The 57,671-nt window shown below is 34.0% G+C and carries 45 protein-coding genes (2 of these 45 cut by a window edge); 14 read left to right on the top strand and 31 right to left on the bottom strand.

All coding sequences use genetic code 11. The annotated features are described in order from the left end of the window. On the top strand, positions 1-1,733 hold the 3' portion of the coding sequence (locus FA048_RS12540) for an ATP-binding protein (protein ID WP_136841504.1). It extends 520 nt beyond the left edge of the window; only the last 1,733 of its 2,253 coding nucleotides appear in the window; its start codon lies beyond the left edge, outside the window; the stop codon is at positions 1,731-1,733. Beyond that, positions 1,730-2,371 carry a response regulator gene (locus FA048_RS12535; RefSeq protein ID WP_136841502.1) on the top strand — a complete coding sequence of 214 codons (642 nt, stop codon included), beginning with the start codon at positions 1,730-1,732 and terminating at the stop codon, positions 2,369-2,371. Before FA048_RS12540 ends, FA048_RS12535 begins: the two co-directional genes overlap by 4 nt. Positions 2,372-2,545: 174 nt before the next feature. On the opposite strand, the gene FA048_RS12530 is transcribed toward FA048_RS12535, so the two are convergent. The 17 genes from FA048_RS12530 to surE form a co-directional block, all read right to left on the bottom strand. Beyond that, positions 2,546-4,840, bottom strand: coding sequence for a GH92 family glycosyl hydrolase (locus FA048_RS12530; protein ID WP_136841500.1), 2,295 nt, complete (start codon positions 4,838-4,840; stop codon positions 2,546-2,548). Positions 4,841-4,875: 35 nt separating this feature from the next. Continuing rightward, positions 4,876-5,541 carry a basic secretory protein-like protein gene (locus FA048_RS12525; protein ID WP_136841498.1) on the bottom strand — a complete coding sequence of 222 codons (666 nt, stop codon included), beginning with the start codon at positions 5,539-5,541 and terminating at the stop codon, positions 4,876-4,878. Between the two features lie 14 nt (positions 5,542-5,555). After that, complete coding sequence (locus FA048_RS12520; RefSeq protein WP_136841496.1) at positions 5,556-6,974, bottom strand: glycoside hydrolase family 125 protein; 1,419 nt, start codon at positions 6,972-6,974, stop codon at positions 5,556-5,558. Between the two features lie 16 nt (positions 6,975-6,990). Continuing rightward, positions 6,991-7,884, bottom strand: coding sequence for an ROK family protein (locus FA048_RS12515; protein ID WP_136841494.1), 894 nt, complete (start codon positions 7,882-7,884; stop codon positions 6,991-6,993). A 48-nt stretch (positions 7,885-7,932) separates the two neighbouring features. Then, a complete protein-coding gene (locus tag FA048_RS12510; protein ID WP_136841492.1) occupies positions 7,933-10,200 on the bottom strand; it encodes a GH92 family glycosyl hydrolase in 2,268 nt (755 codons plus the stop codon). A 14-nt stretch (positions 10,201-10,214) separates the two neighbouring features. Continuing rightward, on the bottom strand, positions 10,215-12,389 hold the full coding sequence (locus FA048_RS12505; protein ID WP_136841490.1) for a hypothetical protein: 2,175 nt from the start codon (positions 12,387-12,389) through the stop codon (positions 10,215-10,217). A gap of 7 nt (positions 12,390-12,396) precedes the next feature. Next, a complete protein-coding gene (locus tag FA048_RS12500; RefSeq protein WP_136841488.1) occupies positions 12,397-13,554 on the bottom strand; it encodes a glycoside hydrolase family 76 protein in 1,158 nt (385 codons plus the stop codon). A gap of 98 nt (positions 13,555-13,652) precedes the next feature. Next, a complete protein-coding gene (locus FA048_RS12495) occupies positions 13,653-15,473 on the bottom strand; it encodes a RagB/SusD family nutrient uptake outer membrane protein (RefSeq protein WP_136841486.1) in 1,821 nt (606 codons plus the stop codon). An 11-nt stretch (positions 15,474-15,484) separates the two neighbouring features. After that, positions 15,485-18,655 carry a SusC/RagA family TonB-linked outer membrane protein gene (locus FA048_RS12490; RefSeq protein ID WP_136841484.1) on the bottom strand — a complete coding sequence of 1,057 codons (3,171 nt, stop codon included), beginning with the start codon at positions 18,653-18,655 and terminating at the stop codon, positions 15,485-15,487. 63 nt (positions 18,656-18,718) lie between these two features. Then, positions 18,719-21,184 (bottom strand): glutaminase family protein, encoded by a 2,466-nt coding sequence (locus FA048_RS12485; protein ID WP_136841482.1) that lies wholly within the window; start codon positions 21,182-21,184, stop codon positions 18,719-18,721. 312 nt (positions 21,185-21,496) lie between these two features. Further along, a complete protein-coding gene (locus FA048_RS12480; RefSeq protein WP_136841480.1) occupies positions 21,497-23,149 on the bottom strand; it encodes a RagB/SusD family nutrient uptake outer membrane protein in 1,653 nt (550 codons plus the stop codon). A gap of 11 nt (positions 23,150-23,160) precedes the next feature. After that, positions 23,161-26,190, bottom strand: coding sequence for a SusC/RagA family TonB-linked outer membrane protein (locus FA048_RS12475; protein ID WP_136841477.1), 3,030 nt, complete (start codon positions 26,188-26,190; stop codon positions 23,161-23,163). A 676-nt stretch (positions 26,191-26,866) separates the two neighbouring features. Next, positions 26,867-27,871: a LacI family DNA-binding transcriptional regulator gene (locus FA048_RS12470; protein ID WP_136841475.1), complete on the bottom strand. Its 1,005-nt coding sequence runs from the start codon at positions 27,869-27,871 to the stop codon at positions 26,867-26,869. 69 nt (positions 27,872-27,940) lie between these two features. Further along, positions 27,941-28,585, bottom strand: a complete 645-nt coding sequence (locus FA048_RS12465) for a hypothetical protein (RefSeq protein WP_136841473.1) — start codon at positions 28,583-28,585, stop codon at positions 27,941-27,943. A 117-nt stretch (positions 28,586-28,702) separates the two neighbouring features. Beyond that, complete coding sequence (lpxB, locus tag FA048_RS12460) at positions 28,703-29,803, bottom strand: lipid-A-disaccharide synthase (protein ID WP_136841471.1); 1,101 nt, start codon at positions 29,801-29,803, stop codon at positions 28,703-28,705. Positions 29,804-29,869: 66 nt separating this feature from the next. Continuing rightward, positions 29,870-30,136 (bottom strand): stationary phase survival protein SurE, encoded by a 267-nt coding sequence (locus FA048_RS12455; protein WP_136841469.1) that lies wholly within the window; start codon positions 30,134-30,136, stop codon positions 29,870-29,872. A gap of 2 nt (positions 30,137-30,138) precedes the next feature. Further along, complete coding sequence (surE, locus tag FA048_RS12450) at positions 30,139-30,978, bottom strand: 5'/3'-nucleotidase SurE (RefSeq protein ID WP_136841467.1); 840 nt, start codon at positions 30,976-30,978, stop codon at positions 30,139-30,141. A gap of 169 nt (positions 30,979-31,147) precedes the next feature. Here surE and FA048_RS12445 point away from each other — a divergent pair, with 169 nt between their 5' ends. Together FA048_RS12445 and FA048_RS12440 are read left to right on the top strand one after the other, a co-directional pair. Then, positions 31,148-34,081, top strand: a complete 2,934-nt coding sequence (locus tag FA048_RS12445; protein ID WP_136841465.1) for a M16 family metallopeptidase — start codon at positions 31,148-31,150, stop codon at positions 34,079-34,081. A gap of 241 nt (positions 34,082-34,322) precedes the next feature. Next, entirely contained in the window at positions 34,323-36,635 is a 2,313-nt protein-coding gene (locus FA048_RS12440; RefSeq protein ID WP_136841462.1) for a hypothetical protein, read from the top strand. Between the two features lie 51 nt (positions 36,636-36,686). On the opposite strand, the gene FA048_RS12435 is transcribed toward FA048_RS12440, so the two are convergent. After that, positions 36,687-36,872, bottom strand: coding sequence for a CsbD family protein (locus FA048_RS12435; protein ID WP_136841460.1), 186 nt, complete (start codon positions 36,870-36,872; stop codon positions 36,687-36,689). Positions 36,873-36,970: 98 nt separating this feature from the next. Next, the gene (gene acs, locus FA048_RS12430) at positions 36,971-38,866 is read right to left on the bottom strand and encodes an acetate--CoA ligase (protein ID WP_136841458.1); all 1,896 of its coding nucleotides are present in this window, start codon (positions 38,864-38,866) and stop codon (positions 36,971-36,973) included. A 121-nt stretch (positions 38,867-38,987) separates the two neighbouring features. On the opposite strand from acs, the gene FA048_RS12425 reads away from it, so the two are divergent. From FA048_RS12425 to FA048_RS12390, 8 genes are all read left to right on the top strand, one after another. Beyond that, positions 38,988-39,485, top strand: a complete 498-nt coding sequence (locus tag FA048_RS12425) for a hypothetical protein (RefSeq protein ID WP_136841456.1) — start codon at positions 38,988-38,990, stop codon at positions 39,483-39,485. A 90-nt stretch (positions 39,486-39,575) separates the two neighbouring features. After that, positions 39,576-39,809: a 50S ribosomal protein L28 gene (rpmB, locus tag FA048_RS12420; protein ID WP_136841454.1), complete on the top strand. Its 234-nt coding sequence runs from the start codon at positions 39,576-39,578 to the stop codon at positions 39,807-39,809. Between the two features lie 37 nt (positions 39,810-39,846). Further along, the gene (gene rpmG / locus FA048_RS12415) at positions 39,847-40,029 is read left to right on the top strand and encodes a 50S ribosomal protein L33 (protein WP_008242799.1); all 183 of its coding nucleotides are present in this window, start codon (positions 39,847-39,849) and stop codon (positions 40,027-40,029) included. A 71-nt stretch (positions 40,030-40,100) separates the two neighbouring features. Beyond that, positions 40,101-40,265 carry a DUF4295 domain-containing protein gene (locus FA048_RS12410; RefSeq protein ID WP_136841452.1) on the top strand — a complete coding sequence of 55 codons (165 nt, stop codon included), beginning with the start codon at positions 40,101-40,103 and terminating at the stop codon, positions 40,263-40,265. A 70-nt stretch (positions 40,266-40,335) separates the two neighbouring features. Next, positions 40,336-41,298, top strand: a complete 963-nt coding sequence (gene ftsY / locus FA048_RS12405; RefSeq protein WP_136841450.1) for a signal recognition particle-docking protein FtsY — start codon at positions 40,336-40,338, stop codon at positions 41,296-41,298. 1 nt (position 41,299) lies between these two features. Next, positions 41,300-42,631 (top strand): 30S ribosomal protein S12 methylthiotransferase RimO, encoded by a 1,332-nt coding sequence (gene rimO / locus FA048_RS12400; protein ID WP_205943480.1) that lies wholly within the window; start codon positions 41,300-41,302, stop codon positions 42,629-42,631. Positions 42,632-42,699: 68 nt separating this feature from the next. Beyond that, the gene (gene bshC / locus FA048_RS12395) at positions 42,700-44,289 is read left to right on the top strand and encodes a bacillithiol biosynthesis cysteine-adding enzyme BshC (protein WP_136841447.1); all 1,590 of its coding nucleotides are present in this window, start codon (positions 42,700-42,702) and stop codon (positions 44,287-44,289) included. A gap of 65 nt (positions 44,290-44,354) precedes the next feature. Beyond that, positions 44,355-45,437, top strand: coding sequence for an Ldh family oxidoreductase (locus FA048_RS12390; RefSeq protein ID WP_136841445.1), 1,083 nt, complete (start codon positions 44,355-44,357; stop codon positions 45,435-45,437). A 79-nt stretch (positions 45,438-45,516) separates the two neighbouring features. On the opposite strand, the gene lepB is transcribed toward FA048_RS12390, so the two are convergent. From lepB to FA048_RS12365, 5 genes are read right to left on the bottom strand one after another with little or no spacing between them, the layout of a single operon-like run. Further along, the gene (gene lepB, locus FA048_RS12385; protein WP_136841443.1) at positions 45,517-46,716 is read right to left on the bottom strand and encodes a signal peptidase I; all 1,200 of its coding nucleotides are present in this window, start codon (positions 46,714-46,716) and stop codon (positions 45,517-45,519) included. A gap of 3 nt (positions 46,717-46,719) precedes the next feature. Further along, positions 46,720-47,463 carry a 4-hydroxy-tetrahydrodipicolinate reductase gene (gene dapB / locus FA048_RS12380; protein WP_136841441.1) on the bottom strand — a complete coding sequence of 248 codons (744 nt, stop codon included), beginning with the start codon at positions 47,461-47,463 and terminating at the stop codon, positions 46,720-46,722. After that, the gene (locus FA048_RS12375) at positions 47,460-48,134 is read right to left on the bottom strand and encodes a DUF5683 domain-containing protein (protein ID WP_136841439.1); all 675 of its coding nucleotides are present in this window, start codon (positions 48,132-48,134) and stop codon (positions 47,460-47,462) included. The genes dapB and FA048_RS12375 overlap by 4 nt, the downstream gene beginning before the upstream one ends. Further along, positions 48,134-49,033 (bottom strand): ParB/RepB/Spo0J family partition protein, encoded by a 900-nt coding sequence (locus tag FA048_RS12370; protein WP_136841437.1) that lies wholly within the window; start codon positions 49,031-49,033, stop codon positions 48,134-48,136. Before FA048_RS12370 ends, FA048_RS12375 begins: the two co-directional genes overlap by 1 nt. 9 nt (positions 49,034-49,042) lie before the next feature. Next, positions 49,043-49,846 (bottom strand): ParA family protein, encoded by an 804-nt coding sequence (locus tag FA048_RS12365; protein WP_136841435.1) that lies wholly within the window; start codon positions 49,844-49,846, stop codon positions 49,043-49,045. A 181-nt stretch (positions 49,847-50,027) separates the two neighbouring features. On the opposite strand from FA048_RS12365, the gene FA048_RS12360 reads away from it, so the two are divergent. Further along, a complete protein-coding gene (locus tag FA048_RS12360) occupies positions 50,028-50,549 on the top strand; it encodes an NADPH-dependent FMN reductase (protein WP_136841433.1) in 522 nt (173 codons plus the stop codon). 138 nt (positions 50,550-50,687) lie between these two features. On the opposite strand, the gene FA048_RS12355 is transcribed toward FA048_RS12360, so the two are convergent. Continuing rightward, complete coding sequence (locus FA048_RS12355) at positions 50,688-51,143, bottom strand: substrate-binding domain-containing protein (RefSeq protein WP_136841431.1); 456 nt, start codon at positions 51,141-51,143, stop codon at positions 50,688-50,690. A gap of 44 nt (positions 51,144-51,187) precedes the next feature. Between FA048_RS12355 and FA048_RS12350 the strand changes: the two genes are divergently transcribed. Next, a complete protein-coding gene (locus FA048_RS12350) occupies positions 51,188-52,819 on the top strand; it encodes an ABC transporter substrate-binding protein (RefSeq protein ID WP_136841429.1) in 1,632 nt (543 codons plus the stop codon). 109 nt (positions 52,820-52,928) lie between these two features. On the opposite strand, the gene FA048_RS12345 is transcribed toward FA048_RS12350, so the two are convergent. The 6 genes from FA048_RS12345 to FA048_RS12320 form a co-directional block, all read right to left on the bottom strand. Continuing rightward, complete coding sequence (locus FA048_RS12345; protein ID WP_136841426.1) at positions 52,929-53,456, bottom strand: GNAT family N-acetyltransferase; 528 nt, start codon at positions 53,454-53,456, stop codon at positions 52,929-52,931. 173 nt (positions 53,457-53,629) lie between these two features. Next, positions 53,630-53,875, bottom strand: a complete 246-nt coding sequence (locus tag FA048_RS12340; protein ID WP_136841424.1) for a redox-active disulfide protein 2 — start codon at positions 53,873-53,875, stop codon at positions 53,630-53,632. Next, the gene (locus FA048_RS12335; protein WP_136841422.1) at positions 53,872-54,477 is read right to left on the bottom strand and encodes a hypothetical protein; all 606 of its coding nucleotides are present in this window, start codon (positions 54,475-54,477) and stop codon (positions 53,872-53,874) included. The genes FA048_RS12340 and FA048_RS12335 overlap by 4 nt, the downstream gene beginning before the upstream one ends. 251 nt (positions 54,478-54,728) lie before the next feature. Then, complete coding sequence (locus tag FA048_RS12330; protein ID WP_136841419.1) at positions 54,729-55,466, bottom strand: SDR family NAD(P)-dependent oxidoreductase; 738 nt, start codon at positions 55,464-55,466, stop codon at positions 54,729-54,731. A gap of 75 nt (positions 55,467-55,541) precedes the next feature. Beyond that, positions 55,542-56,111 (bottom strand): Crp/Fnr family transcriptional regulator, encoded by a 570-nt coding sequence (locus FA048_RS12325; RefSeq protein ID WP_136841417.1) that lies wholly within the window; start codon positions 56,109-56,111, stop codon positions 55,542-55,544. Between the two features lie 336 nt (positions 56,112-56,447). Next, positions 56,448-57,671, bottom strand: the 3' portion of a protein-coding gene (locus tag FA048_RS12320; protein ID WP_136841415.1) for a TonB-dependent receptor domain-containing protein. Its footprint extends 1,191 nt past the window's final position; only the last 1,224 of its 2,415 coding nucleotides appear in the window; its start codon lies beyond the right edge, outside the window — the gene reads right to left on this strand; it ends in the stop codon at positions 56,448-56,450.

Raw genomic sequence — 57,671 nt, 5'->3', positions numbered from 1 at the left:
AAAATAGAATAAACATAGATATAAGGACTGGAAATACCGCTAAACTCAAAGCCAATTATAATATTATCTTAAAACTGGCTAAGGAAAGTAATAACCCAGATCTTTTAAAAAACACCCGTTTTTCTTATGCTCACGCATTATTGAATATTCGCAAAGAGGATGAAGCATTTGAAATTTTAAAAGAGCTTATTCCAGACTTAGATAATTCTACCAACAACCAAACAGCACAATTTTTTAATATACTTTCAAGAAATTATGAGGCTAATGGAGATTATAAAAATGCATTGATTTACGCCGAAAAAGAATTTAATCTTCCCATTGCTACAACCCAACAAAAGGGAAACAGCGTTAATAAAATGATTTTGCTTTCCTATTTATTAAAAAATTATAATAACCTAGATAAGTATATTGTTGAGCATAGGAAGTTTGGTATGGATGAAAATAACCTTTTCTCTCGTAAACAGTATTTTTTAGCAGAAAGCAGATATTATCATGTAAAAGGCAAAACTAATCTTGCCAAAAGGAATTACAAAAAGGTTTTGAATTTAAAAATGGGCAAACAGCTAGCACCCACCTTAGATATAGCTGCATTAACTGGCTTAGCAAGTCTTTATGCCAAAGAAAATAAAAACGATTCGGCTTCTCTCTATTTTAAAAAGGCAGAGAATAGCTTGAAGAAATATCCCGTAAATCCGGCAACTCGTTTAATTTATGCAAACTCATTAAAAGAGTTTAACCAAACAAACAAAATAAGCCAGGATACGCTGATTAAAAATCTAGAGCAAGAAATGCATTTGAAAGATACCTTATATCAAATGAGCCTGTCTAAAATTACCCATGAGTTAGCAACTAAATATCGTGTTAGCGAAAAGGAAAAAGCTTTAGTTATTGCAAAAAAACAACAGCAATTACAGCAATTAGAAATAAAACAACAAAGGCAGCGCAACTGGCTCATCATTATGGGCGCTACAGTGGCCTTATTGTTACTAACAGCTTTAGCTTATATTTTATTTCAACGTAAAAAACAGGCTACGCTTTTACATAATGCAACGGTAAATGACTTAAGGAAACAACATCGAATCGATATCATGGACACCCTTACTGAAGCGCAAGAACAAGAGAAAAAAAGAGTTGCTGAACGTTTGCATGATGAGGTTGGCGCAATGATTTCCATCGCAAATTTGAATATCAACTCCTTACAAAAAGATATTTTTAGCACCAATGTTGATGCAGAAAACAAATTAAAAGTTACTCAAAAACTAATGAGCGACATTAGTGAAACTGTTCGCAATATTAGTCATACCTTAATGCCAATTGCATTAGAAAAATATGGTTTTAAAGCAGCGATTTTAGATTTGCTAACAGCGATAAAAACGGCTAATCGTTTAAGTGTAGAACATGTAATAGAAGGCTTAGATCATACCGAAAATTGGCCGCAAAATTTTACTTTAAGTACTTATCGGATTATTCAAGAAATAGTAAACAATGCCATTAAACATGCAGAGGCTTCTCATTTATTTGTGCAGCTTATAGAACTAGATAATGCCTTAACTATTTACATTGAAGACAATGGAAAAGGCATTGAACAAGATCATGATGAAAGTGGTGCGGGCATGAAATTACTAGAAACAAACATTGCTTATTTATCAGGCAAATTAGAAATTAAAGGTGAACCTAATCAAGGTACGTTTGCATTAATTGAACTTCCAATTCCTAACATCGTTGAACTATGAAAATCAAATTGATATTAGCAGATGACCATCCTGTAGTTTTACATGGTATAAATGCCCATTTTAGTACAGATGATAGATTTGAAATCATTGCAATGGTAAACAATGGCTTAGAGTTATTAAACTCCTCATACCTACCCGAAGCAGATGTAATTCTATTAGATTTAAATATGCCAGGAATAGATGGCCTAAAAGCATTAGATGAACTAAAAGCAAAAAATATTAAAGCTAAATTTATTGTGCTTACTAATTACCATTCTTTTGAGTTGGTAAAGGACTGCAAAAATAAAGGTGCCAGCGCTTACCTTGTTAAAACCGATGAATTGCAAAACCTAGCATCAAGTATTTTGAAAGTGATGGATAACAAGCAAATCTTTCCAAATTTTGATGAGAAAGAAATTCCTGATGCTAAATTCTCTTATTTTGATGATTTCTTAAAAAAATATAAACTCACCAAAAGAGAGGTGGAAATTATTAGGTTGGTATGTCAAAATCTTCGAACTAAAGACATTGCAGAACGTTTATATTTATCTGAATTTACGGTTCATACGCATAGAAAAAACATCATGCGTAAATTGGATCTATCAGACTCTACTGTTGCACTTTATGAATTCGCAAGAAAAGCAAATCTAATTAGTTAATCAAAACAAAAGAATCCACGCAAGGTCTTCGACAGGCTCAGACTGACATACAGACCCATCTATGTCTAATAGCTAGAATTAGCTCTAACTAGCTGCTAAAAACTACATAAAAAAAGAGCTGAAAATATCAGCTCTTTTTTATTTAATTAAGGTCCTAGACAAGCTAAGATTTATCTATTTTTTCTCTGTAGAAAATGAATAAGGGAAAGCTGTTTCACTTACTCCCCTAGTTTTATTTGGAGTGGATGACATGCCAAAATCTAAAACGCCGCCTTTTAGCAATGCCGAATGGCTTAACCAATTTTTATCATAGCTAGCCCCATTAACTTTTAATGTTTGGATATACCTATTGCTTTCGCTATTTCCTGGTGCATTGATCACAATTGTTTTGCCATTTTCTAGGTTTAAGGTTACTTTCTTAAACAATGGCGCACCAATTACATATTGATCTGTTGCAGGTGTAACCGGATAAAATCCCATTGCTGAGAATACATACCAAGCAGAGGTTTGTCCATTATCTTCATCTCCACAATAACCATCTGGCGTAGCTGAATACATTCTGTTCATTGTTTCTCTAACCCAATATTGAGTCTTCCAAGGTGCCCCACCGTAGTTGTATAAATAAATCATGTGCTGTATGGGTTGGTTACCATGTGCATACTGACCCATGTTTGCAATCTGCATTTCACGAATTTCGTGTATAACACCGCCATAAGCACTCTCATCAAAAATTGGAGGCATAGAGAAAACTGAATCTAACTTGGTTACAAACTTTGCATTACCACCCATCAGCTTTGATAAACCTGCCACATCTTGAAACACAGACCAGGTGTAATGCCAGCTGTTACCTTCAGTAAAATCGCCACCCCATTTAAAAGGACTAAAAGGGACAGAAAATGTACCATCTGTTTTTTTACCTCTCATTAAACCAGAAGCTGGATCGAACAAGTTTTTATAGTTCATGCTTCGTTTTGCATAAATATCTATCTCACTTGCAGGTTTACCCAAAGCTTTACCAAACTGGTAAATAGCAAAATCATCATAGGCATACTCTAAAGTTCTGGCAGCGCTTTCATTTAATTTTGTGTCATTAGGCACATAACCTAATTCATTATAATATTTAACTCCTGCACGTCCAACGGCTGTCATAGGGCCTTCATTATTAGCGCCATGTTTTAATGCTTCCCATAAAGTTTCTGTGTCATAACCACGCAACCCTTTTATATATGCATCAGCTACTACAGAGGCCGAGTTATTACCAATCATAATGTTAGCATAGCCTGGGCTACTCCATTCTGGCAACCATCCACCCTCTTTGTAATCGTTAATTAATCCTTCTTGCATTTCTTTATTTATAGAAGGATAAACCAAATTTAGGAAAGGATATAAGGCTCTAAATGTATCCCAAAAGCCTGTACCTGCAAACATATAACCTGGCAATACTTTTCCATTGTATGGGCTCCAATGCACAATTTTATTGTTGGCATCAATCTCATATAATTTATTAGGGAAGAAAAGTGTACGATAGAATGAGGAGTAAAAAGTGCGAGTTTGGTCAACTGTACCACCCTCAACAGAAATTCTGCTTAAAGTTTTGTTCCAAATTGCTTTTGCTTTTGCTTTGGTAACATCAAATGCATCATTAGCTAATTCTCTTTTTAAACTAATTTCTGCCTGCTCAAAACTGATAAATGAGGAAGCAACTTTAGCATTTACTTTCTCTCCGTTTTCTGTTTTAAAGCCAATTACTGCACCAGTATGGTCGCTTTGCAATTCTAAGTCTGTATTATTTAATTTATTGCCTGACCATGTTTTAGAAATGGTAAATGCCTTATCGAAAATAATTACAAAATAGTTTTTGAAATTACTAGGTAGTGGACCACGAGCATATTTACTTGTATAACCAATTATTTTACGCTCTGATGGAATTATTTTAATATATGAGCCTTTGTTTAAAGCATCAACAACTACAAATGCACTATCTGTTTTAGGAAAAGTGAAACGGAATTGTGCTGCTCTTTCTGTTGGCGTAATCTCTGTGGTAACATTTGCATCGGCCAAATAAACGCTGTAGTAATATGGTTTTGCCACTTCTGCTTTATGGGTAAACCAACTCGCTCTATCATCTTCTGTAAATTTTAATTTTCCAGTTACAGGCATAATGGCAAACTGACCATAATCATTCATCCACGGAGAAGGCTGGTGGGTTTGCTTAAAACCACGAATTTTATCTTGATCATATTGATAAGCCCAACCATTACCCATTTTACCAGTTTGTGGAGTCCAGAAATTCATCCCCCATGGCACCGCAATTGCAGGATAGGTATTTCCATTTGAAAGCTCTGGTTTAGATTGTGTTCCCATTAACGGGTTTACCCATTCTACTGGATCAGTAATTTTGCCAACAGTTTGTGCCGAAAGTCCTATTCCTGCAAAAACTAAAGCCGTGGTTAATAATTTTTTGATCATTGTATGTGTATTGAGAGTAAGAGAATATTGTTTAATTAGGTGCCTGGATTTGCTGCATAAGCGATCCAAAGTTCATCAACAGTTTTACCTGTTAAATCTTTCCATAAATTATCTTTATAGGTATGGTTACGCATAGCGGAATCTAGTTTTACCACTATACCTTTATTGCCGTTCAATTCTAACCAATTTAAAAAACGAGCAGTAATTCGATATGCATTTTTATAGCTTTGCTCTGGTTTAAAAGGAGTTAAAGTCCAATTTGCGCCAGGATTATCAACCCCGTATTTATAACGAACATAATCTGCAATACCTTCGGTTAACCAACCTGGTCCGCCACCATTGCCATAATTTTGAACGATGTGCATTGATTCGTGAGTAACTACATCTATATCACCTGGACTTTTCACAAACCACCAAGGGTTAAAAGTTATACGACCACCACCAGCTTCTGCTATTGCTTTGTAATTGGTATCTACATTAAACGTAACAACTTTGGCAGTATTTTTATTAAAATCTTCCGCAAGTTTTGGATAAACTTTAAAAAAGGTTTTAACCATTCGTTTTTTAAGGGCAGGATCAAGATTCGCATAGTTATTTTTAAAAACTAATGTATATCCTTTCTCCTTAAAAGTTTCGGTTTCTTGAGCATTTACAACTCCAATAGTTAAGCAAAAGCAGACTGATAAAAATATTTTTTTCATTTTATGTTTGGATATTATTTCAACAAATGAGGTTTTTCATTATATACCTTCCATAAAAATTCGCCGAATAAAGTATTAGCCCATGCAAACCAACTACGCGTAAAGTTTTTAGGATCGTCTTTATGGAAACTTTCATGCATAAAACCTTTCCCTGCATGTGTGCTTTTTAGCATAGCAATACATTTTTTAATTTCGGCATCACTTACAGATGTTAAACCTTGCATAGTGATAGCCATTGGCCAAATCATATCTGGACCAATATGCGGGCCACCAACTCCTTCTGCAGCAGTACCTTTAAAAAAGTATGGGTTATTGCTAGATAGGATAAATTTTCTGGTGTTTTTATAAATTGGATCATCAACCTTTATAGCACCCAAGTATGGCATAGACAGTAAGCTTGGCACATTGCTATCATCCATCATGTATGCACTTCCAAAGCCATCAACTTCAAAGGCAAGCATTTTTCCGAACTCTGGGTGATCTTTAACAGCGTATTTCTTTAATGCTGCATCAACCTCATTCGCTAACGCAGTTAAGCTATCCGCCAAAGCTTTATCATTATGCAAAGCAACTACCATTTCTGCTGCTTGTTTTAAACTACTTACTGCAAAAAAGTTAGATGGGATTAAAAAAGGATAAACTGTTGCATCATCGCTTGGGCGGAAAGAAGAACAAATTAAGCCAACAGGTTTAACCGGAAAGCCATATCCATTCATAGAAAGTGTATCTGTTGGATACAAGCTTTCACGTTGAAAACGATAAGGACCTTTACTGGTTTTACGTTGTTGTTCGATAAATGTTTTTAATGTTGCTACTATTGCTTTCTTCCAATCGGCATCAAAAGGAGTTTTATCTCCTGTTTTTTTCCAATAATTATAGGCTAAACGAATTGGGTAACACAACGAATCTATCTCCCATTTACGTTCATGAACGCCAGGTTTCATAGCGGTTTTATCATTTTTCCACTCGCCTATTTTATTTTCATCATTATAAAATGCATTAGCATATGGATCTTTTAGGATATAAGCTGTTTGGCGATTAATTACACCGGCAATTAAATCCTTAATTTTTTGCTCTTCATTTGCAAATTGCAGGTATGGCCAAACTTGGGCCGAGCTGTCTCTCATCCACATGGCATCAATATCTCCAGTAATTACATAAGTATCTGGCCTGCCATTTTTTGTGGTATAAGTTACAGTTGTATCCAAAGTATTTGGAAAACAATTTTCAAACAGCCAGCCCAATTCCTTATCAGCTACATTGGCTTGAAATTTTTTAATGGCATTATCAACAGCCACACTTGTAAAGTGACGTTTTGATGCCGCAACTCTCACTACAGGAAAATCTTCTGGTGCAGTTGCAAAAGACAATTTAGAAGCTAGGATACCTGCGCCTAGCAAACTTGTATTTTGAATAAATCTTCTTCTTTCCATATTAAGATTATTATGTTTATCGTACTTTTTCTACTATTTTAACTTTTGAATTCCAACGACTAGCCGCTCCAATTAATGCAGCATGTTCATTTAATTTTGTTAATCTGATGTCAGTGTCTAAGTGAAATGCTTTTAGATTACTAATTAGATTTGGCGCAAATAAGTCAAACGCTTGAGAAATATTACCTCCTAAAACCACAACTTCTGAGCCTGTATTTTTAATAAAATCAGCTAAGAAATGACCTAGCGCCCTGCCAAACTCATTAAATATTTGACGAGCATAAGGGTCTTCGTTTACAATTGCTGCCAATTCTTTAACACCAGCAATATCTTTTTCGGTTAGGTCTTTATATTTTTTCACAAACCATCTGGTTGATAAATAATCTTCGGCAATACCACCTAAAAACTCAGAGTTCCAGAGTTCAGCATCTTTCGCTACTCCATTTATAGAAATAGCAGATCCAAGACCAGTACCGAGGGTTAAACCTAGCGCATTGTTATACCCTTTAGCTGCACCGCAAAAAATTTCGCCATGCATAAACGCAGCAGCATCATTTACAAACTTAATATGTGCTGTTTCCATATTTAATCTTTCAGCCAGTTCTTGCTTAATATTCAGCTGGTATAAAGCATTAAATTTATCTTGATCTTTAATTAAAGAAACTCCATTTTCATAATCAAACGGACCAGGCATAGCAATACCTATTCTTCTTTCCTTACTTAAGTCATTACCAAATGCATTATTTATAACATCACACCATGCGGTGAAAATTTCTTCAGCATTTCCTCTAGAATCTACAGCACTTCGCTTAATGGAATCTTGAATTAAAGTTCCTGTTTCTAAATCTACTAATGCAGCAGTTATATGTGAGCCACCTATATCAACACCTAATACAGCAGGTTTTTCCATTCTTCTCTTTTATTTATTTTCTACGAATATACAGGTTACTAAAACCTTTTACTTACTTAGCGAAAACGGCTTATCAGCTTTTTCTACTCCTCTATTTAAAGCCGGCTTATTGTCCATTTCTAATTTTAAAACCCCTCCATTAGTGATATCACTATGGGTTATAAAATTATGTGCATAAGGTTTACCATTTAATGTTGCAGATTTGATGTAAACATGTGTTGCATCATTAGCTGGCGCTTCAATAACGAATTTTTTTCCGCCCTCTAAAGTAAGGGTTATTTTTTTAAAAAGTGGGCTACCTATCACGTATTCATCTGTTCCTGGTGTTACACTATAGAAGCCTAAGGCACTTAAAACATACCAAGATGAAGTCTGCCCCTGATCTTCATCTCCAGGGTAACCATTCTCTGTAGCATCGTACAATTTGGTCATAACATTTCGTGCATGAAACTGCGATTTCCAAGGCTGATTAGCATAATTATAAAGGTACACCATGTGTTGAATAGGTTGGTTTCCGTGGGCATATTGACCCATATTAGCCATCACCATTTCTGTCATTTCGTGAATCATGCCTCCGTAAGTTCCAACATTCACCTTATTTGGTTCACTAAAAACAGAATCTAGTTTAGAAGTAAAATTTTCATTACCTCCCATTAAATTAATCAAGCCCTGGGTGTCTTGAAAAACCGACCATTGCCAATGCCAAGCATTCCCCTCGGTAAATGGTCCTCCCCATTCAATAGGATCAAACTTGGATGACCACTTTCCATCCGCACCTTTACCTCTCATAAATCGAGATGAAGGATCGTAAACATTTTTATAGTTATACATTTGGCGAGCAAAAATATCAGCGTAAAAACTATTTCCAGTTTGTTTGGCCAATTCATAACCGCAAAAATCATCATAAGCATATTCTAGCGTTTTTGCCGTTGCCTCTCTATATTTTGGATAGGGAACATAACCTAATTGAAAATATTCCTTCCATCCATCCCTTCCATTTGCTGGTCCCCAAGGGCCTTTATTTGTTGCTTCATGATAGTAAGCATCTAAAGCTTCTTTTGGGTCGAAAGTTCTAATTCCTTTTACCCAAGCATCTGTAAATAAGGAAATGGCATGATTACCAATCATACTTCCAGCCTCACTCGGAAAAGACCAGGAAGGCAACCAGCCACATTGTTTATAAGCATCTAACATGGCCTGCATATATCTCCCATGCATTTCTGGATGCATTAATGTGTTTAATGGAAATTGAGCTCTGAAAGTATCCCAAAAGCCAGTATCAGTATACATGTAACCAGGGTGAACTTTTCCATCGTATGGACTGAAGTAATAAGGCTGACCATTTTTGTCTATCTCATAAAATTTACGCGAGAACAAACTTGCTCTAAAAAAACAGGAGTAAAATGTAGCGATATCTTTTTCTGAACCTCCCTCTACCAAAACTTTACCAAGTGATTTGTTCCAAACCTCAGCTGCATTTGATTTAGTTTGCTCTAAAGTTTTATCTTTACCTAGTTCTGTAGTAAGATTTAGTTCTGCCTGTGCTAAACTAATGTAGGAGGATGCAATTTTTGCTTGTACTTTTACACCGCCCTTAAATTCTATATAAGCACCTTTACCTAAACCCTCAGCTGATGTTGAGTCTGCTTTAACTGTATTTGTTCTATTTTCCCAAGTCCCAAAGGCTTTAATTGGTTGATCGAATTTAATAACAAAATAACTCTTCCACCCTCTCTTAAAACCTTCTCCGTTATTTACCCACCCTGTTATTTTATTTTCTTTAGGAAATATCTGAACTCCACTTAACCTGGTGTAACCATCTAAAACCAAATAGCTCTTTTTACCCTTTGGATAAGAAAAACGTAGATGAGCACCTCGTTCTGTTGGCGAAATTTCGGTAGTAATTTGATTATCGAATGTTACTTTATAGTAATTTGGTTTTGCAATTTCATTGGCATGGCTAAATTTTGCCTCTCTGTCATTTTCGTTTACTACCAGTTTATCAGACATCGGCATTAATGAGAAAACGGCATAATCCCTTGTCCATGAACTGCATTGATGTGCTTGCTGAAAACCTCTTATTTTATCTTTAAAATATTGATATTTCCAACCATCTCCATTTTTTCCAGTTTGAGGAGACCAGGTATGCATTCCAAAAGGTAAAGCAGTAGTTGGATAAGTATTTCCTCTCGTTAATTCATGCTTTGAGTTTGTTCCTTGCAATGTATTTACATAATGCACCAAATCCTTTTGTTGAGCCAAAAGTCTCGTTGAAATTAAGCAAATAATTAATAGGGTAATTAATTTAAGTTTCATGTTTGTGTGTGTGTTTACCAGTTGATGTTAACCTTTACTCCTTCGCTATAATTAGCAAAGCCTAAGAGTAAAGTTTTAGAATTCTCATCCCACTCATTTTTTAAAAGTTGTAAATCTTTTTCGTTCACTCTTGCTGTTATTGCTTTTGGTTTTTTAGGCAATAAAATCCGCATGGTATTAAGGGTTTTAGCAGGGCTTTTGATAAGAAATGAATAAGCGTTTTTTGTAATGGTTGTAGCTTGGTCCTCTAACCTACCAGCTGCCGCCAAAACCTGTGGTGTATTTTTATTGGTTACTTTTAAAATATCGAAAAGATAAGATTGTGTTCCTGGAATTGTCGTTTTTTGTTTAATAACAGGCAATTCTGGATTAAATAAATCGATAAACAACCCATTTAAAGTTAATGGCTCAGTTTGTTTATTTTCATCCAAAACCGCAGCAATAACGAATGGTCCTCGCTCTAAAACAAAATTGTTTTTAAAGATTAGCTTACCTGCTTTAGCATCATTCTCGTAAGCACTTTTTACATTGGCTAAAAATTCCGTATCACCATTTGTTTGCATTACGAGTTCTTTTGGATCTTTTCTTACCAAGAAAACTTTGCCTTTTCCTACCGGATATTCTTGTTTGTCTTCACTTTCCTTAATCCCTAACAGCTGAAACAAATGGGCTGATGGGGCTTTGTAGGTATTACCATTTGTATTCCACCATTCTTTAACATTCTGAAATGGGTCCGTATCTTTTCCATAATATAAAAGCACTCCCCCATTTTTAACCCATTTTGTTAAATCCTCATGAAAGCTTGCAGCCAAAGGCTTCATATTTGCATAACTCATAATTAAAACCTTAATGTCTTTTAAGGTATTTTTATTAGCTAAATTTTCAATATGAACTGTTTCAACAGGCACACCTTCTTTTAACAATGGTATTGCCATACCATAAAAATTACTCAATTGAGGATCATCATATCCTGCATGTGTAGGAAAGCGTTGAAACATCATAGAATTAGAAAGTAAAACACCAATTCCTTTCGATCCATTTAGCGTATTTTTAGACAAAGGCATTTGGTTTAAAGAGTTAACCATTATTTGCATCTGAGTAGCATATGCAGGAGAAATCCCTTGCTTTTCTTTTTGCCCTTCTACATTAAATTTTCCTTTGTAAATGCGATTTGGCCAAGGCATTACTTCATAATTATCAACCATAGGGTATAATAACTGCGCAGTAAATGTGGCTTGGTAATTTACTTTGTAATCATCCCAAGATCTTGCCCTATCTTCTATTGGGTCGGTTAAAAAAAACAATTTCCTACCAGTTGGAGCAGTCATTGAAACCATTGAGCCATACTCTAAAAAAGCATTTTCAAAAACACGTTCTTTTTTTACTCCATTATAAAAAATTGGCTCCCGAGAAGTTCCTGTCCAAACCTGTGCAATGTAACCATCCATTCCATCTAGGTTTGCTAAACTAGCCTCTGGACTTACAATTTGCCAAGATGAATAATTAATTAAAGAATGTGTTGGCACATAACATTTAACCCGTTTCCCCTTACTTTCACTGTAAGTTTTGATGTACGTAAAAATTTCTTTTAGCGCATTAAAATAAAGCTGATATTTTAGTTTAGATGACAGATACGTTGCTTCTGGAGATTCGTGTTGAGCTATCCATGGATAACCATAGTAATTTTGCCATTCTTTTTTAAAGGCGTTACTATATCCAGCTCTTGCCCAAAATTCTGGCTCTTCTAAATAAATACCTGTAACACCAGCATCTATCGCTCTTTTAACATGGGTTTTCATGTATGTTAAAAAGTTAGTAGATGGAACAATATAGGGTACATTTTGCCCATGCCAAATGGTTTCTCCATTTCGCATCACTTGACCTTCATCTAAATGATTTTTACCATCCCATTCACCTAAAAAATAATCTTTGTATTGGCCCCAAGCAATCCCGGTCATAAAATGTACTTCATAACCTTTATCACGATAGCCCTTTACACGTTCTTCAAATTTCCCTCCATCATCATTAATGCCATAAACCATAGCTATGTCTGCTCTTACATCATAATCGGCACTCCAAGGGGCTGATGCTTGGAAAGAGGTTTTCTCTTTGGATTTAGACTGTGCTAAAGCTTCAACCTGTACAATTAATACAAATATGGAAGCAATTAATAAGTTTAGCATTTTCATATAGTGCTTAATTAGTCGGAATAAATAATTGCATTAAAGCTACTGCACTGCTAGATTCGTAAGATTGAACAACACCTGTTGGGCAAGCGATCTTATAATTTCGGTGCATAATGCCACGTCCAAAATCGCGATTACCCCAAGCTGTGTTGGCATTATAAATTGCCCATTTCGCATAATCACCGGCTGGATATGCTTTAGCTAAATCTGCCAAATATTGAGCGAAAATTGCTTTTAAAACACCTTGTTCATTCCAATCACCTTCAGCAGGTAGAATACCAGTCGCATCACTCATCGTATTCTTCGTGTAATTAGCTGCTATTTTAGCATCGTCTAAGTAACTTTGGTTATTGGTGTTTTTATAAAGTAGAACAGCCGCACCAATTAATGAACCTTGATTATAAGTATAATCTTCAAAGCCTGGATTGTTATTTCCAACTTTATGATCGGCCACTCTACCTTTAGATATGTCAAATAGATTCTCTCTTGACCAAGTGTAAATCTCTTTGGCTTTGGTTAAATAAGCTTCATCTTTAGTAATGTTGTATAATCGCATGGCTGCAATTACAGTTGGGAAGTTAATACAAGCATTTTTTCCACTGTGTTTAAAATCCCAAAACATGCCTCCTTTTACAGGATCATATGAACCATTCCATACCTTGGTAAAGCCAGATTTTGCTTTATCTAAATAAACTTGATTTTTTGTGATTTCATAGGCACGTGTTAAAGACATTACCCACCACATCATATCATCATAAATAAACCATTCTACAGAATTATCCCAATTGTAATTATCATAGCGTTTTGCGCCACCCTCATACATATCGGTTATTAATTTATAATGATTTTGATCTTTTGTCCTTTCATAAACATTCATTACGATATCCCAATAAATTGCTTGTGTCCAAATAGAACCAAGTCCTTTTTTTTCGGTTGTGCTATAATATAGTTTATCAGTAGGACTGTAATAGGCTGTATTAAATGAATTAAATGCTATAGTTGCATCTGTAGCAGAATACATATTCTGAGGCTGTACAGGAAGAATTGGTTTTGGTGTGATTTCTGCCTCTTTCTTTTTACTACAAGAACTGAAAACCAATAAAAGTATTAAAAATGAGAGCGTAATTTTATTTTGAACGGAACTATTTAAATCAAGGAGATTTGCCATAAGAATATACTTTCAACGGTAAAGAAATTCAAAGTAGTGTTACACCATTAAATGATGCAACACTATTTGATTATTGTTAATTATTGAGGAAGTTATTATTACCACCCAGGATTTTGTACCATTAAATTATCCGAGTTCACATCCTTTGAAGGAATAGGAAACAAATAATGTCTCTTAGAAAATGTTCTTGTTTCAAAAGGGATTACTGTTAAGAAGCCTGGTAAATTCTGCGTAATATTTAATCCATAAATTGGACCATTATCTGTTGTTTCAGCAATTTTCCATCTTCTTGTATCAAAATATCTTACGTTTTCGAAGGCAAGCTCAGATCTGCGTTCTTTTCTTATTGCATCACGCATTAATGCTTGAGTTGCAGGTACAGGAATTTGGCCAACACCAGATCCGTATTCTGGAATACCAGCTCTATTTCTAATCTGATTTAAATAAATTAAAATATCTGCATCTCCCGGAGTTGCTTCATTTAAAGCCTCAACATAGTCTAAAAATAAGTTACCTACGCGATATAAAATCACTGGGCGATTACCTTCATTCCAGTTACCTAAACCTTGAGCTTTTCTAACAGCATAACCTGTTACTGTGTAATCATTACCACCTGTTGCTTTACCAGAGTTACCATTGTTGTTAAATTGTGTAATTACATTACCAAAATTTGTATTTAACCAAACACTATTGTGGTAAGTGATATTCACATAAAAACGTGGTTCACGGTTAACCCATTGGTTATAAGTATCAGTTGCAATTGGACTTCCTGGTGCACGGTAATTTGTAGAACCTGAGTTAACATAACCTGAAGCAGGATCATCAATACTACGCCCATTTGCGGTAAAGAAAGCATCTACTTGATTTTGTGTTGCACCCAAACCTGCCGAACCGCGAACCTGAGAGTTTGACCCATTATGGTAAGGAGTCATTTCATATTGACGAGATCCAATAGATGATTCAATACGTGACATGATGATTTCATTATTGAAACGATCGATGAATAAATCACGACATGATAGATAAGGGTCAAAGGTACCAGATGAATTATTTTTTCTATATAAGCTATAAGTACTAGGAACAAATTGCTGGATATAAGCTTTATAAGCATCAGCAGCTTTTTTCCATTTGTTTACATCAAAAGTTTGACTAATTAACTGTTTACCATCCTTATTTTTTAGACCAGCTAAATCTGCATTTCCATTGTACAAAGGACTGGCAGCTAACAGCAGCGCTTGCAACTTATAACTTAGTGCCATACCTTTGGTAATGCGACCATAATTATCGTTATTAGAAGGAGTTACTGGTAAATTAGCTGCTGCCGCATCTAGCTCACTTGTGATATAATTAACACACTCATCAAAACTACTTCTTGGTAAATGCAGCGATTCTGTAGGTGCATCTGGTTCAATTGCATTATCGCCAATAATTACAACCGGACCATACGTGCGAATTAGATAGAAATAGTACATCGCCCTCAATGCTCTTGCCTCATTTTTATATTGTGTAATTAATTGAGGTGTAATATCTTGATTAACTTTATCAATATTTGCCATAAAAAAAGTAGCTGAGCGAATGCCACGATAAAAGTTGTTCCAATAATCGTTTACGAAACCACTGTTAGCATCCCAACTACCAATGTTAATATTGTTACATTGATTAAAGCCCCAAACCCATTCTGCTTCGTCAGATGAGCCTGTCCAAACTCCGGCATTACGACCAGTATTTGGATTACGTTGTCCGAATTCATCAGGAATTTGACTATAAACATTAGCCAAGAATTTCTCTGCTGTTATCCTAGTTGTGAAAGTTTGATCAAGGGTTAACCTATCATCAGGTACCTGATCTAAAAAGCCTTTTTTACACGATGATGCTAGTGTTAAACTTGCTACAAGTGTGATATATAATATTTTTTTCATTGCTGTACTCCTTAAAATTTAAGATTTAACCCTAATGATAATGTTGCTGTTAACGGGTATCTGTTGCCATTTGCTCTACCACCTGTGTTTAATTCTGGATCCCACAGTTTCCAATCGCTAAAAGTGAATAGGTTAGTACCGATTAAATAAACTGCAGCATTCTTAATTTTTACTTTTTCAGTTAGCCTTCTAGGTAAGTTATAACTCAATTGAGCAGTTTTAAGCCTTAAGAAATCTACATCCTTAACCCACCATGAACTTTCTAAAGTGTTGTTAGTATTATCTGCTTCACCATATGCTAAACGAGGATAAAAGGCATCTTGCCTTGGGTTTTCTGGCGTCCATCTGTCAGTTGCAACAGTATAGGCATTACTTAAACCACCACCACCATTAAATGGAAATATACCTGAACCTCCTAACATAATATCTGCACCATGCACACCTTGAAAGAAGGTACTCAATGCAAAACCTTTGTAAGAAACATTTAAACCAAAGCCATAAACTTTGTTAGGGATATCACCGCGACCAATGTAAGCTTTATCGTAGTCATTAATTAAGCCATCATTATTCAAATCACTGTACTTAATATCACCTGGTTTGATAGATGATTTTGATCCTGGCGTAGCACTTGCATCAATTTCTGCTTGGTTATCAAAAAGTTTTTCAGCCTTATAACCATAACGTCCAAGAACGTTATTCCCAATGCGTGACATCCATGGATAAGGTTGTTGTGGACGATCATCACTTATAATTTTATCTTTATTATAGGTAAATGTTCCTCTAAATCCAAGGTCTACTTGACCAATTTTAACATTATATTCCAACGTAGCATCAATACCACGGTTATCAACAATGCCTAAATTACCAAATGGCTGATTTGTTAAACCAATATAGCCAGGAATGGACTGACGTTGAAAGAAAATGCCAGTTCTATATTCTTTAAATATATCTACGATTAGGTATAAATTATCATTAAGTGTCCTGATCTCCATACCTAAATCTTGTTTACGAGATTCGGCCCAACTAGCATCAATACCATAATCAGTAACATTAATACCACCTGGATTAGTGAAATTTTGACCAAACTGATATCCTGTAGCATTATCTGCCACCAAAGTTAGGTAAGCAAAACGACGACCAGGTAAATCACCGATACCAGTAACACCATTAGAGTATCTAAATTTCATGAATGAAATCACATCTTTAATTGGTTCCCAGAATTTCTCATTTGATGGTATCCATCCTAAACCAAAAGCCGGGAAAGTTCCAAAGCGTTTATTTGGAGCAAAAGACTCCGATCCATTGTAACCCAAATTGAACTCAGCAAAATAACGGTCATCGTATGAATAAGTAGCTCTTGCGGCCAATCCTAGATTCCTAAAAGGAATTGATGACGTAAAATCACCTGCAAAAGGTTCCGTACGGTCTTCAGAATAGCCCAATACTAAGCCACCAACACGATGCTTGCCAAAAGAACGATCATAGTTTATTGAACCCTCAGCATAGAACTTGCGGTTACCGCCTCTTGAAGGTTCATAAGTAAGGTAATTTTGTGCACTTGTAAAAGTTTGTATTAAATCTAAACTTCCATCAGCTTTGTATGGATTATTAATATCTCTCAAGAAAAAAGTGCTTTCACGTTTTGAACGTTTAATAGAGTTGTTACTAGCATTATCAAATGCTCCCATTACTGACGCAGAAAGTCCTTGAGTAAACATTTTCAAATCCTGTGTAACTCTAATGTTACTATAGAGTTGATTTCCATATTCAGTTCGGTAGCCACGGCGGGTTAAATCTGCATAAGGATTTCTAAAACCTCCATTTGATGATCTTCCAGGAACAAGTCCATTAGGATAAATTAAAGGGTATTCTACCGGAGAAACATCTAATGCAGAACCAAAGATAGATTCTGTAGTTTCACCAGGATAATTCCCGCTAGACACATACCCTTGCAAACCTAAATCCAACTTAGTTGTTCCAGTTAATTTCAAATTTAGATTACTAGTAAAATTGTACCTTTTATAATCCATTGCTGAGTTATATGAAGCTAGATCAGATGTTTTTAAGAAACCACCTTCGTTATAATATGCTAATGAAACATAATATTGTGCATTATCTACACCACCACTGGCATTTAAATTTGCACGACGAATGTGGCTATAATCCTTAAATAACTCTTCCATCCAATTTACGTTAGGGTAAACCAATGGATCAACTCCCGAAGCAGTTCTATTGATGTAGTCTTGAGAATATTTAGCAGCCTGACCTCTTCCTGTTAATGCTTCATTGGCAAGGTTCATATAAGTTACCCCATCCAAAGCTTCAGGATGCCTAGTAAAAGTACTTAAGCCTTCATTGTAATCGAAAAAGATTGAAGGCTTACCCACCTTACCTCTTTTAGTATTTACCAAAATGACACCATTTGCACCTCTTGCACCATATACAGCAGTTCCAGAAGCATCTTTAAGTACCGTGAACGATTCAATATCTTCTGGATCGATGTTAGAAATGCTACGAGCCACCCCATCTACTAAAATTAACGGAGCACTACTACCCCCACCAAAAGTAGATATACCACGTACCCAAATATCAGCCGCACTTCTACCAGGCTCACCACTACGTTGTACACCAACAACCCCAGCAATTCTACCTGCTAAAGATTGCGTAACACTTGCTACAGGAATTTTTAATTCTTTGGCATCAATAGTTGATTGAGCTCCTATTAAAGAAACTTTACGTTGGGTACCGAAACCAACAATAGCTACTTCTTCTAGTTTATTCTCACTGGGTTTAAGTTGAATATTAAGGCTTTTTGAAGTGCCAACTGTTACTTCTTGTGTTTCATAACCTACGTAGGTTATAATTAACACTGAGCTTTCTGATGGAGCACTTATAGAGAAACTACCATTAACATCTGTTGCTACAGTGATTAATGTACCCTTTACTTTTACACCAGCTCCGGGTATAGGTGATCCGTTTTCGTCTTTTACAATCCCTCTAATGGTAATATCTACAGAGGAATTCTTTAATTCATTTTTAAAATCTCGCTTCACATTAATATTTTTAGCTTCAGCTGAAACATTAAATGATAAGCAAATTGCCATGGATAAAGCGCTAATTTTGATAGCACCATCCTTCACCATCAGCTTTCGCTGGATGAGTCTAGTAAATTTTTTAGTCATACTTTTAAGGTTTATTTTGGTTTTATTAGGTTACTATTTTTTAGATTTTGTTAATATTGTTTTCTATTTTTCCATAGGCTTATTTTTAAAATTCCATTGGTCTGCTAATAGTTTGATGAAATATCCACCAACAACGCTTCTTGCTTGAAAACCTACCATTTTCCCATTGGTGGTCTCATGCCAATCACTAAGAGGCACTTTGCTTTCCGTTTCTGTCGCAAAACGATAAATAGGTTTAATGAATTTTTGAAAATCCGCTTGATTATCTGTTAGCGTTGCTGTCCACATAATCCAATCAGATTTAGTATAACTTTTACGGCTATCTAGTGGTAAGCCAAAAGCATTTTGTTTAGTTAAGTAGTAACTGATTTCTTTTTTATAAACCTCAGTCGGAAATAAATTGAGTTTTAAAAGTTTATCCCAAACCAAGTTGTATTTCTGACTCCAAGTATTTTTATCATTAAAAGTCAATGCATAATGGTTTCCATCATCAGCTAATTGCATCCATTTTTGCACCATTGCCAATGCAGCGTCTCTAACCTTTTTAGCTTCTTCTGTTTTACCAAGTTGATTAGCCATTTGGGCATACGCGCCTAATGCCACAATTGCCTTCACAGACAGGTTTGAATTTCTTGCCAAGTGGCCAGCAAAATCATCAGTACACAATTGGTTTGCCGGATCAAATCCTTCCTTTAATAAATACTCACTCCATATTTTCAATACATCCCAATGCTTAAGTGCATAGTTTGCATTTCCTTCAGCTTTTGCAATCGCTGCAGTTAATATGATCATGTTCCCAGCCTCTTCTACCGGCATATCTTCGCCATAGGTTTGACCATTTGCTAACGGGTAAGTACCTAGGTCATGAGCAGGAAAAGGTTTTTTCCATCTTCCACTTTCTGAATAATAGAAAATCCCGTTTAACATTCCTTTCAATAACTCAGGACTATAAATTAAAAACTGAGGAGCTGATGGATAAGTAACATCAACTGTGTTGATAGAGCCATTGCTGAAATTTTCCTTTGATAAAAAGAGGATGTCTCCATTTGGTGCATATACAATTTTATGAGCAGATACACTTTGACGATAAGCTAGCTTGCATAAATCTGCATATTCTTTGCCCCCTGCCTTAAAGGCATCCTTATACAGTTTTGCATCAAAAGCAATACATTTAGTCTTTATGATAGGATATGTTGCACTAGCATTTGCGAGTTGATCTTCAAAATTTTGGGAACCTGATTTTTTCCAGATTGGTAATAATTGCTCACCAAAATATTCTACAGATTTAAGATCATCATAGCCTAACATCATATATTTTTCAATAGATGTAGACCCAATAGTGCCAAATGGGATAACACTATTTAAATTAAGTTGCTGCTCATTTAGCTTTTCATTTTCTTTAGGATATTTTTGATTTATGAAAGCTGAAGCACTTTCAAAAGCCCCACTTATATATTGTGTAGCTTTAAATTTCTCTGGAACTGCCACATACATGTAGCCCCAATCAATTCTAATATCATCCCCTTTCTTTTGCAAAATTGGCTGCTCTACTGTACCTGCCTTTAATATAGATAGACCCTTTGCCGAGCTTTTCCAAGCAGAAACTGGTTGGTTGTTTTTATTTACAGCAATATTTGAAGAAGCACTAAAATATAAATCCACCTTGTGCGACTTGGCATCATTAGATTTTACAGCATAACTGATATAGCTTATTGGTCTCGCAGTTAGTTTAATGTCGTTCAGCAATAAAGGCGATGTAAATGAGACTTCTAAATTTACTTTGCCACAAGTGAAAGCATATTTTGTGGTTGTAGCGTTAACAGTAACCTTTGTTTGCTTTGCTTGCAATACTTTTGTGCCTGTAGCTATATCTTCTACAATTCCTGCGTCTAAGTGTCTGCCACCTGCCGTATTTTTTACATGTATAGCTAAAATATTCTCTCCTTTTTTTAGAATTCCATCTGCAATTGGGATATTGATAAACTCATGTACCCATCCTTCTTTTTGGTAAATCGTTTTACCATTTAGATACACAATAACATTATCATCGTGACTAAGGCTTAAATATTTCTTGGCAAGAGTTAAATCATTAATTGTGAATGTTCTTCTATAATATAAATCATTAGTAGTCCACTTGGTGTTAGCATCCTTTTCATCACCAAATGGAGCTGGTCCTTTTTGCCATTTAGAATCATCAAAAGTTATAGCTTTCCAGTTTGCTTCTGGTTGTGAAAACGAATAGTTGGTCTCATATGCAGCTTGTGTAGCATTTGGTAACAAAACTTTATATGATTTACTTTCCTCACCTAAAAATTTGTAGAATTCATTATCAACTTTTAAAATACCAACTAATCCTTGGTCTCTTCCAGTCCAATGTTTAGTACTGCTTTCGTTTAATTGGTTGTCGAATGACCAAACACTAAAATAGGTATCGTGTGTAATTAATGGATAAGCAGGGGCTTTATCTTGTGCCTTTAAATTTAAAGCGAACAAAAGACATAAAATGGCTACTAAGTAACTTTTTTTCATACAGATTTGGTTAGTGTTTAAATTACTAAAACGTTTTACTAATGCTACCTACGAAGAGGATTTGTTAAACAAAACAATAAACTATAATTATATGAGCTTGTTAAAACACATTAATGCGTCTTAACTATTTACACGGTAGTTAAATAGTAAAACGTTTTAGTAAATCAATATTAAGAATTAAAGCTATAAAAAAATTATACCTTATGTAATTTTAACGTTACATAAGATTGGGCTATTGAACAGCTCGATATTTTCACCAATCAGCGATACATAAATTAAAAAAGGTGCTCTTCCGAGCACCTTTTTTAATTGTTATTGGTATCCTGGGTTTTGGGTTAAGTTGATGTTAAGTGTTCTTTGCACTTGAGGAATTGGGAATAAAGTTCTAAATGATTCAGAAGGAACATGATCCCACCATGTTGCAGTAGTAAATTTACCAAAACGAATTAGATCATCTCTTCTAAATCCTTCAAAAATAAACTCCCTTCCTCTTTCTGCTAAAAGTTCATCCATTGTCAGTGTTGTAGCGGTATATGGAACAAAATCTGAAGCTGCATATGCTCTTTTTTTACAATCATTTATTAGTGTTATTGCTTCAGGAGTAGCTAGTCCGCCGTTTTTACGCATTAAAGCTTCTGCTTTTGCAAAATAGATCCAAGTTAAACGATAAATATTCCAATCTGTGTTATTGTAATTAAGATCTATTGGAACATTTACACCATTAACAACACCAGCAACTTGATTACCTAATTTGTATTTATTGAATCTTACCCCACTGTTTTCTTCTCCTTCACTCATGTTGGAAACCGTTGAACCAGTTCTATTTTTTCTGATATTATCCACAAAAACAATTTGCTGCCCACTATATTCATTACCTCCTGTAGCTAAGGCTGGTTGTCCATTATCAAATCTAACCATAGGCCCTTCCAATAACCAACCTCTTTTCCTTAAATCAGTGTTGTCATATTTGGTAAATACACCAGGTACAACCACAACACCATCATTACCATTTCTGGCACCACCATAAATTGGCCCTTGTTGAAAGTGATAAAATTCACCCGTCCATGAAGGCTGGAAAGAAGCATTTCTAAATTCATAAGCGATAGAAAAAATTGCCTCTTTAGATAATTCGTTCGTAGATTTGAACTGATCAAAAATATTTGGATCAAGTTGCATTGCACCATTTTGTCCACCAGCAACACCACTAATTAATTTATCAGCTGCCGCGATACAGTCATCCCAACGAGCAGTTCCAGTCCATACCTCAGCATTTAAATACAATTCTACCAACATGGCATATCCACCTGCTTGGCTCATTCTACCTGTCATTTGTTTAGAATGTAATGGTGCTTTATCAATGTTATCTTTAATTTCTTTTTCTATAAAAGCGAAAACATCTTTTCTAGGTAAGGTTGCAGGTCTAGCCGGAATACCTACTTGTGTAACTACAGGAATATTACCAAAAAGATCCATTAATTTTAAGTAGTGAAAAGCTCTCAATAGCTTTAATTCTGAAATATAGGCATCTTTTTCTACTTGGGTAATACCCATTTTCGCAATGTCTCTTTTCTCTAAATTTTCTATTGGATCATTGCATAACCCCATACCCCAGAACATTAAAGACCATGCATTATTTAATGGCACATCATCTGACAACCAAGTGTGGTAATGAAGTCTTTTCCATTTCCCTCCATCTTCACCATGCCTGCCTTTTGTTGGCCAAGCCAATTGATCGGCAGAAAGTTCTGAAGGACGCCACCAGCCATCCTGACCAGAAGGTGTTATCCACGCATTTGCATGTGTATAAGGTCTCAGCACAGCTGATAAGACTTCATTTTTGTTATTGTAAAAATTATCAGTAATTAACTGATCATATACATTTTCGTCTAATTTAGTGCAACCATTCATTAAAATTATGGGTGTCGAAATTAAACATGCAAGAATTATTTTTTTATATCTTTTCATTTTCGTAATTATTAAAATCCAAAACTAACACCGAATAAAAACTGTCTTGTAGATGGGTAAGGACTTCTAGAATCTATACCTGGACCTAAACCAGTATCAGACACAAAATCAGGATCATTACCTGTATATCCCGTTATCGTTGCTAAATTTTGTCCTGTTACATATGCTCTTAAGTTTCTAATAGATTTTACACCTGTTTTAAAAGTATATCCAAGGGTAACCTCATCAATTTTCATAAAACTTCCACTCTCCACATAATAATCTGAATACATGTAGGTATCGTTTATTTCTGCGTATTTGGTATAAGCACTATTTAGTAAATTAAGGTTTGATACCCCAGTTTTATTCCCATAAGAAATAGCTGGTGTATTTAAAATATCATAATCTAATTTACTTCTTAAGAAAACTCTAAAATCAAATCCTTTAAAAGTAAATGAGTTAGTTAATGATAAATAATACTTTGGTATCGCATTTCCAATAACTGCTAGATCAGTTTGATCTCTGAAATCTGAAGTATTAATTTGGGCATTTGAAACTACATCGCCATTACGATTATAGAATGTCCATTTACCATCAGGTGTAAAACCAGCAAACCTTTTGCCCCAAAATTCACCCACCTTTCTGCCTTCGTAAGTACGAATGGCATCACCCAATGCACCAAAGCCTCCTATAGCGCCAAATTTCTTTAAATCTCTTTTATATTCATCATTTGAATAGCGATCTAGCACATTTCTCGTTGTACTTCCAGCAAAATCAATATTCCATGAGAATTTATCAGTTTTTACTGGCATATAACCTAAGGTAATTTCTATACCTTTTGCGGAAATAGTACCTACGTTAGTAATAATAGAACTAACAATAAATGGTGGCTGTGGCGAGGTATAGGTATCAATCAAATCTTTTATTGTTCTATTGTACAAATCGATCGATCCTGTTAATTTATTGTTTAAAATTGTAAAGTCTATTCCTAGATTCATTTCCTTTTTTCTTTCCCATCTTAAGTTTGGATTTGGATTTCTAGTTGGCCCATACGTTTGGAGATAACTTCCGGTTGGAAAAAGATATATTCCACCAGTACCTAATAGTACTAAAGATGAATAGTTTGCGAAACCTGAGTTACCTGTCTCTCCATAACCTAATCTAATTTTTAAGTTATTTACAAACTTTACATTTTTCATGAAATTTTCTTGTGTTACATTCCATCCCCCAGATACAGCTGGAAACGTGGCCCATTTATTATTTGCCCCAAATCTTGAAGAACCCTCACGACGAATACTTGCCTGTGCAAAAAAACGATCTCCAAAAGCATAACTTACCCTTGCAAAACCTGCGATTAAAGTATTGTCATTTTTATTACTGCCAATACCTGTAACGTTTAATCGTATAGGAGCCGCTGCTAAATTATTGTCTTCAAAAATATCGTTTAAATACCCTCTGTTGTTTGCATTAAAGCCCTCATTTACTTCATACCTATAAAAATAACCTGCAACTGCTGTTATTTTATGCTGGTTTCCAATAACTGTATTATACTCTAAGGTTGGCTCAACGTTAAAATTTTGCGATAAGCTGGTACTTCTAGATGCATATCCACCTCCTACTACTTCAGCAACATCAATTTCCACAGAGTTCTGACTCGCCCTATCTCTATATTCACTATTTAAATTATAATTTCGTTGATGAGCACCAAATACTGATGCTTTTAAACCTTTAAAAACCAAAAAATCAACTTTACCATCAATAGATGTTGTCTGTTGTTGTCTTCTATTCTTTTCTTGCTCTAATCTTGCAATTTCATTGGTAATATTTCTTGTAAATTTAAATGTACCATCAGGATTATAGTAAGACTCGGTAGGGTTTCTTGTTAACACGGTTTCCCAACCACCACCACCTAATAAATTGGCATTGTTAAAGTTTGCAGCCACATTAAATTGTGCAGTTAATCTATTTTCAAATCCCGTTTGTGTTAAACTTAAGCGCAATCCATATTCTTTCCTAGCATTTTCTCTTGCAAAACCTTGAACATCTCTAAAATTTACACTCGCTCTGTAAAAAGAATTTTCACCACCTCCAGATACTGCAAAATTATGATTATGAGATAAGTTATCTTTATTGATCAATTCATCAAAATAATCAAAATCTCCTCCGTAATCTGTGCCTGAAACTTGACCGCTCGCAAGACGCTCACGATATTGTGCAGCAGTCATAAAATCTGGTCTTTTCACTAAAGTTTCCGTTCTTACAAATGAATTGTAATCGAACTTAGAAGGTCCACGTTTACCTTTCTTAGTAGTAACGATAATTACCCCAGCATTAGCTCTTGTTCCATAAATTGCAGCGGCCGAACCATCTTTTAAAACACTAAATGATTCGATATCGTCTTGCTGTAATAAATCTAAATTTCCACCCGGTATTCCATCAATAATAATTAATGGTTCAGCAGCACCTGCTAAGGTGGTTACACCTCTAAGTTGAATACCGACACCTGAGTTTGGATTGGTACCGCCTGTTCTGGTAATTTGCAAACCCGCTACTTTACCAATCAATAAATCTAATGGATTTCTTGAACCACTTTGTCTAAAATCTGCAGAGTCTACTTTAGTTATAGCAGAGGTGATTTCATTTCTTGTTTGTGTACCATAACCTACAACTACCACTTCGTTTAACTTAGTGGTGGCAGATTGTACCAGTTTAATGTTAAATGAAGTTTGAGTACCTACAGTTACATCTTGGGTTACAAATCCGATGTAAGAAAATCGCAATATATCATTTGCACCAACTGTTTCTATGCTAAACTTTCCATTAGCATCGGTAATTGCACTTTTACCATTAATAATGTTTTTTATACCAACACCAGGCACAGGTTGATTGTCATTATCAACAACAGTTCCGGTTACAATACTTAGCACTTGATTGTGCTGCCAAGGCATTTTGAGTTCGATGGATCTTGTGGATATAATGCTCCCTGAGTCCATTGAAAATGCAGGTCCACTGAACAATAAAATTGCAAAGAGTCCTTTAGTTTTAAGTAAATTAATTTTCATTAGCTGATTTTGTTTAATTATGATTAGTTATCTGAGATTCAGGAAAGCATACTGCGCTAAAGTTTTGGTTAGCGCTTGAGTTATAACCTTATTTTGATTTCCAAGTATCATGAAGGAGCTACGAATTAGCTGTTTTACAAAGCAGTAGATAAAGATTATTAAAGCAACAACAAATCCGCTTAAAGGAAACTTAATCTTAAAAACACCTTTTAATAACCTATCACAAGGCCAAAAATCAAATGCAATTACTCCAACTTGTTTCATACAAATATTTGGCTATACTAATAATAAAACGTTTTAGTTATACTGCTCAATAATGATAGTTCTTGAAACAAACCTTTTCTAATGATTATTAGAAATTTTATAGCATGTCTCTATTCACTGCAAAAATAACCGGCACAGTAAATCGTTTTAGTAAATCAATATTAATTAAAAAAAATCTGAATAAGCCGACACGTATGTAACAATTAAGTTGCATACATAATTCTTAACTTATACCCTATAACTAGTCACTGTAGAAGTTTTTATGCTAATTGGCTGTTTACTTTCACAATAGGAAAGCTAATCTCCTTGCTAATTAGTGTTCTCTTTTCACTATTGCATGAAAGAAAATAATTGAAATGCTATAAGGAAATAATTACCTCTAGAAATAAATTCACTTATTGCCAAATTAAAATTAATTTCTTAGAATTAATTTTGCAGGAATAATGATTTGTTGGTCAGGTAGTTTAGTCTTTGATGAAAGTTGATTCAAAATTAGTTTAATAATTGTTTCTGCAATTTCTTCTAACGGTTGCTGAATGGTTGATATACTTGGTGTATGTAGCTCAAATGCCTCGTGATCATCGTAACCAATAACGGCAAAATTTTCGTCTAATTTTTTGTCTATTTGTTTTAACACCTTTAATCCACTAATGGCAAGATAATTCGTCGCAAAAAGTACCGCATCCACATCTTTATTTTTAAAAAGTTGCTTCAGCTCTTTTGCGGTACTTTCCTCTTTCTGATTAAATGGTATTTTTAAAACAAGGTCTTCACTGTATGGCAAAGCATAATCGATAATTGCTTTTTTATAACCCTCATATCGCTCTACAATTTGCTGTACATCAATATCGGTAGTAACCAAAGCAATATTTCTCTTTCCTTGTTTAATGAAACTCTCTACAGCTTGGTAAGATGCAACAAAGTGATTTGCGCCTACGTAATTTGTATTTAATTCCGGCAAATTTCTATCGAACAAAATAACAGGCTTATTTTCATTTAATAAAATCTGAATATCCTCTTCTATTCCTTTAATAGGAGAAATAATATAAGCATCTACCTTTCTCGACTTAAAAAGGTTAATTAATTCTTGAGCCTTTTCTACATTATTTTCCGTACTTGAGTAAATAATTTTATACCCTTTTTTATAGGCTTTATCTTCTATCAGCCTTGCTATTCTTGAAAAGAATGAATTTGAAATATCTTCGATAATTAAACCAATAATATTCGAATTCCCTGTACGCAAACTACGGGCAATTTGGTTAGGCTTATAACCGCTATCAATAATGATCTGTTGAACTTTTTTTATCACAGCATCGCTAATAGATTTCTCTTTAGCTTTACCATTAATGATAAATGATACCGTTGTAATGGACACATTGGCTTTTAATGCAATGTCTTTTATGGAAAGCGCTTTCATATTTGGTTAAATTTCACAAATCTTTAATATCAATTTAATCAAATATAAACTATTACAGAATAAAGAAAGCTACATTGCATAAGGAAAATTACGAGATACTTTCCGCATCATTCTTTCTACCAAATCATCTGTAGAAGTTGTTATACCATCATCCATTGTTTTAAAGAAGCGCCAAAGTAAATCTCCAGTAGGTCCGTTATTTAAAGTTAGTGTTAAAGTCCCTGTCCCTGTTTTACCACCAAAACCACCAAACAAAACTGCCGATGCAATTGCTCCAGCTTCAGATTTAGTTTGTTCAGTTTCAAAATTCCCTCCGATAATTGCATCTACACCCAGTGCTTTAGCAACTTCATCTTTTGTAAATTCATCAAGTTTATCTAACATACCAGCTTTCTTAAGCAAGATATTAGTCTTATCAACATCCTGGAATTCTACTGTGTAATTTTTACCTTTTCTTAAAAGGAAAGTATACATACTAGATTGAATTGATTTTGACATTGTTTTTTCTTGATCTCTATTTGCTTCGACATTAAAATTTTTAGGCTGTTTTTTATACGTTATCTTGGTATTAAAAGGCAAAATAGCAACAAGCTTGTGGTTTGAAATTTCTGATTTTAATTTAGGGCTTTCAAATATCTGTTTTGAGCCTTCAAATTGTGCTTTTGCACTGTAACTAAAGATAATTACTAAGAGAGTTAATAAGATTTTTTTCATTTTTTGTTTGATTTTTGCTGCAATGATATTCATTCCAAACTAACTAAACAAACTAATGATTAATATTATTTTCATTTTTTGGATATACCGTTCAAATGGTATATTTATACAGCGTTTTTAAGAAAAATTAACAATCAATTTAGCTGTTCGCTCAGATGCGCCTGCAACTCCCATAATGGAAGCTAATTCCTCATAATCTTTCAGCATTCTTTCTCTTTCTGCACCATCAACTACCTGTGTTAAATTAGCAATAATTTTTTCAGTATTACAATCTTGTTGTATTAGCTCTTCTACCACTCTTCTGTTCATAATTAAATTTACCAAAGAAATAAATCTAATTTTAATAACCAACCTAGCAATGCCAACAGAAATTGCACCACCTCTATACAACACAACTTGTGGAATTTTGAATAATGCAGTTTCTAATGTGGCTGTGCCAGAGGCAACTAATGCCGCATGAGCATTTTGCAATAGATTATAGGTTTGTGAGAAAACCAATTTCACTTTTTTATCCCCAATGTATTTGTGGTAATAACTTTCATTAAAATTTGGTGCTGCTGCAATTACAAATTGATAATTTGGAAATTGTTCTGTTATACTTAACATATCCGGAAGCAACCTTTCTATCTCTTGTTTACGGCTTCCGGGTAATAACGCTATAATTTTTTGAGTTGTTAAGCCTTGATTTTTCCTAAAATCCACATCTGGATTAAACTGAGCTATCTCATCTAGTAATGGATTTCCTACATAATGGATATCCATTCCCCATTTTTTATAAAAATCTACTTCAAATGGCAGAATAGAAAACATTTGGTCAATGTCTCTTTTAATCTTTAATACTCTTTTTTGATTCCAGGCCCAAACTTTTGGAGAAATATAATAACAAACTTTAATGCCTTGCTTCTTCGCAAACTCTGCTATTTTTAAGTTAAAACCTGGAAAATCTATTAAGATCAAAACATCTGGTTGATAAGCTAAAATATCCGCCTTACAAGATTTCATGTTTTTCAAAATAGTAGGCAAATTCATTACTACTTCAGTAAAACCCATAAATGCCATATCGGCATAATGCTTAACTAGTTTGCCACCCTCATGTTGCATTTTATCGCCACCAAAATACCTGAAATCTGTATTTGGATCCTCAATTTTTAATGCTTTCATTAAATTTGCACCATGTAAATCTCCAGATGCTTCTCCTGCGACTAAATAATATTTCATTTTTGAGTATCAAGTATTTATATCGAGCACCAAGATTTTAAGGTCTTTAACTGTACTCCTTTAACCTTAAAAAACTTTGTAAAAGAAAAAGGCAAATGCCCATAAAAAAGTGATGCTAATGATTCCTCGGGCAATATTATCCTTATTTTGTTTAAAAAAATAATTCATTAATAAGGCATTTAACGCAATACAAGCTATTAAAAGTAAATCAGCTTTTTTTAAGACTGTAATTTTTTGCATTAGAAACCAAACTACAAGGCCTGGAACAACTGGGACGATAAATCCTATTAAAATACCATTCCAAACGTTATTTTTTATTTCAGCAGCTTTCATTATTAACCTAAGTTACCTCCATCAGGGCCTGCAGTTTTCTGAATTGTAGATTTTGAAGCTTTTGTATCATCAAAACTCCAACTATTTAAAATCGGAATTGCGTGATGAGCTGTTAAATCAAACTGTACAGGAACTACTGATACAAATCCATGATCTAAAGCCCAAACATCAGTATCTTCTCCTTTATCATAATTTTCAAAAACACCTGTTAACCAGTAATAAGGGCGCTTATATGGATCGGTTCTTTTATCAAATTCCTCTGCCCATTTGGCATTTGCTTGCCTGCAAATTTTAATCCCTTTTAAATCACCTCCTTTTGGGAAGTTTACATTTAACAATGTAGATTCTGGTAAACCATTTTCTAAAACTTGCAATGAAATTGTCTTTATAAATTTTTTACAATGACTAAAATCTGCATCTTGTGCAAAATCATCAAGAGAGAAACCTATGGATGGAATTTTTTCAATTGCTCCTTCAACCGCAGCTGACATGGTTCCGGAATAAATAACATTGATAGAATTGTTTAATCCGTGGTTAATCCCTGAAACACATAAATCAGGCTTCTTCCCTTTAAAAACTATATTAACAGCAAGTTTAACACAATCTACCGGAGTCCCAGAACATTTGTACATTTCAACATCTGGGTATAAATCTACTTTATCAAAACGAAGTGGTTTTCCTATCGTAATTGCATGCCCCATTCCAGATTGCGGACCATCTGGTGCAACAACAACAACATGTCCGATTTCTTGCATTACTTCTATTAAGCTTTTAATGCCGGGAGCTGTAATTCCATCATCGTTAACAACTAAAATTGTGGGTTTCTTAGTGTCCTTATTCATGCTGGTAAAAATACGAGAATTATTGAAAGCTAAACGGATATATTTTCATCCATTTCTAGGAAAATTGTATGCTATCCACTTATATTTACAGTATAACTTATTATTAATGAAATCATCATAGACAAAATCATCGCCTATGATCTTTATCTAACTTAATTTAAATAAACGAATGAAAAACAAATTACTATTATTTGTCTGTTTATTATTAACAGGCTCAACTTTAATGGCTCAATCCACTTACCAATGGAAAACAGCCACATCTGGAGGTTATACTTACAAATATGTAACTAATGACCCATCTAAATCTCGTTTTTACACACTTAAAAATGGATTAACAGTAATTTTATCCCCTAACAATAAGGAACCAAACATCGAGTTCCGTATGGCCGTTAGAGCTGGTAGTAATACAGACCCAAGAAGTGCAACAGGCTTAGCGCATTATTTAGAACATGTTCTATTTAAAGGAACTGATAAATATGGAACCGATAACTGGGAAAAAGAAAAACCACTTTTAGATAAAATTGATGCACTTTATGAAAAGTACAACAAAACAACAGACCCAGCTCAACGCAAAGAAATTTATAAAGAAATAGATAAAACTTCTGGTGAAGCTTCAAACTTCTCTATTGCTAATGAGTATGATAAATTGATGACTGGCATTGGTGGCAGCTCTTCAAATGCACATACTTGGTATGAAGAAACTGTTTACAATGAAGATTTCCCTTCTAATTCAGTAGACAAATTTTTAGCTATTCAGGGCGAGCGTTTCCGCAAACCAATTTTCCGTATCTTTCATACTGAGCTAGAAGCAGTATACGAAGAAAAAAATAGAAGTTTAGATAGCGATCCCAATAAACTAGATGAGGCAATGATGGAATTATTGTTCCCAACTCATAACTACGGGCAACAAACTACTATCGGAACTATCGAACATTTAAAAAATCCGTCTTTAGTAGAAATTAGAAATTACTACAACAAATATTATGTACCAAATAACATGGCGGCAATTTTCACAGGAGATTTTAATCCTGATGAAATGATCAAAAAGATTGATAAGACCTTCAGTTACATGGTTGCAAAACCAGTTACTTTGTATAATCCTGCACCAGAAAAACCACTTACTAAAATACAACAAGTTGAGGTGTTTGGTCCAAGTGCAGAAATGGTTGAGATTTATTACCGTGGTTTCCCTGAAAACTCACAGTCAAGCTTAATGTTAAATTTAATTCGTAGCATTTTAATGAATGGAAAAGCCGGATTAATAGACATTAACCTTAATAAGCAACAAAAAACATTAAGATCAAGTGCTGGTTATCAGCAAATGAAAGACTATGGAGTGTTTAATCTATCTGCGTCTCCAAGAAGTGGACAAACTTTAGAAGAAGCTTCGAAATTGCTTTTAGGCCAAATAGAACTACTTAAAAAAGGCGAATTTGATGAGAAACTTTTGAAAGCAATTGTTGCCAACCAAAAACTTGGTTTCTTACAAGCGTTTGATAGCAATAATAATAGAGCAGAAAACCTATCTACCGAATTTGTTTTAAATAGAGGTACAAAATGGGATAAAAGTTTAGGTGATATAGAAGCAACAGCCAAAATTACTAAAGCTCAAGTTGTTGCTTTTGCCAATACATTTTTTAAAGACAATTATGTAATCGGCTACAAACGCAAGGGTGTTGATAAAAACACTGTTAAAGTAGAAAAACCAACAATAACCCCAATTAATGCAAATGCAGGTTTAACTTCTCCATTTGTAAAAAATACTTTAGCAATGCCAGTTAAAGCTATTGCCCCTAAATTTATCGATTATAAAAAAGATATCGTTTTTGGCAAAGCAGGAATTGCAGAGGTTTTAACCACAAAAAATGTAGATAATTCTATTTTTAGAATGAGTTATAGAATTAACATTGGTTCAAATAACTACAAATTGTTACCTTATGCTTCTACTTATCTTACTTTCTTAGGAACTGATAAATATACTGCTGAAGAATTGAGTAAGGCATTTTATGACATTGCCTGCACTTACAACTTAAGTGTTGGTACTGAAGTAACTACCATTAACATTAGTGGTTTACAAGAAAACTTTGATAAAGCAGTAAGTTTAGTTGAACATATTTTAGCGAATGTAAAACCTGATGAAAAAGCATTAAGCGATTTAAAAGGGACCATCTTAAAAAGTCGTGAGAACAATAAATTGAACAAGGGTCAAATTATGAGTGGATTAACATCATATGCCCAATATGGTAGTGTAAATCCATTTAATAATGTATTGAGTAATGACGATGTTAAAAACATAAAATCCGAAGATCTGATCTCTCTTATCCGAAATTTAACTAATTACGAACATGTAATTACTTATTATGGACCAAAAGACTTGGCAACATTTACTGCTGAAGTGAAAAAAGTGCACCTTATGCCAAAAGAATTTACTGAGGCTGCACCTGCTAAAGTTTACACTTACACTACTCAAGATGCAAACAAAGTGTATTTCGCTAATTATGATATGGTACAATCAGAAATTCGTTGGTTAAGAAACACAGGCTTATACAATAAAACTGATGCTGCAAATATTCAAGTATTTAACAGCTATTTTGGTGGTGGTATGGGTTCAATTGTTTTCCAAACCATTAGAGAATCAAAAGCTTTGGCATACTCAACTTTTGCACAATATGTTTCACCAGACAAAGCAGACAAACAATACAGTATGATTGCTTATGTTGGTAGTCAGGCTGATAAAATGACTGATGCTGTGAATGGAATGAATGAATTGTTAAATGTTCTACCACAAAGTGATAAATCTTTTGATGGAGCAAAAAGCAATGTTTTGAATAGCTTAGAAACTACTCGTGTAACCAAAGACCTTGTTTTTGCTTATTATTTTGCAGACAAAAAATTAGGGTACGATTATGATTCTAGAATTGATTTGTACAAAGAATTAAAGCCTATTACTTTTACGAGCATCAAGGATTTCCATACTCAAAAAGTAGCTAATAAACCTTATACTTATTTAATTGTTGCTTCAGACAAAAAGGTTAAAATGGAAGACATGCAGAAATTCGGTACTGTTACTACCTTAACTTTAGAACAATTGTTCGGATACTAGAAGATTATAGATTAAGGCCAAAAGAACAAAGATTATTTCAATCTAAGCGGTTTTCAGAAATGAAAGCCGCTTTTTTTTAATGTCAGTTTTGCAAATGCAAGAAGTAAATTCAGCTCAAGCTAAATGCTTTTTGATATTCCATCTTAATCATTTACTTTTAGTTATGCGTTTTATACTGTATTGTCTATTTTTTCTTCTCGGTACTAACTCAGCTATTTCACAAGACCTTATTGCTCAAAAAATGCATTGGCTAAGCAAGGTGAAACCCACTACCAATCTATTTGTTCACTTTGATAAAAATGTATACGCTAATAATGAAACTGTTTATTTTACAGGGTATTTAATTACACCTGCTGCAAATCCTATATACAAACACACTGTAATGGCTGTTGCATTTATAAGAGATGCTGACAGCACTATTGTTTTAGAGGATAAATTTATAATGCAGAATGGACTATCATTTGGTAGCATTACCTTACCAGATTCCATTTTAACTGGAAATTATCATTTTTTAGTTTATACAGATAGACTAACAAATGGAGTTCCTGATGCTGTTTTTAATCAACCTATAACTTTAAAAACAAATATAGATCCTGCCTTTAAAGCGAGTATGAAATTGGCAGAGCCAACAACTGCCGAAAACAAAAATCACAATGTATTGGTATCTGTAACTTCGAAAGACAATAGGTTTCTGCCTAAACCCACAACGATCAGCTATCAATATGGCAATATTAAAAAATCAGCTAATACAGATATATCTGGTCAATTGTTGATTACATTACCCAAGCATAATCAACTAACTGACCCCAATTTATATTTGAAATTAAAATACGAGAAGGATAGCAGTTTTATTAGCATGGCTCTACCACAAGCTAAAAGTAAAGCAGCTGTTAAGTTTTATCCAGAGGGAGGCAGCTTAATTAATGGGCTTATTTCAACCATAGGATGGGAAGTAAAAGACCAGCAAAAACGACCTGTTGCCTTAACTGCATTTCTTTACAAAAACAACGTGATTATAGATACTATAGAAACAAGTAGCTACGGCATTGGCAAATTTAAACTAGCCCCCCATATGGGTGCTGATTACACTGTTAAACTTATTCATGATGGTTTAGCAGATAGTATTTATCATTTACCTAAAGCTATTGAGAAAGGATTAACATTATCAATTGCACAAAGCTTAGTAAAAGACACAATTCGTATACACTTAAAAACAAACCTAACTCATCACCTATCTATTCGCCTACATAATTTTAGGGAAACTTTTCTAAATATCCCATTTGATATGGGTAACAATACAATAGCTGTAAAAATTCCCTTAACAGAAGTACCAAAAGGACTAACTACAATTACTGTTTCTGACAGCTTAGACAGACCTTTAGCAGAGCGGATTTTCTATGCACATTATGACAACGCTGATAAAGTGGTTCTTGAAACAGATAATCAAACCTATATGCAGCGAGAAAAAGTTAATTTGAAGATAAAACTGGATAGTACCCAAATCCAGGGAATTGTTTCTATTGCTGTTGTACAAGATAATAGATTAGAAGTACAAAAAGTAAATGATATAGAAAGTTATACTTATTTAAAAAATGAATTAAGTTTATTGCCAATCCACATCAAAGGATTACCCTATAAAGACAAGAACTATTTAGAACAAGTTTTACTAATTAAAGGATGGCGGAGATATACTTGGCAAGATTTTCAAAATTTAAAAGTCAGCGATACACTAACTGTAACAGATAGTTTAAAGCTTACCGGATTAGTTACAAAAGCTAAAAAAGAATTGACTGCTCCAATTGTATTGGGCACTTATGGGAGCGAAAGTATATCACTAATTAATACAAATAACAAAGGCTTTTTTACCTTAAAAAATGAAGATTTGCTTACTCCTCCTGGTAAAAAATTATACCTGTTTACAAATGGAGGAAAAATGATGACTCATGTTATCGAAGTTAACAACTTGTATCATAAAACAAGCCTAAATCTTACTAAAACAACAGTTAAGGAAAGCCCAATTTTACCATCTAACTTACAGAACAATGCTGAGCTAGTTCTAAAAAGTAATGAAAAATTAATCCGTTTAAAGGAAGTAGTAATCAATAACAAAAATGACAATGGCTTTAATTTTTTAAGAGGTGCCAATGCCTGCGGTGATTATGTTTGTGTCTATAATATTTTAAATTGTAGAAATCATGTTGGAGATTTTGGAAATAAACAACCCGTCGCAGGTCGAAGTTATCTTACAAATGGAATAATGACAACCTATCAAGTCTGCAATACAAAAGATCTAAATGGTCTTTATTTAATAGATGGCATCCATACGCCAAAAGAATTTTACATGAGCGACTACAAAGAACCATTAGAACCTGCTTTTTTCTCAACCATCTATTGGAATTATGGAAGCGTTTTAACAGCGGGTAAACCAACTGAAATCAGTTTTTATACAAGTGACATTACCGGAAAATTTAGAGTTATTGTACAAGGAATTACAAATAAAGATGTAGTGTATGCTGAACGATTTTTTGAGGTAAAGCCAAAAGAGAACCAATAAAAAAAGCGGCTACTTAATAATGCAACCGCTTTCATTTTATAGATTTAAATTCTATAAAGAATTAATCCATTTAACTAATTCTTCTCTTCCTTTTCCTGTTTTTTGTTGAAGCTTGCCCAACAATTCATCATCCTTACCCTCTTCGTGCTTTAGATCATCCTCGGTTAAATCGCCATAAGCTTGTTTAACTTTACCTTTAATCTCATTCCATTTACCTTGCCATTCTAACTTATCCATCTTTAAATTTTTTTGGTTTAACATCAGTTGATTGCTAAACTAACAATTGGATAAGATTATTGTTTTTTGAATTCTAATTTCATCCTCCCAAGGGCAGATCAAAGTGTTTTAGAACTTTCTATAATTTCATTTACCACATTTGGATCTAACAAGGTTGAAATGTCACCTAAGTTACCAGTATCACCTTCTGCAACTTTACGTAGAATGCGGCGCATAATTTTCCCAGACCTTGTTTTTGGTAGGCCAGATACAAATAAAATTTTATCTGGCTTAGCAATTGCACCAATTACCCTTGTAACTGTTTGTAGAATATCTTTTCGCGTTAAATCTGCATCCTTATTTAAGTTTGGATAGATTACAAAAGCAAAAATACCCTGTCCTTTCACATCATGTGGATAACCTACTACAGCACTTTCTATTACGCCTGCATGCATATTTATTGCATTTTCTACTTCGGCGGTACCTATTCTATGCCCAGAAACATTTATTACATCATCTACCCTACCTGTAATTCTATAGTAGCCATCTTCATCTCTAAGACAGCCATCACCAGTAAAATACAAGTTTTCATAAGTAGAAAAATAGGTCAATTTACAACGCTCATGATCTCCATACGTAGTTCGTAACATTCCTGGCCATGGAAACTTGATACAAAGATTTCCATTTACGCCATTGCCTTCAATCTCTTTTCCATTTTCATCAACTAAAATTGGCTGTATACCGGGTAAAGGTAAAGTTGCGAAACTTGGTTTTGTTGGTGTTACATAAGCAATTGGAGAAATCATTATTCCACCAGTTTCGGTTTGCCACCAAGTGTCTACAATCGGACTTTTCTTTTTACCTATTTCTTCATCAAACCAGTGCCATGCCTCTTCGTTAATTGGTTCTCCAACAGAACCTAAAACACGTAAACTACTTAAATCTATTCCATTTAAAGGCTCCGTTCCAAAACCCATTAAAGACCTTATAGCTGTTGGTGCTGTATATAAGATATTTACCTTATGTTTTTCAATTACCTGCCAAAATCTAGATGCTGTAGGAAAGGTTGGTATTCCTTCAAACATTACAGTAGTTGCTCCCTGGGAGAGTGGTCCATAAACTATATAAGAGTGACCAGTAATCCAACCAATATCAGCTGTACAAAAAAACACTTCATTTGGTTGATAATTAAACACATTAGAAAAGGTATATCCAGTATAAACCATATAACCCGCACAAGTGTGAACAACGCCTTTAGGCTTACCTGTTGAGCCAGAAGTATATAAAATGAATAACAAATCTTCCGCATCCATTTCTTCCGCTGGACAGTTGGCATCTACCATTTTAACCTCATCTTCCCACCAACAATCTCTACCTTTTAACATAGAAACTGGAGTACGAGTATGTGTTAGCACAATTACTTTTTCTATTGTAGGGCAACCAATTAAAGCATCATCAATTACCTCTTTAAGTTGAATTTGCTTGTTGCCACGAAAAGCCCCATCAGCAGTAATAACCAACTTACAAGAAGCATCATTAATTCTATCGGCAATAGATTTTGCAGAAAATCCACCAAAAACAACAGAGTGTACAGCGCCAATTCTAGCACAAGCTAATACTGCAATTGCCAATTCTGGCACCATTGGCATATATATACAAATTCTATCTCCTTTTTTTGCACCATTTTTCTTTAGCACATTTGCAAATCGGCAAACACGTTCGTGTAAAATTTTATAGGTTAAAGTAATGCTGTCTTTTTCTGGATCATTTGGCTCCCAAATAATGGCAGGCCTATCACCATGTTCTATTAAATGCCTGTCTAAACAATTATCAGTAATGTTTAATTTTGCTCCTTCAAACCACTTAATATTTGGTTCAGAAAAATTCCAAGACAATACATTATCCCATTTCTTTTTCCATAAAAAATTTTCCGCTATGCCAGCCCAAAATTTCTCTGGTTCATTTACACTTTGTTTATAGGTTTCTTGATATTGCTCAAAAGAGGTGATCTGCATGATTATAATATTTACATTTTGGTTCGTCCAAATATACTGTTTAAACCAAAAGTTCAAAAAAGACAGTACGATAAATAAATCATTGTATATTTGGTATAGCAAATTTTAAGCTAATATACCAATGAAGAAATCCTTATTAATAGTTATTATTCTTTCGTTTTTTGGACTAATTGCATCTGCAAAAAGCAATTATAAATCGCCGACATTAAACCTTGACACGCTTAAAAAAGGGAAAAACTATAACCTATTTAGCAAATCTTCAAATATAGCGAGTGTTAGCTTTAGCAAAAGCAAGAAGTCAAAAGAAAACCTAGTTTATATTCGTTTTGGCTTTCCAACACCAATTCCAACCTCGAATGCGATAAATGGCACAGTGCTACAAGGTAATAGAAGATACACTGAAGATGGTTCAGTTCCTGTATTCGACAAAATTGATATCATTAAAGGGAAATATTTAGATGTTAAATTAAGCAAAGACACCAATATGAGAAATTTATTTACGCTATCGGGTCTTGAATTTCCATTGCATTTAAAGCTCTACAGCGGAAAAGAAAGTGTTGATTTAGAAGTAAATGAAGCAGGAGAATGGAATATTGGAATAGAATTAAAAAATAATTAGCATCTCACTTGATGTTTACAAAAATAATTCTGATATTTGCACACTCTTAAAAAAATTAAGTAGCGAAATAATCAACATAATAATAAAGTCATGTCAAGAGTTTGTGATTTAACAGGAAAAATGGCGATGTCGGGATTTAATGTTTCTCACTCGAACGTTAAAACGAAGCGTAAATTTTACCCTAACCTACAACTTCAGAAATTTTATATTCCTGAAGAAGATCGTTGGATAACACTAAAAGTGTCTACTTCAGCAATCAAAACCATTAATAAAATTGGTATTTCTGAAGCGATTAGTCGTTTCATGAAAAAAGGATATTTGTAAAAACTTTTGCTGATTATCGGCATAAAAAAATAATAAAATGGCAAAAAAAGGTAATAGAGTACAAGTTATTCTAGAATGTACAGAACATAAAACTAGCGGTATGCCAGGTATGTCTAGATACATTTCTACAAAAAACCGTAAGAACACTACTGAGCGTTTAGAATTGAAAAAATTCAACCCAGTATTGAAAAAAGTAACCGTACACAAAGAAATTAAATAAGATTGAAGATTTAAAGGTAGAAAATCCAGTTTTCTATTCATCTATCATTAATCATTTAAAATTATAAAGACATGGCTAAGAAAGTAGTTGCAACCCTAAAAACGGGTACAGGTAAAGAATATTCGAAAGTTATTACAATGAATAAATCTCCAAAATCTGGCGCTTATTCATTCAAAGAACAAATTGTTCATAACGATCACGTTAAAGATGCTATTGCTGGTACACACAGTAAATAATTCTATTAACAGATAACATTAAAGCCGTTCCGTATTATCGGAAGGGCTTTTTTTATTTCAACATCATTCTATGGGTTTATTCGATTTTTTTAAGAAGAAAGAAACTGCGCCTGAAGCTCAAGAGGCTTTAGAAAAAGGTTTAGAAAAAACTAAAGAAGGTTTTCTAAGTAAAATCACAAAAGCTGTTGCAGGTAAATCTACAGTTGATGATGATGTACTTGATAACCTAGAAGAAGTATTGGTAACATCTGATGTGGGTGTAAGTACAACTCTAAAAATCATCGATCGTATACAAGCTCGTGTAGCAAAAGACAAATATCTTTCTACTTCTGAATTAAATCATTTATTGCGTGATGAAATTCAACTTTTATTAGCTGAAAATAACAGTAACGATTTTCGCAGCTTCGAATATGGAGACCATAAACCTTATGTAATAATGGTGGTGGGCGTAAACGGAGTAGGTAAAACTACTACTATTGGTAAACTTGCTCATAAACTTAAGGCAGAAGGTTTAAAAGTTGTTCTTGGTGCTGCAGATACTTTTAGAGCGGCCGCTGTAGAGCAAATAAAACTTTGGGGTGAACGTGTTGGAGTAAGGGTTGTAGCGCAAGCAATGGGTTCAGATCCTGCTTCTGTAGCATTTGACACGCTACAATCTGCAGTTGCAAATAATGAAGATGTTGTAATTATTGATACAGCTGGACGTTTACACAATAAGGTTGGGTTAATGAATGAGCTAGGTAAAATCAAAAATGTTATGCAAAAAGTAATTCCAAATGCACCACATGAGATTTTGTTAGTTTTAGATGGCTCAACCGGTCAAAATGCGTTTGAGCAATGTAAACAATTTACCGAAGCTACCGACGTTAATGCATTAGCGATCACTAAACTAGATGGCACCGCTAAGGGTGGGGTAGTAATTGGTATTTCAGATCAATTTAAAATTCCCGTAAAATATATTGGTGTTGGCGAAAAAGTGGATGACTTACAGTTATTCGACAAAAAAGATTTCGTTAACTCGTTGTTCAATTAATATGATTACTAAAAATAAACTTGTTAAACCTATCGTTAAGCCTAAAATCAATGTAATTACATTAGGTTGCTCAAAAAATACTTACGATTCTGAAGTGTTAATGGGACAACTACGTGGCAACAATCTATCAGTTGAACATGAATCAAATAACATTGGGAAAGATGATATTATTGTTATCAATACCTGTGGTTTTATCGATAATGCAAAACAAGAATCTATTGATACTATTTTACAGTACAGTCAGTTAAAAGATGAAGGTAAAATAGCAAAAGTAATTGTAACTGGCTGTTTATCTGAACGCTACAAACCAGAATTAGAATCAGAAATTACAAACGTTGATGCTTATTTCGGCACTAACGATTTACAAAATATATTGCACAGTTTAGGTGCAAACTACAAACATGAGCTAATAGGAGAACGGTTACTAACGACCCCTTCTCACTTTGCTTATTTTAAAATTGCTGAGGGCTGCAATCGCCCATGCTCTTTTTGCGCTATTCCATTAATGCGTGGCAAGCATGTATCAAGAGACATGAATGAGTTAGTTAATGAAGCTAAAATCTTAGCAGCTAACGGAACAAAAGAACTCATTTTAATTGCTCAAGACCTTACCTATTACGGTTTAGATATCTATGGAAAACGTAACCTTGATGAATTATTACGCCGTTTATCAGATGTAAAAGGCATTGAGTGGATTAGATTACAGTATGCTTATCCTTCTGGTTTCCCAATGGAGATTTTAGATGCGATGAATGAACGCGAAAACATTTGCAAATATCTGGATATGCCTTTACAGCACATTACAGATAACATGTTAAAATCTATGCGTAGAGGTATTTCTAAACAAAAAACCATCGATATTGTAAATGACATTAGAGCAAAAGTTCCTAATATTGCCATGAGGACTACTTTAATATGTGGTTATCCGGGTGAAACAGAAAGAGATTTTGAAGAAATGTACAATTGGGTAGAAGAAACTCGCTTCGATCGTTTAGGTTGTTTTACCTATTCTCACGAAGAAAAAACCCATGCTCATCAATTGGTTGATGATGTACCTGAAGAAATTAAACAAGCTCGTGTTGATGCAATTATGGAATTACAACAGGGTATTTCTTTTGAAATCAATCAAGAAAAAATTGATAAAACCTATAAAGTATTAATCGACAGAAAAGAAGGTGATTTCTTTATTGGACGTACTGAATTTGATAGCCCTGAAGTTGATAACGAGGTTTTAATTGATGCGAACTCTGGTTATGCCGCTAATGGTAGTTTTGTAAATGTAAAGATAGACCGTGCAGAAGATTTCGACCTGTATGGACAAATTGTAAAATAATTGAGCTACTGTAGCTTTGACAACTTTATTTTGCAACTTGCCGAAAAATTGTCAAAGCTTAAAACTAAATGAAGGCAAAATATATCTCTTATCAGGATACCCATTCATTCTCTAAACTAGTTTTAGATTATGTTAATGATGAAGAATTTCTAAAATCTTTTTATAGTTTCCGCCCAGAAATGGATGGTTTAAAAAAAGCTGTCGATGCCAGAAATTTCAAGGGAAATAGAGCAGAGTTAGTTGAGGTTTTAAATCACCAATATCAAAATGTAAAAACCAATAAATCTGTTAAACATAATATTGGTTTATTGGCAAATGAAAATACTTTTACAGTTACAACTGGCCATCAGCTCAATTTATTTACCGGACCTTTATACTTTATTTATAAAATTGTAACTACAATAAATTTAGCACTTGAATTAAAAATTGCTTATCCCGAAAAAAACTTTATTCCTATTTACTGGATGGCAACTGAGGATCATGATTTTGAAGAAATCAATCATGTTAGTGTTGATGAGAAAAATATCAGTTGGATACAAAAAACAAATGGTGCAACTGGTAGATTAAGTACAAAAACCGTAGAGGCTGCAGTAATGGCCTACAAGGCTTATTTAGGCATTAGCAAAAACGGCAAAAAATTAGCAAAATTAGTAGAAAACGCATATCTTAATAATGATAATCTTGCTGACGCAACTCGTGTGCTGGTAAATAGTTTATTTGAAAATTATGGTTTGGTAATTATCAATGCTGATGATGCCACGCTAAAAAGACAGTTTAGTTCTATTATTAAACAAGATATAATTGAACAAAACAGTGCTCACCTAACCGAAAAAACAAGTGAAACTTTAGAACAACAAGGTTATAAAACTCAAGTAAATGGAAGAGACATTAACTTCTTTTATTTGGTTGACAACCTTCGGGAGCGAATTATTGAAAAAGGCAATCTTTATACAGTTAACCACACGGAAATCAGTTTTACTAAAGAAGAAATATTGACTGAGATTGAAAATCACCCAGAAAGATTTAGTCCAAACGTAATTATGCGGCCTTTATATCAAGAAGTGATTTTACCAAACATTGCCTACATTGGCGGTGGTGCTGAAGTATCTTATTGGATGCAATTGAAAGCTAATTTCGATTTTTATAAAATAGACTTCCCTGTATTATTATTGCGCAATTCTGCTCTATTAATTGATAAGCGCAGTGCTGAAAACTTAGCAAAGTTAGGCTTTAAATTAGAAGATGCTTTTTTATCAACTGAAGAATTGCAGAAAACTTGGATTAAAAACAATAGTGATTCCAACCTAAGTTTAGCTGATGAGATGAGGGCTATTCAATCAACTTTTGATCAGATTAAGCTCAATGCTTTTAAGATAGATAAGACATTGGAAAAATCTGCTGATAGTGCAAAAACAAAAACCAATCACCTATTAGCTAACTTAGAAAAAAAGCTTTTCAGGGCAGAAAAAAGAAAACACGATGTTTCTTTAAAGCAGATTGAAAATGTAAAAAATAGACTATTTCCTAATGGTACTTTGCAAGAAAGAGTAGTTAATCTTGCTCCCATGTATGTAAACTATGGCGATGATTTCTTATCATCGCTAATTGAAAACCTACAACCTTTAGGAGGAGATTTTACGTTGATGCTGCCAAATTAAACAAGTCAGAAAGACCGAAAGTCGGATTCCAAATCGCAATACGCTTTACCCAATTCTATACTCAAATGAACTTCATCACCTTTACTGAAGAAAAACTTAGATTATTTACACATTCTGTTTTTAAAAAAATGGGGTGTTCAGACGCACATGCTGAATTGGCAACAGATGTTTTAATCCGATCTGACCTGAGAGGCATTGATTCTCATGGCGTAGCTCGCTTAAGTGGTTATGTGCGCCTTTGGGAAAAGAAGAGAATTAACCCTACTCCAAATATTAGAATAGTTCACGAAACACCTACTACAGCTACCATTGATGGTGATGCAGGTTTGGGATTAGTTGTTGCCCCATTTGCTATGCAAGTAGCAATTGAAAAAGCAGAAAAATATGGTAGTGGTTGGGTTGCTGTTAAAAATTCTAATCACTTTGGCATAGCTGGCTATCACTCATTAATGGCAGTAGAGAAAGATATGATTGGAATTAGCATGACTAACGCAAGTCCCTTGGTTGCACCCACTTTTGCAAATGAACGTTTATTAGGTACAAACCCAATGTGTTATGCTTTCCCAGCAGGCAAATATCCTCCAGTAATTGTAGATATGGCAACTGCCGCTGCCGCAAATGGCAAATTAGAAATTGCACAAAGGGCAAATAAGGACGTTCCAGAAGGATGGATCCAAGATAAGAATGGTAATTCTTCTATAAATCCTAATGAATTAAAAAATGGAGGGTCATTACTCCCATTGGGTAGTGATAAAGACCACGGAAGCCACAAGGGTTATGGATTAAGTGCTACAGTGGATATTTTGTCGGCAGTACTTTCTGGAGCAAATTATGGGCCATGGGTACCCCCATTTGTAGCTTTTTTAGAGCCATCAGCAAATCCAGTTGGTGAAGGTTTAGGACATTTTCTAGGCGCTATGCGTGTAGATGGTTTCCGACCTGCGCAAGACTTTAAAGATCATTTAGACAATTGGATTGAACGGTTTAAAAGTGCCAAAACCATAGATCCAAATAAAAAAGTGATTATTCCGGGTGAACCAGAGCATGAATTTGAACAAGAACGAAAAATAAGTGGTATCCCAATTATTGATGTAGTTGTAAATGATTTAAACGAATTAGCCTGCAAATTGGGAATTGAAGAATTATAAAATTAAAAAACCCCGATAAAAATATCGAGGTTTTATTTTACTTAGAGATTCCTCGCTGAGCTCGGAATGACAAATTCTTTTAATGTATTCCTTTAAAAATTCTGCTCCAACGAATTTTGCTAAACCATGATCCACTGCTATCAAAGCTCATCCAAATGAATAGCGCCTTGCCTACAACATGATCTTCTGGTACAAATCCCCAATAACGAGAATCTGCAGAATTATGACGGTTGTCACCCATCATCCAATAATAGTTCATTTTAAAAGTGTATGATTTGGCAATCTTATCATTAATATACCAATCACTTCCTTTTTTCTCTACTTTATTTCCTTCGTATGTTCTAATTGCTCTATAGTATAAGGGCATCGTATTGCTATCAATCTGAACTGTCCAATCTTTTGCAGGAATTTTTATCGGACCAAAATTATCTCGATTCCACTTACGATTTGGATCATGAGGGAATATACCTCCCCCTTCTATTTGTTCTGCTGTAGCAGAATCCATGGTTGCTGATTTTACAAAATCTAATTTCTTAAGTTCTTCGATCATCTCCGCAGAAGCATTAGCCAAATAAGTATCAGGCGTTTCTTGCTGCATTTCTCCAGTAACAAATCCTATATCTTCAAGTAATTTCAAATTAACTTCTGTGGTGTTAAACTGAATACGATAAGGCATCATTCCGGTATTTTTTAACGGCTCATCTTTACCATTTACGTTTACAATGCCATTTTTCATACTTACAACATCACCAGCAATACCGATACAACGTTTAATATAATTTTCTCGTTTATCTACTGGTCTGCTTGTAATGGTATAATCACTATTTGTTTTCGCCCAACCATATATCCTTACATTATCATAATAGCTCGGATTTTGATTCTCTAACATTACTGTATCTCCTTCGGGGAAATTAAATACAACAACATCATTGCGTTTAATATCCTGTAATCCTGGCAATCTTCTGTATTTCCATTGGATACCATCATAATAAGCCTTTGTAGTAGCCGTAAGCGGCAAAGTATGATGAGAAAAAGGGAAGGCAACTGGTGTCATCGGAATACGTGCACCGTAGTTCACTTTACTTACAAATAAGAAATCTCCAACCAATAAAGACCTTTCCATAGATCCTGAAGGAATAGTATAGGCCTCAATAAAAAATACCCTAATAATGGTGGCTGCAACTACCGCAAAGATGATGGCATCTGTCCACTCTCTTGTTTTACTTTTTTTCTTTTTTGGTTCGGCATTCTTGTTTTTCTGCCAGAATTTCCAATTCATATTTTAAGCATTAAAATTAAATACATCAGCTATATTATAAAAACCTTGTTTGTTTTGTAGCCACTCTGCAGCAACTACAGCACCTAAAGCAAAACCTGCTCTACTATGTGCAGTATGTTTAATCTCAATTTCATCTACTTCAGAACTGTACACTACTGTATGTGTTCCTGGTACATTTTCAATTCTATGAGATTCTATTAATAATTGATCATTCTTAATCACATCAGGTATTTGAGTACCAACTACCTCATTTAGCCATTCAGACTTACGATCTAATTCTTCAATTATTTCTTCTGCAATTGTCATTGCCGTTCCACTTGGCGCATCTAGCTTTTGTGTGTGGTGTATTTCTTCAACTTGCACTTCGTAAGCAGGATAATTATTCATCAGCCTTGCTAATACTTTATTTAAATGAAAGAAAAGATTTACGCCAATACTAAAATTAGAGCCGTAAAGTAAGGTATTGTTACTACTTAAACAATCATTTTTAATTTCTTGCAGTTTCCCATACCATCCGGTTGTACCAACAACTACAGGTAAATTGGCTTCAAAACACTTATAAATATTATCTACTGCAGCATCTGGCGCACTAAAGTCTATGGCAACATCTGCCTTTTCTAAATTAGAAACTGTGAAATCTTCTAAATTATCAATACTGATTTTTAGCACAACTTCATGTCCTCTTTCTATGGCGAAACGTTCAATAATTTGACCCATTTTACCATAACCCAATAATGCTATTTTCATAATTTGAGCGTTAGTTTTAATGCTGGTGCAGCAGGTGCTGAGTAACCATACATTGTATTTGAATTTATTAATGATGGAGCTATTCTAATAGACAAAGTTTCATCTATATTGAAATATTTTAGGCGCGTAGTAACGTATGCATCTAATACATTTAATCCATAAATACCTACCAAAGAAATCAAGACAACCTGACTATTACGTTTGTAAATATTTTTAGCTACCGTTAAGGCGGGTGTGTTAGTATATTGAGCTAAATTTCCATTAGGATCTGGTTTATCACCATTCGCTTGCCTATATTGTAGCTCCGTTAAAAATCTTTTATATTGCTCTCTATTATCGATATAAGACATTACTAGTATGGTGCCACCAGCATATATTGCAGCTGTTTTACCTATGATATATAGTTTTTGAGCTATTCTTTTACCTTTTACCCTGCCATTTTTAACATCGTCCACCACTAAGCCATAATTATACATCTGGCCCAAACCTGGAAAAATAAGCGATTTCATAGCTGCTTTATGAGCAGCAATTTTCCCCTGATTTACATATGTTCCAGAATCTACAAATAATTTCTCCTTGGTGGTGTCTGCCGGCTTTTTAGTTACAGGATTTTGCGCCTTTGCCGTAGCAAAAGTTAAAAGCGTTACAATTAAAAGGAATATTGACCGCATTACCAATCTAAAAGTTCAAGTATTCTATTTAGATCGTCGTTAGAAACGAAAGGAATTTCTATGGCGCCTTTGCCATTTTCATTTACTTTCAATTTAACTTTGGTAGCAAATTTAGAAGCTAGATCTTTTTGTAGTTTCTGATATTCAAAAGAAATGCCAACTGGATTTGATTTAGGTTTGATTTGTATATGATGGATGCTTCTAACCAATTCTTCAACCTTACGAACGGATAAACCTTTATCTAAAATTTCTTGATGAATAAATAATTGTTTGTCCTGTTCTTCTACACTAATTAAAGCACGAGCATGTCCCATTGATATTCTACCATCACGAATTGAAGCTTGAATAACTGGCGGTAATTTTAATAAGCGTAAATAATTACTTACTGTGGTACGATTTTTACCAACCCTTTCACCTAATTGCTCGGGTTTTAGTTTACATTCATCAATCATCATTTGAAAGCTTAAAGCAACCTCAATGGCGTTTAAATTTTCACGTTGAATATTTTCTATCAATGCCATTTCTAGCATTTGCTGATCGTCTGCCGTGCGTACGTAAGCCGGAATTTGGGTTAAACCAGCCAATTTTGAAGCTCTTAACCTACGTTCACCAGAAATTAGCTGATATTTATTTCCATTCTTTCTAACCGTAATTGGTTGAATTAAGCCTTGAACCTTTATCGATTCTGAAAGCTCATTTAAAGCAACTTGGTCAAATTCTGTACGAGGCTGATAAGGATTAGTTTCTATATCATTGATATTAACTTCACTTATGCTACCAATTTGTGCCGTTTGTTCTAAACTATCATTGCCATTTTTTGGAGGATGAACCGAATCGTTATCATCTAAAAGTGCACTTAATCCTTTTCCTAAACCAGTTTTTCGCTGAAAAGATGTCATCTAAATAATTTATATGGTTGCAGTAGTTACATCTTGCTCTTCGGTTACCAAACCGTTTTTACGAACAATTTCTCTAGCTAAGTTTAAATAATTAATAGCCCCTTTACAATTTGCATCATGCATAATAACAGAAACACCATAACTTGGTGCCTCACTTAAACGTGTATTACGTTGTATAATAGTTTCGAAAACTAAATCTTGGAAATGCGTTTTCACTTCTTCTACTACTTGATTAGATAAACGTAATCTCACATCATACATTGTCAACAAAATGCCTTCAATCTCTAATTCTGGATTTAAACGGTTTTGAACAATTTTAATTGTGTTTAATAATTTACCTAAACCTTCTAATGCAAAATATTCACATTGTACTGGAATAATAACAGAATCTGCAGCAGTTAATGAGTTAATAGTGATTAAACCCAAAGATGGTGAACAATCAATGATAATAAAATCATACTGATCTTTCACTTTCTCTAAAACAGCCTTCATTTTATACTCGCGGCTAGTTAGGTTAATCATTTCAATTTCAGCACCAACTAAATCAATATGAGCGGGCAATAAATCTAAATTTGGTGTTTCAGTTTTAACAATTGCATCTAGCGGATCAACATCATTGATGATACATTCATAGATACTATTTTTAATATTCCTTGGGTCGAAACCAATACCTGAAGTAGAGTTTGCCTGTGGATCTGCATCAACTAAAAGCGTTTTATACTCTAAAACCGCTAAGCTGGCAGCTAAATTTATAGACGAAGTAGTTTTACCTACACCGCCTTTTTGATTTGCTAAAGCAATAATTTTACTCATCTATTTTTTTAAAAAAATGGTCTAAGCTAGGCTCGACTTTATTTTACATTAATTAGCTGAAAAAAATGCTATTTTTGTACAAAACAAGCACTTTTTAACAATTAGCTAAGATACAAACTAAAACCTAATATTAGTATTAAAGCCATAAGTGTTTTACACATCTTATCAACATTTTTTAAGCATGATTACCATTATATCTGGCACAAATAGACCTGCAAGTAATACGTTAAAAGTGGCAAAATATTATCAGAAAGAGCTGGTTAAAAAGGGCTTGGAAACAAACTTATTAAATTTACAAGATTTGCCAGAAACCTTAATTGGTTCAGATTTATATGGCAAAAGAAGTGAAGCTTTTCAAAAAATTCAAGATTTAGTTAGCGCAACAACAAAGTTTTTATTTGTTATTCCAGAATATAATGGAAGTTTTCCAGGTGTTTTAAAAGTCTTTATAGATGCCTGTGCTTTTCCTGAAAGTTTCTATGATAAAAAAGCTTGTTTGGTAGGTATTTCATCTGGTAAATATGGAAATATCCGAGGTATTGAACATTTTAATGGCGTTTGTGCTTATTTACATTTAAATGTTATGCCCTTGCGTTTGCACATTGCCAGCATTAAAACTGAGTTGGATCAGCAGGAAGGTTTTTTTAAAGAGGATACTTTGCAATTTGTAAACCAACAGATAGGCAAATTTATTAATTATTAAGTTCAGCTTCTCTTTTGATTTTTATAATAATCATAAATCAACCATAAAACCCCAATCCCAATTGCAAGCCCGTAAAAAAATGGAGTGTAATGAGTTGAAGAGAGACCGATTAACAACATAGCGTTAAATGATTACTAGCTAAACCCCAAACCTGATCCACTTATCGCCCTCTGATCCAAAAATAAAGAATCCAGGATGTAGCATTTCTGCAAAGTCTTCTACCAACATCACTGCGTTAGTTGGTGTGCGCAATTTGTTAGCATCATCATTCAACAAAATAATGCGTCCGTTTTTTACTGCAGACCAATTTGGATCTAATAATGCAGGTACTTCACGCATTAAATCATTTAAACCCTTGCCAGGTTGATAGTAAATAATATAAACCGCTCCTAAAATGTCTGTTTCGAGTATTCCTCCAGCTGCATTAATTTCATCAGCCAAAACCAGATTTTGCATATTGAAGGTATCTAAGCAAACCACTGGAACTTTGTCCATGAATTTAATTTTATGTGAAACGATAGCTACACGTTCGTGTAATTCTTCACGTAAAATTTCATCATTTTCAGTATTTATGAGCTCATTTAAAAAAGACATCTGAATTATTTATTAATTTGTACAAAAATAGTATTCCTAAACTGATGCGTAGAATTATAAAAGATATTTTTTCTGTTTTTTGTTTGATAATAATTGTTTCTTGTAAAGGAAAAGATGATAATGACGGCAAAAAAGTATTCAATATTAACTTAGATCAAAATGTTACTTCTTTAGACCCAGCTTTTGCACGCAATCAAAATGCAATTTGGATGATTAACCAGCTTTTTAATGGTTTAGTGCAAGTGGATAAAAACTTAAACACAATGCCTTGCATAGCAAAAACATGGACCATTTCTAAAGACAATCTCATATATACTTTTAAACTTAGAGATGATGTATTTTTTCAAGATGATCCACTCTTTAAAAATGGAAAAGGAAGAAAAGTAGTTGCAGAAGATTTTGCTTATAGTTTTTACCGCTTAATAGATCCTAAAATTGCTTCGTCTGGAGGATGGATTTTTAGTGATAAAGTAAAAGATGCCACTAGTTTTAAAGCTTTAAATGATACTACATTTCAAATCACCTTGGTTAAGCCTTTCCCAGCTTTCATGCAATTGTTAACTGCTCAATATTGCTCTGTGGTTCCGAAGGAGATAGTAGAGCATTATGGAAAAGATTTTAGAAATCACCCTGTAGGAACTGGGCCATTTAAGTTTAAATATTGGAAAGAAGACGAGATATTAGTTTTGCTTAAAAACGAAAATTATTGGGAAAAGGATGGCAACACTCGCTTACCTTATTTAGATGCTGTAAAAGTTACTTTCATTAGTGATAAGCAAAGTGCTTTTATGAATTTCATTAAAAAAGAACTAGATTTTTTTAACAGTGTGGATGGAAGCTACCGCGATGATATTTTAACAAAAAGCGGAAAGATGACAAGTAAATATAAAGGCAAATTTCAATTGAACAGAGGACCTTATTTGTGTACCGAATATGTTGGGATTTTGGTAGACACTTCTAAAGCTTTAGTAAAGAATTCTCCATTGAGGTTAAAAAAAGTAAGACAGGCGGTTAATTATGCTATTGATAGGCCAAAGCTAATTAAGTACTTAAGAAATAGCATTGGTACACCTGCTACAAGTGGTTTTATTCCTAGAGGAATGCCAGGGTTTGATAGCGCACGAGTTAAAGGCTACAATTACAATCCAGCACTGTCAGCGAAGTTACTAGCAGAAGCAGGATTTCCGGGAGGTAAAGGAATGCCTGAAGTTACCTTAAGCACCTCTACAACTTACAGAGATTTAATTGAGTTTATACAAGGAGAACTCGCCAACATAGGCATCAAAGCTAAGGTAGATGTTAGCCCTAGTGCGAGCTTAAGAGATTTAATGGCAAAGAATGAGGTGAATTTCTTTAGAGGGTCGTGGATTGCCGATTACCCTGATGGCGAAAATTACTTATCTGTTTTCTATTCTAAAAATAGAGTACCATTCGGACCAAACTATACTGGCTATTTTAATGACAAATTCGATAAATTATTTGAGCAAAGTTATTTTGAAAGTGATGCCAAAAAGAGGTATGAATTGTACTATCAAATGGATAATATGGTAATGGAACATTCTTCTGTAGTGCCCATTCTGTACGATCAAGCAGTTGTAATGCTTCAGAATAACATTAGCGGCTACATGATGAACCCTTTGAGCTTAATGGTTCTAAAACGTGTAAAGAAGAGGTAAGGTATTGTTTAATTGTTGGATTGCTGAAAAGAGTACTGTCATCAGGGCAGTGTCTAAGCGCACCGCTGAAGTCTTATGTAAACCCCTAATTAATAGTATTTTGCCTGATTTAGTCCTTTTTTAATTTTAGTTTCATCATAATGTCCGTCTGTTCATCATTACCCAATTTAAAAATGTGTTTATCAAATTCAATAAAACCATTTTTCTTGTAAAAGTTAATTGCTCTTGGGTTTTCTTCCCAAACTCCTAACCAAACATAGTCAGCATTTTTCTGTTTGGCTACTTCAATCGCTTTGTCGTACAGAATTTGCCCTACTTTTTTACCGTGAAAATCTTTGAGCACATAAATTCTTTCAATTTCAAGTGCTTTATCGTCTTTAAGTTCTGTTTGAGATGCTCCAAAGTTTAGTTTTAAGTAACCAATTACATTATTTTCAATTGAAGCAGAGTAAAACTCAGCGTTTTCATCGCTTAATTCGGCTTTTAATTTGTTAATGGAAAAGCCTTCATCTAAATAATTTTTCATGTTTTCTTCGGTATTGCTTGCCGAAAAAGTTTCGTAAAAAGTTTGCCTACTAATTATTTGCAATTGGTCAATTTCACTTAATGATATTTTTTTTATGTCAATATTTTCCATTTATTTAGATTTTGGGTAGAGTTTTGTATTTGTTTATTAATATCCCCTACAAATTAAACGTTTCTAAATGAATATACTTTACTTAACATGCTGTTATTGAAAGTCGCTTGGTCAGAATTTTTCTATCTGTAAATTTGGGAAATGTGATGAGCATAGCTATAAAGCTAATTTCCCTATAAGTTTCTAGATTTGATTTCTTCTTTCATTTCTTTTAAAGAGTTCAAATTTACAATTACTATTGGCAGTAATGCAATAGGAATGACGCTAAAAGCACTGAAACCTTTTTTAAAAGCTAAAAATACGTTGATGATGAATAACACAAGTATTGCTCCAGCAAGCATAGCCGTGATGGTTTTTAATGATTTTTCGCTTTTAAGCAATTCTTCATTACTCAATTCTGATAAGTTTTTCTTGCTCATTTTAACATTTTATTATTAGTTAATTCAATGCTCTTTATAGCCCCAATTGGGGTGATTATTATGTTTTTGCTAGCTTTAGGCACATAAAAATAATATACGCTATTTGAGTTGATAAGAGAAATTTGTTCAGTTCCTCCGTTGCTGTAATTTAGTGTGTAGTCATATTTTAGTTTATATTTTTTTATTCTTTGAGCCATAAAAAAACCCTCAGCAGACCCATAGCCCAAATAAACTGACAATAAACCAATAGCAAGAAACTTAATGGAAATAACGAAATAATATCTTTTAATTTCGATTTCTGGTAAATCTACTTTGGTGTGCTTTAATTCGAATATTCTTTGCACCCATTTTTTATGATCATGTTTATGTAAGATTGATGGCAAATGGTAACTGAATGCAAAGATGGCGATAGTGATTAAAAATGTAAGTGGATTGGCAGTAAGTGTGGCAATTGGACTTATTAAAATATCCATTATGGTGGAGTATTTTAAAATATTAATCCCTAGTTGATAAAAGAGAACACTTTCTTTTAATATGCCCATAACCACTAAAAAAAGATAGCCAAAGGGTATTAGTTTTTGTAGGTCTTCTGAAAATTTCATTTAATAATTTATAGGTATAACACTTATCGGACAGCCTAAATATAGCACAAATGCTCAATAGTGTAAAACTGTTGAGCATTGTTATTAGATATTATTTGAAATGAAATTTTTAAACGCTGTCTTTGTTAGCTAAACCTGACATTAGCGAAAATATCCCGATTTTTCTTCGGAATTGTAGCGTTGACAGGCCTTCATTTTCCTATGAAATACTCGCATTTTTTTCCAAAAACTAGAATAAAAACCTCACTTCTTTACCAAGGACTTACTTCTGTTCCATCGGTTATCTCATTGCTAAAAAATTTACCCGTTGGTGCATCCTCAGCTGTTAAGGTATGCTTAATGATGAAGTTTGCGGCATTCTCTACGGTTCTTGGTCCGCTATGGTGATTAAAATCTGTTGCGGTATAGCCCGGGTCAATGGCATTTATTTTAAAAGGTAAATCCTTTAATTCATAAGCCAATAAAATAGTAAATGCATTTAATGCCGCTTTTGAGGTTACATAACTGGTAGCCTTGTAATTATAATATTCCCAACTTGGGTCACTATGTAAAGTCAAAGAACCAAGTCCAGAGGTGATGTTACTAATTCTTGGGCTTTCAGCTTTTTTAAGTAATTCTAAAAATACTTGTGTAACGCTAATTACGCCAAAAAAATTAGTGTCAAATACTTTCTGAATGTCTTTAATAGTTGCATCTGAAGTTGTTTGAGGAAAGTCGCCGCTTATACCTGCATTATTGATTAAGATATCTAATTTGCCTTGCTCGCCTTCAATAATGTTTTTAGCTGACAAAATAGTTTCAGGCTTAGTTGTGTCAATTGCAATAGCCTTGATATTTTGAAAGCCATTCTTATTTAGTTCTTTTACAACTGCATTTCCTTTTTCTAAATCGCGACTTCCTAAATAGACGAATAATCCTTTTTGTGATAGTTGTTTTGCTATTTCTAAACCAATGCTTCTGTTGGCTCCTGTTATTAATACTGATTTCATTTTTAATTGTTTTAAATTATAAAACAAAGGTGCTCAGTTAAAAAATGAAACCATTTGCCATTTGGCAAAAAGCGATTAGCGTATATTTTTTCTTATTCTACTTAGAGAGGATTGTGTGATACCTAAATAAGAGGCGATATAAGAAAGCGGAATGCGATTAACTACATTGGGATAGATTTCTAGAAACTTTAAATAACGGGTTTTGGCATCTTCTGATACCAAAGGGCTTCTTCTTTCTACTTTTTGCCCTAATGCTCTAGAGATAATTTTATATACAATGGTATCCCAACCAACAATAGTATGCAGTAGTTCTAACCAGTCTTTTCTCGAAAAAACAATCAGCTTACAATCGGTAATTGCCTGTACATAGGCACTAGAACAAATCTCATTGTCAAAGCTCTCTAAATCAACTACAAGATTATTTTCTTCGATAAAGTATTTGGTAATTTCTTCACCTTTATTGTTGTAATAGCACACTCGCATTATACCTTCTACTATAAAACCGACTTCTCGAGAAATTTTCCCGGCTTCAGAAAAATATTCGTCTTTAGGTATTGTAAGTACTCTGGTTTTACTGGAAATTAGTTCAATTTGCTGCTGATTTAAATTGCCAAATCGCAAAATATAATCTATCAATGCTTTCATTTTGCCAAGGTAGTAAAAGTTATTTTTTGGAGATTTGCCATTTGGCAAAAAATGCACTTTGAAGGGCCTAAATTAAACTATGAGTTTGGACCGCTGCCTTTGTTAGCTAAACCTGACATTAGCGAAAATACTTTTTGTCATGCTGAGCTTGTCGAAGCAAAAAAAATTGAAGCGTTGGCGGGACTGAATTCTCCAATAAAATACTGACATTGTTTTTCAAAATTCATTGAGTGAGATTGCTTCGCCCTGTGATAAACAGAACTTCGCAATGACGATTTACTCCTATAAAAAAGCCTCTCGAATTAATCGAGAGGCTTAGTGTTTATTTGTGTTGTTTTATTTTCCTTGACCCATGCCACCTTGACCACCTTGTTGGTTTTGATCTTGTTTAATGTCGTCGTTTTTGATTTTCTTTTTCTCAGTAAATTTCAACTTACCAAATTTATAGCTAAAGTTTAAACCGAAAGAACGCAACGGATAGTAGATATTTTGGCTTTGATAGTTATTATCACCTTGTGTTACAGTTTCGATATGTAAATCGCGTTTAAATGGATTTAAAACATTTAAGCCAATTGTGCCTTGTTTTTTGAAGATGTCTTTTTTAACAGCGCCACCATAAAAAAACATAGGCTCTGTTTTACTTTGATAAGTGTAACGAGGTGAATTAACCACACCGAAAAACTCTAAATTCCAACCACCTTTAAATGAATTTGCAGAGCGCATGAAGAAGTTATAGTTTAAAAATGTTCCTTCATTCATTCCCTTAATATCTTCCCTACTATTAATTTCATAAGTATTTAAGGCAATGTTACTCATCAATGTCCATTTTGGAGTAGGATTATAAGAGGTGAATAAGTTAAAGCCATAACTTTGTGTTGTACCCACGTTTTCGAAAGTAGATAAAATTTTGCCTGATGATAGATCGTTTTTATTAATCGCTTCAATAATATTTTTTGTACTACGATAGAAAACAGATGCATTGATAATTGAACCTTTAATATATGTAGAATAACCAAACTCCATGTTATCACTTAGCTCCGGTGCTAAATCAGGATTTCCTTGAAAGTCAAACGAAATGTTGCTCTTATTTAAAAAAGGATTTAGATAAGCCAAACTTGGGCGTTGAACCCTACGGTTATAGGCTAATTTTAATGTTGTTTTGCCATTAATAGTTTGAGATAGAATGGCACTTGGGAACAAGTTAAAGTAATCGTTTTTACTATTAGAGAAATTGATAGCGGTATATTCTGCCCTAACACCCCCTTTAAATTGAATTTTTTTGGTCAAATTAAAAGCGATTGTACTGTAAGCAGCACCCACATTTTGATCATAATCAAAATCTTGATTTAAACCCGTATCATACTGGCTTTGGATATTTCTAAAAATAGCCTTACCACCTGCTTCGAAAGTTACCGTTTTACTAAATGGATAAACATAATCTGTTTGGGCTGTATATTCTTTGTTCTCACCAACGTTACTACTTGCAGTATAGCTATCTGGCATCCCTACTATTAACGATTTGTAATCATTAATAAATTCGTTAGTGTTCTTTCCAGCGGT

The sequence above is a fragment of the Pedobacter polaris genome (assembly GCF_005116505.1).
Classification (GTDB): Bacteria; Bacteroidota; Bacteroidia; order Sphingobacteriales; family Sphingobacteriaceae; genus Pedobacter; species Pedobacter polaris.
Note: the sequence above shows the minus strand (reverse complement) of the source record. Positions and strands in the feature narration are given on the sequence as shown.

Excerpts from the sequence above, each read along its gene's own strand:
- FA048_RS12440 (WP_136841462.1), top strand. The coding sequence starts at position 34,323 with ATGCATTGGCTAAGCAAGGTGAAACCCACTACCAATCTATTTGTTCAC.
- FA048_RS12495 (WP_136841486.1), bottom strand. The coding sequence starts at position 15,473 with ATGAAAAAAATATTATATATCACACTTGTAGCAAGTTTAACACTAGCA.
- FA048_RS12455 (WP_136841469.1), bottom strand. The coding sequence starts at position 30,136 with ATGAAAGCTGCTGAAATAAAAAATAACGTTTGGAATGGTATTTTAATA.
- FA048_RS12470 (WP_136841475.1), bottom strand. The coding sequence starts at position 27,871 with ATGAAAGCGCTTTCCATAAAAGACATTGCATTAAAAGCCAATGTGTCC.
- rpmG (WP_008242799.1), top strand. The coding sequence starts at position 39,847 with ATGGCAAAAAAAGGTAATAGAGTACAAGTTATTCTAGAATGTACAGAA.
- FA048_RS12435 (WP_136841460.1), bottom strand. The coding sequence starts at position 36,872 with ATGGATAAGTTAGAATGGCAAGGTAAATGGAATGAGATTAAAGGTAAA.
- FA048_RS12360 (WP_136841433.1), top strand. The coding sequence starts at position 50,028 with ATGATTACCATTATATCTGGCACAAATAGACCTGCAAGTAATACGTTA.
- surE (WP_136841467.1), bottom strand. The coding sequence starts at position 30,978 with ATGAATAAGGACACTAAGAAACCCACAATTTTAGTTGTTAACGATGAT.
- FA048_RS12330 (WP_136841419.1), bottom strand. The coding sequence starts at position 55,466 with ATGAAATCAGTATTAATAACAGGAGCCAACAGAAGCATTGGTTTAGAA.
- FA048_RS12530 (WP_136841500.1), bottom strand. The coding sequence starts at position 4,840 with ATGATCAAAAAATTATTAACCACGGCTTTAGTTTTTGCAGGAATAGGA.
- FA048_RS12345 (WP_136841426.1), bottom strand. The coding sequence starts at position 53,456 with ATGGAAAATATTGACATAAAAAAAATATCATTAAGTGAAATTGACCAA.
- ftsY (WP_136841450.1), top strand. The coding sequence starts at position 40,336 with ATGGGTTTATTCGATTTTTTTAAGAAGAAAGAAACTGCGCCTGAAGCT.
- FA048_RS12340 (WP_136841424.1), bottom strand. The coding sequence starts at position 53,875 with ATGAGCAAGAAAAACTTATCAGAATTGAGTAATGAAGAATTGCTTAAA.
- rimO (WP_205943480.1), top strand. The coding sequence starts at position 41,300 with ATGATTACTAAAAATAAACTTGTTAAACCTATCGTTAAGCCTAAAATC.
- FA048_RS12425 (WP_136841456.1), top strand. The coding sequence starts at position 38,988 with ATGAAGAAATCCTTATTAATAGTTATTATTCTTTCGTTTTTTGGACTA.
- FA048_RS12370 (WP_136841437.1), bottom strand. The coding sequence starts at position 49,033 with ATGACATCTTTTCAGCGAAAAACTGGTTTAGGAAAAGGATTAAGTGCA.
- bshC (WP_136841447.1), top strand. The coding sequence starts at position 42,700 with ATGAAGGCAAAATATATCTCTTATCAGGATACCCATTCATTCTCTAAA.
- acs (WP_136841458.1), bottom strand. The coding sequence starts at position 38,866 with ATGCAGATCACCTCTTTTGAGCAATATCAAGAAACCTATAAACAAAGT.
- FA048_RS12480 (WP_136841480.1), bottom strand. The coding sequence starts at position 23,149 with ATGAAAAGATATAAAAAAATAATTCTTGCATGTTTAATTTCGACACCC.
- FA048_RS12390 (WP_136841445.1), top strand. The coding sequence starts at position 44,355 with ATGAACTTCATCACCTTTACTGAAGAAAAACTTAGATTATTTACACAT.
- FA048_RS12490 (WP_136841484.1), bottom strand. The coding sequence starts at position 18,655 with ATGACTAAAAAATTTACTAGACTCATCCAGCGAAAGCTGATGGTGAAG.
- lpxB (WP_136841471.1), bottom strand. The coding sequence starts at position 29,803 with ATGAAATATTATTTAGTCGCAGGAGAAGCATCTGGAGATTTACATGGT.
- FA048_RS12525 (WP_136841498.1), bottom strand. The coding sequence starts at position 5,541 with ATGAAAAAAATATTTTTATCAGTCTGCTTTTGCTTAACTATTGGAGTT.
- FA048_RS12375 (WP_136841439.1), bottom strand. The coding sequence starts at position 48,134 with ATGCGGTCAATATTCCTTTTAATTGTAACGCTTTTAACTTTTGCTACG.
- FA048_RS12350 (WP_136841429.1), top strand. The coding sequence starts at position 51,188 with ATGCGTAGAATTATAAAAGATATTTTTTCTGTTTTTTGTTTGATAATA.
- FA048_RS12445 (WP_136841465.1), top strand. The coding sequence starts at position 31,148 with ATGAAAAACAAATTACTATTATTTGTCTGTTTATTATTAACAGGCTCA.
- dapB (WP_136841441.1), bottom strand. The coding sequence starts at position 47,463 with ATGAAAATAGCATTATTGGGTTATGGTAAAATGGGTCAAATTATTGAA.
- FA048_RS12365 (WP_136841435.1), bottom strand. The coding sequence starts at position 49,846 with ATGAGTAAAATTATTGCTTTAGCAAATCAAAAAGGCGGTGTAGGTAAA.
- FA048_RS12520 (WP_136841496.1), bottom strand. The coding sequence starts at position 6,974 with ATGGAAAGAAGAAGATTTATTCAAAATACAAGTTTGCTAGGCGCAGGT.
- FA048_RS12335 (WP_136841422.1), bottom strand. The coding sequence starts at position 54,477 with ATGAAATTTTCAGAAGACCTACAAAAACTAATACCCTTTGGCTATCTT.
- FA048_RS12510 (WP_136841492.1), bottom strand. The coding sequence starts at position 10,200 with ATGAAACTTAAATTAATTACCCTATTAATTATTTGCTTAATTTCAACG.
- FA048_RS12475 (WP_136841477.1), bottom strand. The coding sequence starts at position 26,190 with ATGAAAATTAATTTACTTAAAACTAAAGGACTCTTTGCAATTTTATTG.
- FA048_RS12465 (WP_136841473.1), bottom strand. The coding sequence starts at position 28,585 with ATGAAAAAAATCTTATTAACTCTCTTAGTAATTATCTTTAGTTACAGT.
- lepB (WP_136841443.1), bottom strand. The coding sequence starts at position 46,716 with ATGAATTGGAAATTCTGGCAGAAAAACAAGAATGCCGAACCAAAAAAG.
- FA048_RS12325 (WP_136841417.1), bottom strand. The coding sequence starts at position 56,111 with ATGAAAGCATTGATAGATTATATTTTGCGATTTGGCAATTTAAATCAG.
- FA048_RS12535 (WP_136841502.1), top strand. The coding sequence starts at position 1,730 with ATGAAAATCAAATTGATATTAGCAGATGACCATCCTGTAGTTTTACAT.
- FA048_RS12505 (WP_136841490.1), bottom strand. The coding sequence starts at position 12,389 with ATGAAAATGCTAAACTTATTAATTGCTTCCATATTTGTATTAATTGTA.
- FA048_RS12515 (WP_136841494.1), bottom strand. The coding sequence starts at position 7,884 with ATGGAAAAACCTGCTGTATTAGGTGTTGATATAGGTGGCTCACATATA.
- FA048_RS12500 (WP_136841488.1), bottom strand. The coding sequence starts at position 13,554 with ATGGCAAATCTCCTTGATTTAAATAGTTCCGTTCAAAATAAAATTACG.
- FA048_RS12410 (WP_136841452.1), top strand. The coding sequence starts at position 40,101 with ATGGCTAAGAAAGTAGTTGCAACCCTAAAAACGGGTACAGGTAAAGAA.
- FA048_RS12485 (WP_136841482.1), bottom strand. The coding sequence starts at position 21,184 with ATGAAAAAAAGTTACTTAGTAGCCATTTTATGTCTTTTGTTCGCTTTA.
- rpmB (WP_136841454.1), top strand. The coding sequence starts at position 39,576 with ATGTCAAGAGTTTGTGATTTAACAGGAAAAATGGCGATGTCGGGATTT.
- FA048_RS12355 (WP_136841431.1), bottom strand. The coding sequence starts at position 51,143 with ATGTCTTTTTTAAATGAGCTCATAAATACTGAAAATGATGAAATTTTA.